This window comes from Brevibacillus brevis (assembly GCF_022026395.1).
Lineage (GTDB): Bacteria > Bacillota > Bacilli > Brevibacillales > Brevibacillaceae > Brevibacillus.
Map to the genome: position 1 here is coordinate 4,443,185 of NZ_CP041767.1, position 57,671 is coordinate 4,500,855.

General features: G+C 47.9%; 55 protein-coding genes, 3 pseudogenes and 1 riboswitch (2 of these 59 running past the window's edge). Of the genes and pseudogenes, 13 read left to right on the forward strand and 45 right to left on the reverse strand.

Features of this window, described 5'->3' with window-relative positions; genetic code table 11:
* Together FO446_RS21105 and FO446_RS21110 are read right to left on the reverse strand one after the other, a co-directional pair.
* Positions 1–576 carry the 5' portion of a BtrH N-terminal domain-containing protein gene (locus FO446_RS21105; protein WP_229088118.1) on the reverse strand. Its footprint begins 405 nt before the window's first position, so only the first 576 of its 981 coding nucleotides appear in the window; the start codon lies at positions 574–576; the stop codon falls past the left edge of the window.
* Positions 560–1,132: a PadR family transcriptional regulator gene (locus FO446_RS21110; protein ID WP_048034144.1), complete on the reverse strand. Its 573-nt coding sequence runs from the start codon at positions 1,130–1,132 to the stop codon at positions 560–562. The genes FO446_RS21105 and FO446_RS21110 overlap by 17 nt, the downstream gene beginning before the upstream one ends.
* A gap of 232 nt (positions 1,133–1,364) precedes the next feature.
* On the opposite strand from FO446_RS21110, the gene FO446_RS21115 reads away from it, so the two are divergent.
* Positions 1,365–2,645, forward strand: coding sequence for an MFS transporter (locus FO446_RS21115; RefSeq protein ID WP_232774827.1), 1,281 nt, complete (start codon positions 1,365–1,367; stop codon positions 2,643–2,645).
* 79 nt (positions 2,646–2,724) lie between these two features.
* Here the strand turns inward: FO446_RS21115 and FO446_RS21120 are convergent, their stop codons facing one another.
* Entirely contained in the window at positions 2,725–3,282 is a 558-nt protein-coding gene (locus FO446_RS21120) for a glycoside hydrolase family 15 protein (RefSeq protein ID WP_370646719.1), read from the reverse strand.
* Here FO446_RS21120 and FO446_RS21125 point away from each other — a divergent pair.
* Positions 3,218–3,615 (forward strand): annotated as a pseudogene (locus tag FO446_RS21125) (LysR family transcriptional regulator substrate-binding protein); the annotation flags it as partial. The gene FO446_RS21120 and the pseudogene FO446_RS21125 overlap by 65 nt on opposite strands.
* Before the next feature lie 108 nt (positions 3,616–3,723).
* On the opposite strand, the pseudogene FO446_RS21130 reads toward FO446_RS21125, so the two are convergent.
* Together FO446_RS21130 and FO446_RS21135 are read right to left on the reverse strand one after the other, a co-directional pair.
* Positions 3,724–4,062, reverse strand: a pseudogene (locus FO446_RS21130) (GNAT family N-acetyltransferase); the annotation flags it as partial.
* A gap of 29 nt (positions 4,063–4,091) precedes the next feature.
* Positions 4,092–5,546: an aminotransferase-like domain-containing protein gene (locus tag FO446_RS21135; protein ID WP_221868178.1), complete on the reverse strand. Its 1,455-nt coding sequence runs from the start codon at positions 5,544–5,546 to the stop codon at positions 4,092–4,094.
* Positions 5,547–5,683: 137 nt separating this feature from the next.
* Here FO446_RS21135 and FO446_RS21140 point away from each other — a divergent pair, with 137 nt between their 5' ends.
* Complete coding sequence (locus tag FO446_RS21140) at positions 5,684–6,586, forward strand: DMT family transporter (RefSeq protein ID WP_237898981.1); 903 nt, start codon at positions 5,684–5,686, stop codon at positions 6,584–6,586.
* Positions 6,587–7,049: 463 nt separating this feature from the next.
* Here FO446_RS21140 and FO446_RS21145 read toward each other — a convergent pair whose 3' ends face one another.
* The 4 genes from FO446_RS21145 to FO446_RS21160 form a co-directional block, all read right to left on the reverse strand.
* Positions 7,050–8,132, reverse strand: a complete 1,083-nt coding sequence (locus tag FO446_RS21145) for a glycoside hydrolase family 15 protein (protein ID WP_221868081.1) — start codon at positions 8,130–8,132, stop codon at positions 7,050–7,052.
* 166 nt (positions 8,133–8,298) lie between these two features.
* On the reverse strand, positions 8,299–9,123 hold the full coding sequence (locus tag FO446_RS21150) for an inositol monophosphatase family protein (RefSeq protein WP_221868080.1): 825 nt from the start codon (positions 9,121–9,123) through the stop codon (positions 8,299–8,301).
* Positions 9,124–9,392: 269 nt separating this feature from the next.
* Positions 9,393–9,605 (reverse strand): CstA-like transporter-associated (seleno)protein, encoded by a 213-nt coding sequence (locus FO446_RS21155; protein WP_173610867.1) that lies wholly within the window; start codon positions 9,603–9,605, stop codon positions 9,393–9,395.
* Positions 9,602–11,692 carry a carbon starvation CstA family protein gene (locus tag FO446_RS21160; RefSeq protein WP_221868079.1) on the reverse strand — a complete coding sequence of 697 codons (2,091 nt, stop codon included), beginning with the start codon at positions 11,690–11,692 and terminating at the stop codon, positions 9,602–9,604. Before FO446_RS21160 ends, FO446_RS21155 begins: the two co-directional genes overlap by 4 nt.
* Positions 11,693–11,948: 256 nt before the next feature.
* Here FO446_RS21160 and FO446_RS21165 point away from each other — a divergent pair, with 256 nt between their 5' ends.
* On the forward strand, positions 11,949–12,434 hold the full coding sequence (locus FO446_RS21165; protein ID WP_173610865.1) for a hypothetical protein: 486 nt from the start codon (positions 11,949–11,951) through the stop codon (positions 12,432–12,434).
* A 60-nt stretch (positions 12,435–12,494) separates the two neighbouring features.
* Here FO446_RS21165 and FO446_RS21170 read toward each other — a convergent pair whose 3' ends face one another.
* From FO446_RS21170 to trxA, 6 genes are all read right to left on the reverse strand, one after another.
* Positions 12,495–13,277 (reverse strand): LytR/AlgR family response regulator transcription factor, encoded by a 783-nt coding sequence (locus tag FO446_RS21170; RefSeq protein WP_173610864.1) that lies wholly within the window; start codon positions 13,275–13,277, stop codon positions 12,495–12,497.
* A complete protein-coding gene (locus FO446_RS21175) occupies positions 13,252–14,979 on the reverse strand; it encodes a sensor histidine kinase (protein WP_173610863.1) in 1,728 nt (575 codons plus the stop codon). The genes FO446_RS21170 and FO446_RS21175 overlap by 26 nt, the downstream gene beginning before the upstream one ends.
* Positions 14,980–15,140: 161 nt before the next feature.
* On the reverse strand, positions 15,141–15,968 hold the full coding sequence (locus FO446_RS21180; protein ID WP_221868078.1) for a GNAT family N-acetyltransferase: 828 nt from the start codon (positions 15,966–15,968) through the stop codon (positions 15,141–15,143).
* Positions 15,969–16,068: 100 nt separating this feature from the next.
* Positions 16,069–16,617: a sigma-70 family RNA polymerase sigma factor gene (locus tag FO446_RS21185; RefSeq protein WP_237898982.1), complete on the reverse strand. Its 549-nt coding sequence runs from the start codon at positions 16,615–16,617 to the stop codon at positions 16,069–16,071.
* Between the two features lie 170 nt (positions 16,618–16,787).
* Positions 16,788–17,879: a 4-hydroxyphenylpyruvate dioxygenase gene (hppD, locus tag FO446_RS21190; RefSeq protein ID WP_173610860.1), complete on the reverse strand. Its 1,092-nt coding sequence runs from the start codon at positions 17,877–17,879 to the stop codon at positions 16,788–16,790.
* Between the two features lie 226 nt (positions 17,880–18,105).
* Positions 18,106–18,423 (reverse strand): thioredoxin, encoded by a 318-nt coding sequence (gene trxA / locus FO446_RS21195; RefSeq protein WP_017250634.1) that lies wholly within the window; start codon positions 18,421–18,423, stop codon positions 18,106–18,108.
* A gap of 291 nt (positions 18,424–18,714) precedes the next feature.
* Here trxA and FO446_RS21200 point away from each other — a divergent pair, with 291 nt between their 5' ends.
* The gene (locus FO446_RS21200) at positions 18,715–19,113 is read left to right on the forward strand and encodes an RrF2 family transcriptional regulator (RefSeq protein WP_173610859.1); all 399 of its coding nucleotides are present in this window, start codon (positions 18,715–18,717) and stop codon (positions 19,111–19,113) included.
* 102 nt (positions 19,114–19,215) lie between these two features.
* Positions 19,216–19,896: a class I SAM-dependent methyltransferase gene (locus tag FO446_RS21205; RefSeq protein WP_232774476.1), complete on the forward strand. Its 681-nt coding sequence runs from the start codon at positions 19,216–19,218 to the stop codon at positions 19,894–19,896.
* Positions 19,897–20,476: 580 nt separating this feature from the next.
* Here the strand turns inward: FO446_RS21205 and FO446_RS21210 are convergent.
* Together FO446_RS21210 and FO446_RS21215 are read right to left on the reverse strand one after the other, a co-directional pair.
* Positions 20,477–20,986 (reverse strand): hypothetical protein, encoded by a 510-nt coding sequence (locus FO446_RS21210; protein WP_237898983.1) that lies wholly within the window; start codon positions 20,984–20,986, stop codon positions 20,477–20,479.
* Positions 20,987–20,988: 2 nt separating this feature from the next.
* The gene (locus FO446_RS21215) at positions 20,989–21,750 is read right to left on the reverse strand and encodes a hypothetical protein (RefSeq protein ID WP_232774479.1); all 762 of its coding nucleotides are present in this window, start codon (positions 21,748–21,750) and stop codon (positions 20,989–20,991) included.
* A 100-nt stretch (positions 21,751–21,850) separates the two neighbouring features.
* On the opposite strand from FO446_RS21215, the gene FO446_RS21220 reads away from it, so the two are divergent.
* Both FO446_RS21220 and FO446_RS29115 read left to right on the forward strand, forming a co-directional pair.
* Positions 21,851–22,024, forward strand: a complete 174-nt coding sequence (locus FO446_RS21220) for a type 1 glutamine amidotransferase family protein (RefSeq protein WP_173610857.1) — start codon at positions 21,851–21,853, stop codon at positions 22,022–22,024.
* A gap of 360 nt (positions 22,025–22,384) precedes the next feature.
* The gene (locus tag FO446_RS29115; protein ID WP_217367202.1) at positions 22,385–22,615 is read left to right on the forward strand and encodes a hypothetical protein; all 231 of its coding nucleotides are present in this window, start codon (positions 22,385–22,387) and stop codon (positions 22,613–22,615) included.
* Positions 22,616–22,919: 304 nt separating this feature from the next.
* Here FO446_RS29115 and FO446_RS21225 read toward each other — a convergent pair whose 3' ends face one another.
* From FO446_RS21225 to FO446_RS21270, 10 genes and pseudogenes are all read right to left on the reverse strand, one after another.
* Entirely contained in the window at positions 22,920–24,281 is a 1,362-nt protein-coding gene (locus FO446_RS21225; protein WP_173610855.1) for a hypothetical protein, read from the reverse strand.
* 186 nt (positions 24,282–24,467) lie between these two features.
* Positions 24,468–25,007: a DUF4367 domain-containing protein gene (locus FO446_RS21230; protein ID WP_173610854.1), complete on the reverse strand. Its 540-nt coding sequence runs from the start codon at positions 25,005–25,007 to the stop codon at positions 24,468–24,470.
* A gap of 240 nt (positions 25,008–25,247) precedes the next feature.
* A pseudogene (gene tnpC / locus FO446_RS21235) lies at positions 25,248–26,727 on the reverse strand (IS66 family transposase).
* A 70-nt stretch (positions 26,728–26,797) separates the two neighbouring features.
* Positions 26,798–27,151: an IS66 family insertion sequence element accessory protein TnpB gene (gene tnpB, locus FO446_RS21240; protein ID WP_173610853.1), complete on the reverse strand. Its 354-nt coding sequence runs from the start codon at positions 27,149–27,151 to the stop codon at positions 26,798–26,800.
* A gap of 19 nt (positions 27,152–27,170) precedes the next feature.
* A complete protein-coding gene (gene tnpA / locus FO446_RS21245) occupies positions 27,171–27,452 on the reverse strand; it encodes an IS66 family insertion sequence element accessory protein TnpA (RefSeq protein ID WP_229088128.1) in 282 nt (93 codons plus the stop codon).
* 218 nt (positions 27,453–27,670) lie between these two features.
* Positions 27,671–28,858 (reverse strand): hypothetical protein, encoded by a 1,188-nt coding sequence (locus tag FO446_RS21250; protein ID WP_173610852.1) that lies wholly within the window; start codon positions 28,856–28,858, stop codon positions 27,671–27,673.
* Positions 28,859–28,885: 27 nt separating this feature from the next.
* On the reverse strand, positions 28,886–29,419 hold the full coding sequence (locus FO446_RS21255; protein WP_173610851.1) for a hypothetical protein: 534 nt from the start codon (positions 29,417–29,419) through the stop codon (positions 28,886–28,888).
* 15 nt (positions 29,420–29,434) lie between these two features.
* Entirely contained in the window at positions 29,435–30,877 is a 1,443-nt protein-coding gene (locus FO446_RS21260; protein WP_221868074.1) for a sensor histidine kinase, read from the reverse strand.
* A 1-nt stretch (position 30,878) separates the two neighbouring features.
* Positions 30,879–31,538, reverse strand: a complete 660-nt coding sequence (locus FO446_RS21265; protein ID WP_173610849.1) for a response regulator transcription factor — start codon at positions 31,536–31,538, stop codon at positions 30,879–30,881.
* A 149-nt stretch (positions 31,539–31,687) separates the two neighbouring features.
* Positions 31,688–33,106, reverse strand: a complete 1,419-nt coding sequence (locus tag FO446_RS21270) for a hypothetical protein (protein ID WP_173610848.1) — start codon at positions 33,104–33,106, stop codon at positions 31,688–31,690.
* Between the two features lie 133 nt (positions 33,107–33,239).
* Between FO446_RS21270 and FO446_RS21275 the strand changes: the two genes are divergently transcribed.
* Complete coding sequence (locus tag FO446_RS21275) at positions 33,240–34,913, forward strand: M14 family metallopeptidase (protein WP_232774482.1); 1,674 nt, start codon at positions 33,240–33,242, stop codon at positions 34,911–34,913.
* A gap of 62 nt (positions 34,914–34,975) precedes the next feature.
* Here the strand turns inward: FO446_RS21275 and FO446_RS21280 are convergent, their stop codons facing one another.
* The 4 genes from FO446_RS21280 to FO446_RS21295 form a co-directional block, all read right to left on the reverse strand.
* Positions 34,976–35,857: a methyl-accepting chemotaxis protein gene (locus FO446_RS21280; protein WP_173610846.1), complete on the reverse strand. Its 882-nt coding sequence runs from the start codon at positions 35,855–35,857 to the stop codon at positions 34,976–34,978.
* Between the two features lie 30 nt (positions 35,858–35,887).
* The gene (locus tag FO446_RS21285; RefSeq protein WP_237898985.1) at positions 35,888–37,345 is read right to left on the reverse strand and encodes a benzaldehyde dehydrogenase; all 1,458 of its coding nucleotides are present in this window, start codon (positions 37,343–37,345) and stop codon (positions 35,888–35,890) included.
* An 86-nt stretch (positions 37,346–37,431) separates the two neighbouring features.
* Positions 37,432–37,517: riboswitch (cyclic di-GMP riboswitch) on the reverse strand.
* 176 nt (positions 37,518–37,693) lie between these two features.
* Entirely contained in the window at positions 37,694–38,629 is a 936-nt protein-coding gene (locus tag FO446_RS21290) for a methyl-accepting chemotaxis protein (protein WP_221868070.1), read from the reverse strand.
* A 24-nt stretch (positions 38,630–38,653) separates the two neighbouring features.
* The gene (locus FO446_RS21295; protein WP_237898986.1) at positions 38,654–39,409 is read right to left on the reverse strand and encodes a hypothetical protein; all 756 of its coding nucleotides are present in this window, start codon (positions 39,407–39,409) and stop codon (positions 38,654–38,656) included.
* Between the two features lie 85 nt (positions 39,410–39,494).
* Here FO446_RS21295 and FO446_RS21300 point away from each other — a divergent pair, with 85 nt between their 5' ends.
* On the forward strand, positions 39,495–40,907 hold the full coding sequence (locus FO446_RS21300) for an RsmF rRNA methyltransferase first C-terminal domain-containing protein (protein WP_237898988.1): 1,413 nt from the start codon (positions 39,495–39,497) through the stop codon (positions 40,905–40,907).
* Between the two features lie 78 nt (positions 40,908–40,985).
* Here the strand turns inward: FO446_RS21300 and FO446_RS21305 are convergent, their stop codons facing one another.
* The 6 genes from FO446_RS21305 to FO446_RS21330 all read right to left on the reverse strand — a co-directional run bounded on the left by FO446_RS21305 (position 40,986) and on the right by FO446_RS21330 (position 46,272).
* Positions 40,986–41,231, reverse strand: coding sequence for a hypothetical protein (locus FO446_RS21305; RefSeq protein WP_173610842.1), 246 nt, complete (start codon positions 41,229–41,231; stop codon positions 40,986–40,988).
* Between the two features lie 152 nt (positions 41,232–41,383).
* Complete coding sequence (locus FO446_RS21310; protein WP_237898989.1) at positions 41,384–42,022, reverse strand: LysE family translocator; 639 nt, start codon at positions 42,020–42,022, stop codon at positions 41,384–41,386.
* A 5-nt stretch (positions 42,023–42,027) separates the two neighbouring features.
* Positions 42,028–42,462, reverse strand: coding sequence for an Lrp/AsnC family transcriptional regulator (locus FO446_RS21315; protein WP_232774488.1), 435 nt, complete (start codon positions 42,460–42,462; stop codon positions 42,028–42,030).
* A gap of 190 nt (positions 42,463–42,652) precedes the next feature.
* Positions 42,653–43,819 (reverse strand): MFS transporter, encoded by a 1,167-nt coding sequence (locus FO446_RS21320; RefSeq protein ID WP_237898990.1) that lies wholly within the window; start codon positions 43,817–43,819, stop codon positions 42,653–42,655.
* Positions 43,809–44,645 carry a MerR family transcriptional regulator gene (locus FO446_RS21325; RefSeq protein WP_237901081.1) on the reverse strand — a complete coding sequence of 279 codons (837 nt, stop codon included), beginning with the start codon at positions 44,643–44,645 and terminating at the stop codon, positions 43,809–43,811. Before FO446_RS21325 ends, FO446_RS21320 begins: the two co-directional genes overlap by 11 nt.
* Before the next feature lie 145 nt (positions 44,646–44,790).
* Positions 44,791–46,272: a DEAD/DEAH box helicase gene (locus FO446_RS21330; protein ID WP_173610838.1), complete on the reverse strand. Its 1,482-nt coding sequence runs from the start codon at positions 46,270–46,272 to the stop codon at positions 44,791–44,793.
* A 318-nt stretch (positions 46,273–46,590) separates the two neighbouring features.
* On the opposite strand from FO446_RS21330, the gene FO446_RS21335 reads away from it, so the two are divergent.
* Positions 46,591–47,124, forward strand: coding sequence for an RNA polymerase sigma factor (locus FO446_RS21335; RefSeq protein ID WP_173610837.1), 534 nt, complete (start codon positions 46,591–46,593; stop codon positions 47,122–47,124).
* Positions 47,111–48,223, forward strand: coding sequence for a DUF4179 domain-containing protein (locus FO446_RS21340; RefSeq protein ID WP_173610836.1), 1,113 nt, complete (start codon positions 47,111–47,113; stop codon positions 48,221–48,223). Before FO446_RS21335 ends, FO446_RS21340 begins: the two co-directional genes overlap by 14 nt.
* 62 nt (positions 48,224–48,285) lie before the next feature.
* On the opposite strand, the gene FO446_RS21345 is transcribed toward FO446_RS21340, so the two are convergent.
* From FO446_RS21345 to FO446_RS21365, 5 genes are all read right to left on the reverse strand, one after another.
* Positions 48,286–49,362 (reverse strand): M42 family metallopeptidase, encoded by a 1,077-nt coding sequence (locus tag FO446_RS21345; RefSeq protein WP_173610998.1) that lies wholly within the window; start codon positions 49,360–49,362, stop codon positions 48,286–48,288.
* Positions 49,363–49,617: 255 nt separating this feature from the next.
* Positions 49,618–51,054, reverse strand: coding sequence for a dipeptidase PepV (pepV, locus tag FO446_RS21350; RefSeq protein WP_173610835.1), 1,437 nt, complete (start codon positions 51,052–51,054; stop codon positions 49,618–49,620).
* Positions 51,041–51,772: a GTP pyrophosphokinase gene (locus FO446_RS21355; RefSeq protein WP_173610834.1), complete on the reverse strand. Its 732-nt coding sequence runs from the start codon at positions 51,770–51,772 to the stop codon at positions 51,041–51,043. Before FO446_RS21355 ends, pepV begins: the two co-directional genes overlap by 14 nt.
* Before the next feature lie 133 nt (positions 51,773–51,905).
* Entirely contained in the window at positions 51,906–53,987 is a 2,082-nt protein-coding gene (locus FO446_RS21360) for a methyl-accepting chemotaxis protein (RefSeq protein WP_237898991.1), read from the reverse strand.
* Positions 53,988–54,109: 122 nt separating this feature from the next.
* Positions 54,110–54,583: an N-acetyltransferase gene (locus FO446_RS21365; RefSeq protein ID WP_173610832.1), complete on the reverse strand. Its 474-nt coding sequence runs from the start codon at positions 54,581–54,583 to the stop codon at positions 54,110–54,112.
* A 201-nt stretch (positions 54,584–54,784) separates the two neighbouring features.
* Here FO446_RS21365 and FO446_RS21370 point away from each other — a divergent pair, with 201 nt between their 5' ends.
* Entirely contained in the window at positions 54,785–55,378 is a 594-nt protein-coding gene (locus FO446_RS21370; protein WP_047071619.1) for a TetR/AcrR family transcriptional regulator, read from the forward strand.
* A 38-nt stretch (positions 55,379–55,416) separates the two neighbouring features.
* Here the strand turns inward: FO446_RS21370 and FO446_RS21375 are convergent, their stop codons facing one another.
* The 3 genes in view from FO446_RS21375 to FO446_RS21385 are tightly spaced (at most 3 nt apart) and all read right to left on the reverse strand, a layout consistent with a single transcriptional unit that may run on beyond the window.
* The gene (locus FO446_RS21375; protein WP_173610831.1) at positions 55,417–57,093 is read right to left on the reverse strand and encodes a peptide ABC transporter substrate-binding protein; all 1,677 of its coding nucleotides are present in this window, start codon (positions 57,091–57,093) and stop codon (positions 55,417–55,419) included.
* Positions 57,094–57,096: 3 nt separating this feature from the next.
* Entirely contained in the window at positions 57,097–57,270 is a 174-nt protein-coding gene (locus FO446_RS21380) for a hypothetical protein (RefSeq protein WP_173610830.1), read from the reverse strand.
* A protein-coding gene (locus FO446_RS21385; protein WP_173610829.1) for an ATP-binding protein crosses the window boundary here: on the reverse strand, positions 57,230–57,671 show its end. 887 nt of this gene lie beyond the right edge of the window; the window shows 442 of its 1,329 coding nt (coding positions 888–1,329); its start codon lies off the right edge, out of view; the stop codon is at positions 57,230–57,232. The genes FO446_RS21380 and FO446_RS21385 overlap by 41 nt, the downstream gene beginning before the upstream one ends.

The window sequence follows — 57,671 nt, forward strand, 5'->3', positions numbered from 1 at the left end:
GGATTCGCGCATAGCAGAAACAAGCGGAAGCAATGCGTCGTTTGGCTCGATCGTAAAGGAACGATTCCGGGAGCTCATGGGTCCCTTTGCATTTCTGGCAGCGGCCAAGCTTGTCAAACTCGTCTTCACTAGTCCACCCTGTTGTCTGGTGTCCGCCAAGTAGGCGTATTCGTCATCTATACCGTAAAGTACCGCATAGTGACCGGCGAAGTGCACTTTGTTCGTAAAATAATCCAAGTAATAGGCATCTAATTTAAGCCCAACCGGAATCCCGTGTTCAATGCTGCTTCGGACGTTCTGCCACGCCTTATTAACGGACGAGGTTTCTTGATATCTGACGTTCAAGCCGAGTCGTTCGGCGAGATAAGCGGTCAGTTTATCCGGTTTTATCCTTCCTCCGATGAAGGGGAAGTCCATTCCCTTCGAATCCCAGTATATGAATCCAAGCCCTTGCCCGAGTCCGAACAACATCGGCTCAGACAGGTGGACTCCCGCATATTGCATTAAATTGCCCATGGCGGTTGTTTCGCAATGTTCGCCTTGATAAGGGATGAAACCTTCAATAAATTTGACCATGGCTACTTGCCTCCTCCAATAATTCATGTATGAAACGTCTAACGAACGCTTGCTCGCTCTCGATTAAGCTGAATGGATGCAAGAACAACGCCCTTACGTTCAGCGGCAAGCTAGCTCCGCCTTGTGATTCGTACTTCTGTCTTATTTTTATCGAGGCTTGTTCAAGAAAATCCAGTCGTTTCCGTAAAGCAATGACGGCCTCTTCCTTCCCGATATGGGGCAAAGCGGCCAAACCGAGATCGAAGCGGTTGTCACGTTCCCGTGTAGACGACAGACTGTCAAGAATTTCATTTCTCAGCTTACGTATACCCACTTCGGTGAGGGCAAACCGGGTCGGCGCTGGCCCCTTGCCGGACTTCTCGTCGGATGTCTCGGGTGAGATCCATCCTTTATCGCTAAGTTTCTTCAATCCTGTATATATCGAGGTTGTACCGATATTCGCCCATTCTTTATAACCTCGCTGTTCGACTAACTTCATAATATCGTATCCGGAAGCTTGACGATGTTCCGCGATCATTTGCAGGAGCATGAATTCGACATTCGATAATGTATGCATAGAGAGACTCCTTACCTTTAATATTTCATATGTGAAATATAACGTAGGTGTAATAAAAATTCAATAACCGAATCAGCTAAAAAACTACAGCTTGAGAATGTTCAAATCAGGAACTGACGAACTTCCGAATGTATGGGTCTTGAGGTTGATAATGAAAGCGCAAGATCTTGAAACGTACATTCCCCTATACTAAAAATGGCAATTAGTTGTAACGAAAAATGGGGGAACGAACATGGGTAACAAGGTGGAAGGATTGTTAACTAACGCAGATTTTCGCAGGCTCTGGATTGGGCAAACTGCATCACAGTTTGGGACTCAGGTTGCATTATTAGGAATGCCATTAGTGGCAGCTCTCTATTTAGGGGCCAGTCCCATGCAAATGGGGTTTCTTGGTTTTGCCGAGTATGCGCCATTTATCATTTTCGGTTTGCTCGCTGGTGTATGGATAGACAGATTTCCCCGGCGACCAATTCTTGTCGCCGCTAACTTTTTCAGGGGTGCATTACTGCTCATTGTGCCGCTGACAGCCCTAACTGGATTCCTGAATATGACGGTACTATATTTGGTTGCCTTCATAGTGGGGATCTGTACTGTCTTTTTTGATGTTGCTTATACATCCTTTTTGCCTTCCATTGTGAGCAAGGAGCAGCTTGTTGATGGGAACAGCAAGCTAGAGACAAGTAAATCTACCGCGCAAATTGCTGGGCCGGGTTTATCAGGTGGACTGGAACAGTTAATAACCGCTCCTTTTGCAATATTGTTCACGTCGGTATCCTTTTTTGTATCCGCTGTGTACATAGCCCGGATTCGCAAGTTGGAGACAGTCGTGACAGATGCCAACAAACAAAAAAACATGTGGCTGGAAATGAAAGAAGGGCTGCATACGGTTTACACAAAACCGTTGCTGTGGGGAGTGGTGCGCTGCTCAACAATCTTTAACCTTTCCTGGAATGTTATTTTTAGTGTTTATGTTCTTTATGCATCGCAAGAACTCAAAATCAGTGCGAGCATTCTTGGCATCATTTATGGAACGCTAGGACTAGGGTACCTATTTGGCTCTCTGCTTGCCCAAAGGGCTGTACACCGTTTTGGAGTAGGTCCAACAATTGTGGGTTCCGCTACGATCGCAGCCAGTGGCGGTTTGCTTGCTCCATTAGCAGTAGGATCAGAATTAAGTATGGCGTTGATTATGATGACGGGACAGCTTCTTTTCGGAATGGGTGTCTCCATGTTTAGCATTAGTACCATCAGTTTACGTCAAGTAATTGTACCCGATGCCCTGCAAGGTCGCGTGAATGCTACGTTTCGATTTATCTCGTGGGGGTCTTTACCGCTTGGTTCGTTAATTGGAGGGATGATAGGGGGCACAATGGGTTTACGGTTCGCTTTATTTGCGGGTGGCATTGGATTGTTAGCTTCGGCTTTTACATTATTGTTCACCCCATTTTTACAACTACGTATGAAATCATTTCATGAAGTAACATTGGAAAAAGATGTGTCTATAAAGAGCTAAGGAGTGCCTTAAGAAGTATGAAACTAATGGTATCAATCGTTGTCAGCAATAAGAAAAACCAGGAAGACCATCTTCCTGGCTAGTACCGAATGCCGAGCTCTGCCGCCAACACGAGAAACATCGCATGCGACCAAAGGAGCGGCACAGCGGGATGCCCTGCCCTCTCCACCCACATCTCATAATGAGTCGGAGAAAGCAAATGCTCCTGCACTTGCTCAGGCAGTCCGCTCGCTTGCCGCTGGGACACCATCCACGCCGCTATCTTTTCGGCTTCTTCACGCCTGCCCGTTTTCACGTAATACCAGCCCAGCCACGCAAATAACAACAGCCACTGCCCCCCGCCGTAATACGTATCGGTCGGATAGCGATGTACGCCGTATCCTGCGCGCAGCTCCTCTTCTATAGCCTGCACGGTTCGGATCATAAGCGGATCAGCCACGTCGACGATCCCATACGGCAGTGCCAGCCAGAGCAGACTAGCATCCACAGAATGATCCCCAACGGATTTTATCAATCGCCCGTTGGCTGTACCATGCTCGCATATGAATTGGCGAATGGTCTCTCCTTGCTGAGTCGCCTCCCGCTTTTTGCCCGGACTTTTGGGCAGCTTTCGCAAGCGGTTTCCGGCCGTGGACATCCTGCTTTGGAAGGCGACAGTGATGAAATTAGCAACTGGCTGCACAGCTCGGTTGTCGACATTGCTTTTACCGTTATGCCTGATAAGGAAATGCAAACGTTGCCGCTCTTGCAAGACGAAATGATGGTCATTTTGCCAGATACCCATCCGCTGAAAGATAGTCAGACTCTTCGTTTTTCCGAAATTGCAGAGCGTTGTTTTATCATGCCAAAGGTTGGCTGCATCCGAAAAATGCTGCAAGAGAATCACATCACCCCAACAGTTACGTTTGAAGTGCGTGAGGTGTATACGATTTTGACCATGGTGCAGGAGTATATCGGCGTCACCATCGTAGGGAAGAACAAGTACCCTTATTTGAGTGAGAGGCGTTTTTTTTTAGCATATGGGGTTTGAGCTGGCAGACCAAGCAGAGTCGTATTTTCAATTAGTGGCATGGAAATGGTGAACGATTCCGTCCATACCACGTTTGATGGCATCTTCCTTGCAATGATGCAACAATTGTTTCGCATGCCCGTTCTCTTTATATCTGCCAGAGACCCACAAACAGTTAATATACATATAATTGGGCGCTTCAATTGGAACCCATGCCATTTCCGCAGGCAAGTACTCAATAAACACTTTTGCTCGCTCATCCAAGCGATAAAAAACCAAACCTTCATCCATTCGCTCTGTCAGCCACTTCTTCTTCTCAGCTACTGAATGTTCGTATTGTTTTGCACCTAATGCACAGCATATGTGCTCCGCTTCTATATTCTTTTTCGTGATTTCTATATACTCCATTGTTTACCGCCTCCACCTTTCCTCTGCTTTTATCTATGATCGCGGACGATTTGACCAAGCCTCTCAATGCCAGATTCAAAATCGGCGATCGAAGCGTACCCATACGAGAGCCGCACATACCCTTCTTTCGTCTCCCCGTAAATGTTGCCCGGATTCAGCAGAATGCCCTGGCGTTTGGCTGCTGTAAAGAGCTCCATCGTCGAGAGCTTTCCATTCATTTTCAGCCAGATGAAATATCCTCCGTCAGGTACTTCCCACGTCGCGAGCTCACTCATGTGCTTCGTAAGTGCCCGGATGGCAGCCGCTCGTCTTGTAATGAGCTGCTCTCTGACCTTGTGCATATGCCTCTCATACAAGCCACTTGCCAGCCACTCCTCCGCCACACGTTGTGATAGTGAGCTGACTCCGTAATCCGTCTGCATCTTGATATCGGCCAGGCGTTCGATAACTGGCTCTGGCCCCACTACCCAACCAATCCGCAAGCCGGGGGTCAATGTCTTTGACAGGCTCCCGATGTACAGGACATGTCCGTGTTTATCTCTAGCCTTGAGCGGCAGCGGTGGAGGCTCTTTCGTCCACAGCTCGCGGTAAATGTCATCCTCGATAATCGGCAGACGCTCTTCTTCACATACCCGCAGCAGCTCCAACCGGCGTTTTTCTGTCATCAGGATGCCTGTTGGATTATGAAAGCAAGGATTGGTGTACAGAATCGCCCCATGCTCCTCTTTTCGCCTCGCATAGATCGCCTGTGCAATCATCCCCTGACGATCCATCGGCAATCCGGCAAGCTCCATCCCCGCCGACTGGAACACATGCAAGGAATTGAGATACGAAGGCTGTTCCAAAAACACAGTTGAACCTCGATGCAATAACCCAACCGAAATGAGCTGGAGCGCCTGCAATGCACCAGACACGATTAAGACAGAAGAAGGCGAAGCTGTAATTCCTTGTCGTCCGACATATTCACTGACCGCTTGGCGCAGGGGAAGGTACCCTCTCGGCTCTTCATATCCAAATCCGCTAAGGTTCCTCGTTACCCGCTCCATGACTTGCTTCATCGTATCGACTGGAAACATGTCTGGGGAGAGCTCTCCTTTGCTCAGCTGAATCAGGTCTGACTGGAATTCACGCTTATTGATTTCTTGCACCGACGTCATGCTTGGCTTGTGCAATCCAGATCTGACGTACTCACTCCAATCCGGCGGTGGTGTCGTAGCCAACAGCGTCCAGGTATTATTGACAACGACAGTGCCCATTCCCAGCTTGCCCTCGATCAACCCGTCTGCTGTCAACTCCTCCAATGCCGCAATGACCGTGCTTCGATTGACTTCGAACGCTTGTGCCAAGTCGCGTTGGCTGGGGATTTTGCTGCCAATCGGCCATTCTCCTGTAGATATTTTTCCTTTGATAAAATCAATAATTTTCCGATATTTCGGCAACCGTTTCTCTCTGTGCAACCTGATCGATCCCTTCCTCTTCCTCATCTTCATAGGTAAAAGTGGTTGGTTTTTTTGATAGCCGAGTGGTTGCAGATATTTTACCACTTCTTGTTTACCATGGAAAAGAAAGAAGAAGCAGAGAATAGCAGGTTGGTTTTTTCATTCGAAGGAGGGAAGTTATCTTGTTTCATCCTGTCAGAAGTCGTATTTTCGCTGCACATGCCATCAGCATTTTGTTATGGGCCTCGGCCTTTGCCGGTATTCGCGTTGGGCTGCAAGCATACTCGCCGGAGCATCTCTCGCTGCTTCGCTTTCTGATTGGTTCTCTTTTTCTCGGGATACTCGCACTGTTTTTCCGCATCCGTCTGCCGGAGTTAAAGGATGTCCCAGCTATCCTTCTGCTTGGGGGCTTGGGTTTCGCCGTTTACCATACAGCGCTCAACTACGGGGAGATGAGCGTAAGTGCAGGTGTAGCCAGCCTTTTGGTCACGACGACGCCGATCTTTTCCGCTCTCCTCGCTCTCCTATTCTTCCAGGAGCATTTCGGTGTGAGAGGCTGGTTCGGTGCACTGATCAGTTTTCTAGGAGTCGCCATCTGTACGATTGGCACAGGAGAGACCCTCCAAATAACAGACGGAATATTCTTGATTTTATTGGCAGCCAGTAGCGAAAGCATTTACTTTGCGTTTCAGAAGCCATTCGTAGAAAAATACGGCGTTCTCGCGTTTACGGCCTACACCTTATGGGCAGGTACCTTCTGCATGCTCTTCTTTCTGCCCGGACTTGGCACAGCGATAGCTCAAGCGCCTTGGGATGTGACACTCAGTGTTGTGTATTTGGGCATTTTCCCAAGCGTTGTTGCTTATTTGTCCCTCGCCTATGTGACTTCTGTCGTTGGCACCTCGGAGGCTACTACCTCCCTTTACATGACGCCAGTGCTCGCTTTTCTGATTGCTTGGGTGTGGCTGGGTGAAGGTCCTACGCTTGTGACGATGGCTGGTGGCGTTGTGACGCTTGTCGGTGTCCTGCTCGCAACGATGAAGCCTCGGTTATCCAGAAGCACATTCAAACACCAACCCTTTTAGAAACGCCAGTATTTCCATGCTTGTCGCTATAGGCGTATCGATCGGAATCAATATGCTTGGAGCTTGGAATGACTACCGTTTTGCTTTGCGGATGCCTCGTAACCATTTGGATCAGAGAGAGCTTTACATCGAGCTTTGACTCAGTCTCCTCCGGGAGAAACAGAACCGGGCATCTCATTTGTGCGCAGGCATCCTCAAAGTGCAAATCACAGACTGTCTCTATGCTCAGCGAGGCAGGTGCTCCCTTGCAAGCGCCCCTTGCCCTCACGACAGAGGAAGCGGTTGCTCTGATTTTGTCCTATGAAGCTCTCCCCTCCTTCGGACAAGCCATTTGCAAAAGAAACCCTGTCTGTGATAGCCAAGCTGCTTGCGAGTATTCCAACAGAGTCCTGAGCTGAGCATAGCAACAAATGGTGTCAATAGATGTCAGCAATAAGAAAAACCAGGAAGACCCTCTTCCTGGCTAGTACGGAATGCCGAGCTCTGCCGCCAGCACGAGAAACATCGCATGCGACCAAAGGAGCGGCACAGCGGGATGTCCTGCCCTCTCCACCCACATATCATAATGAGTCGGAGAAAGCAAATGCTCCTGCACTTGCTCAGGCAGTCCGCTCACTTGCCGTTGGGACACCATCCACGCCGCTATCTTTTCGGCTTCTTCACGCCTGCCCGTTTTCACGTAATACCAGCCCAGCCACGCAGATAACAACAGCCACTGCCCCCCGCCGTAATACGTATCGGTCGGATAGCGATGTACGCCGTATCCTGCGCGCAGCTCCTCTTCTATAGCCTGCACGGTTCGGATCATAAGCGGATCAGCCACGTCGACGATCCCATACGGCAGTGCCAGCCAGAGCAGACTAGCATCCACAGAATGATCCCCAACGGATTTTATTAGTCGTCCGTTGGCTGTGCCATGCTCCCGTATGAATTGGCGAATAGTCTCTCCTTCTTGAGCGAGTTCGAAAGCTCGGTCGGGCAAATAAGGCTCCATCGCCTTAATCCCGGCATAAATAGCCCCTAGCGTCACCGGGTGGATACGGTCTCCTCCCTCTTCCCAGCAATCAAAGTTAGGGAGCTGCCAGCACGCCACTACATAGTCAATCGTCAGTTCAATAGATGGCTTCAGCTCGTGAATCAAGTCATACTCCCCACTCATCCGCACATGCTCAGCCAGCCCCCACAGCCATGTCCCGTAGCCATCGAGCTGAAAGCTGCCCCATTCACCTATCACTTCTTCTCCGTCCGCAGTATAGCGTGTATGCAAAAAGCGGTCGTTCCCCGCCTCATTTTTGTCTAATCCTTTTTTTACTGCCGTAATGGCTGCTCTTGCTTTTGTCTCATGCTTTCGGATCACAGAATCGCACCACTGGTAAAACTTGCGGGCACTCCCATGGTTCCCAGTACGGTTCATCGCGTATGCTGTAAATGTTCCATCGCGGAGCCACGCATACTGATAGTGGACAAATGCGGGTGAAGCGAGATACGCCCCGGTACTCGCTTGATGCTGTAGGATCAACTTTACACTTTCCTCGATCAGGGTCATGATTATCCCCCCTTATTCGGACAAGCCGACTTCGTAACAAAAACAGTCGCTGCTCGTCTTCCGGCTATGCTTTTATAGCATATGCAACCGACATCCAAACGAAAACCCAATCTACATAGCAAAAGAAAACCCACTGGATGCGCATATCCAGCGGGTTCGGTGCCACTTAATTTTGTGAAGGTACATCGGTATGTTCCGATTTCAGAAAATGCTGCAGCTCCTCATAAAAAGTCGGGTTGCAAGCCATCACGCTGCTTTTTTGGTCGTACGGCAGTGGTGTCCCCGTCATAGTCGTCACCCGCCCACCGGCTTCCTCTACAATGATGCGAGCTGCCCCGAAATCCCACGCATTGAGCTGCATACTGACGTAGCCATCCAGTCTCCCCGCAGCCACATACGCCATCTCCAGAGCGGCGCTTCCCAAAAGGCGCATTCCGCGAACCTTACCAGCAAGCTTTTTCACAATCAAATCGATGCCGATCTGCTCAGCACGCTTGTTCCAAAATACACTCGTGCATAACAAAGCTTGCTCCAGGCTCACTTCTCGATTCACCTGCAAGGGACGATCATTCAGAAAAGCCCCTTCCCCTTTTACCGCATAAAACAACTCGTCTCTGGAAGGATCGTAAACGGCTCCGACCATTCCCTCTCCCTTATGGTAAACGGCAATAGAAACGGAAAAATTGATTTGCTGATGCACAAAATTGGTCGTGCCATCAATCGGGTCGATGACCCAAAGCGTGTCATACTGCTTGTAATCCTCCGCATGTGCACTCTCTTCTCCAAGAATGCCGTGATCAGGGAAGCGTGCAAGAATCATCTGGATGACGTGATTCTCCACTTCTTTATCTACGGCTGTAACAAGATCGGAGGCAGATGTTTTATACTCGACGGTAAAAGGCTCCTTCATTCGCTTCAGACTCAGCTCACCCGCTGAACGGGCGCATTGCAAAGCTAGCTCCTTGAGAGCCGCCAGTGTTGATGCTTGCACACGTATCGCCACCTAAAACTTGACTTATTTTTTCGCAAAGCACACCCTTTTCTTCTGGAATAGAGAGGCTTCGACGTTTTATTTGAAAATGATGAGACAGCTCGTGCTAAAAAACGGTCATGCTATATGATTTAGTGTACCATACTTTACCTGCTGTTACACCACACGTTAGCCATGAGGGATACGCCTTAAAGTGCGCGGATTATTGAAAAAGGGCCTCTCCCTCGTCATTTTCTGACCGGGGAGACACCCTTTTTTACATGACTACTTTAGCAGCAGCGCGTTACGCCGCCTTTTTCAAATCGTTCGGTCAATGCGTACATATAGTACTCACGCTCTGTCATCGGAAAGATCCCCGGTGCCCCATGTGTCTCGTACCAATGGGCGAGATACCGATCATAGTCGGGCATTCCGAAAATGGTTTTAATAGCAGAGCTCACTTTGCGTATTGCCTTTCGCATGGCTCTTAGCTTGCGCCTCATGCTACGTGATGTCCTTTCCCGTCAAATACATTTCCTTTGGACTTGATGTACGGCGACTCCTGCAACGGATAGTGCTTGCCGCGAAGAATATTGATCCATACCCGCGCTCCGTCGAGAATGATCCCAACCGTAATGACCATGAAGATCGCACATACCACCGCATCGATCTGGTCGTTGAAGATCATTTTTTGTGCAGCTTCCACCGTTTTTACCCCTTTGGGCAGCGTACCGGCATCCAATGCCTTTTGGAATGCTTCTGCGTGTGAGAGGAACCCGATTTTTGGATCAGGATGGAACAGCTTTTGCCAGCCTGCTGTCAGCGTAGCCGTCGTCAGCCAAGCCATCGGTACGAGTGTGATCCACGAGTAAGCCGCTTTGCCCATTTTGAAAATAATCGTCGTTCCCACTGTAAACGCAATCGCGGCGAGCATCTGGTTGGCGATACCAAAGAGCGGCCACAGCGTGTAAATGCCTCCCAACGGGTCCATGACACCTTGAAGCAGGAAGTATCCCCATCCGATGGTAATGATCCCGGAACCAATCAGATTACCTGGCAGCCAGTTGACTTCCTTCATTTTCGGAATGACGTTGCCGAGCATGTCTTGTACCATGAATCGTCCGACACGTGTTCCCGCATCGATCGTCGTCAAAATAAAGACAGCCTCAAACAAAATCGCAAAGTGATACCAGAATGCCATTAATGCCTTGCCACCCAATACACCGGAGAAAATCGTCGCCATTCCGATAGCCAGTGACGGCGCTCCGCCCGTCCGGGAAAGGATCGTCTTTTCTTGAATGTCGTTGGCAAGAGTGGTTAATTGGTCAGGGGTGACGGTATAGCCCCAGCCCGTTATCGTCGTCGCAACCTGGACCACATCCACGCCAATTGCTGCAGCAGGTGAGTTGATCGCAAAATAGACTCCGGGAGTCAGCACGCATGCTGCAATCATCGCCATAATCGCGACGCCAGACTCCATCAGCATCCCGCCATAACCGATCAAAGGCGCATGCGATTCCTTCGCGATCATCTTCGGTGTCGTTCCAGAAGACACGAGTGAATGGAATCCCGATACGGCACCGCACGCGATAGTAATAAACAAGAAGGGGAACAAATTTCCTGCAAAAACAGGGCCAGTACCATCAATGAACTTCGTCAGTGCCGGCATTTGCAATGGTGGCAGTGTCAGCACGATTCCTACCGCCAATACCGCTATCGTCCCTACTTTCAAAAACGAGCTGAGGTAATCGCGCGGTGCCAATAGCAGCCACACAGGCAAAACCGAGGCAATAAAGCCGTACACAATAATCATCCAGGCAAGCTGTACCTTGGAGAACGTAAAGGCTGGTCCCCATGTTGGCGATGCAGCAACGATTTGACCGAGCCAGAGGGAGAAGAACAAGAGAGCAAGCCCGATAATCGATCCTTCCAATACCTGCCCGGGTCGTATATACCGCATATACAATCCCATCAATATCGCGATTGGCAGCGTCATGAATATCGTAAAGGTAGCCCACGGTGATTCAGCTAGCGCGTTAACTACAACCATCGCCAAGACTGCAATCAAGATGATCATAATGGCAATAATTCCGACCAAGGCAAGCGCTCCGCCAACAGGACCGATCTCTTCCTTGGCAATCTGACCGAGAGACTTTCCATTGCGACGCATTGATCCAAACAGAATGATAAAGTCCTGCACCGCTCCACCGATCACGACCCCGACGATAATCCAGATCGTTCCCGGCAAATATCCCATTTGCGCAGCCAGCGTAGGACCTACGAGCGGACCTGCACCTGCAATCGCAGCGAAATGGTGCCCAAACAACACCCATTTGTTCGTTGGCACGAAGTCTTTGCCGTCGTTGTTCACTTCTGCCGGAGTGGCGCGATTGTCATCGAGCGCCATTAGTTTTTTGGCTATGAATTTACTGTAAAAACGATAAGCTACAGCATAAGTGCAAAATGCGGCAGTCAGTAACCAGAACGAGTTGACTGATTCCCCTTGCCAGAGGGCTATCATCCCGAATCCGACAGCACCCATTGCGGCTATCCCGCCCCAAATCAAGAGGGAAAGAAACCATTTCTTCATCCGAGTCGCCTCCTTCTATTTATCAAATATTCAGGCAATGAACCTTAGAAAAACGTATCACATCGGACAACTTGCCAACATAAAAAATGGCTGAACCGTACAAAAACAGGCACAAGCTGCACCATCCTCGTTTGAGTGCAAGCGCATTCAATTTTGGGACGTAGAAAGTCTCCGCCCAGAGTCTGATACAAACTCCTCCACAATATGTTAAAGTTATACATAAATTGGTATGGACATCAAAAAGGAGAATACGCACATGCGACGAATCGCGGGTTACATCATTATCGGAATCGGAGCGATTTTTGTTCTGGCTACCTACCTGAACGTACCGCTCGCACTGGACTTGCTATGGCCAGTCTTCCTTCTCATCCCAGGAATCGGGTTTCATATTTTCTTTTTTATGAACCCAAAGCCAAATCGCGCTGGATTGCTCGTACCGGGCGGAATCTTGCTCGTTTATGCCCCACTCTTCTTTTTCAGCCAGCTATTTTTTCATGGGGATATGAGCACGACGTGGCCCTTCTTCCTGCTCGGTCCTGCCGTGGGGCTTACTGAGCTGTACCTATTCGGCAATCGCAAACCCGCTCTCTTGATCCCCATTGGCATCCTCACCGTTCTTGCTATCGTATTTTTGATCGCGAATCTGGCGTCTACCCAGGTAGGCGGCATCCTTGGCTTGATCCTGATCGTATTAGGCGGGATCATGGTGACACGTAAGAAAAACGATGAATATCCCATGTAAGCTGTCGGAAAAAACAGACCAATCCTCCCCCCAAACGGGACGCAGGATTGGTCTGTTTGCTTAAAACCCCAATCGTTTCTTCAATTCCTTCACGACATTGCGACTAACAGGCACTTCTGTTTTGCGGTGATCTTGCATGACTAGATGAATCGAGCCTTTGAACCAAGGGACGAGCTCAGCCGTTTTAGATAAATTGACGATAAAAGCCCGATGCGTCCGAAAGAACTGCTGGCGTGACAGCCTGCTCTCCAGCTCCTGCAACGTAAACGTGGTCGCATATTGCTCACCTGCTGTATAAATGTTCGCATACCTTCCTTCCAAGGTGGCATAGACGATTTCGTTTGGATCAATCAGCATGATCTTGCCGTTTTTTTCTACGGGGACACGACGCGGCTGAGTATCGACCAGCACATTTTGCAGAAGGGACTGTAGCCTTTCCTCCAGCAGCGGTGACGCGTCCAATGCAGGTTCGCTTTTCCGCCTCATTTTTCGTACCCGATTCATCGTCTTTTCCAGACGCATTTCACTGAACGGCTTGACAATATAATCGACGGCTTCGGCCTCAAATGCTCGAACCGCATGAAAGTCATACGCGCTTGCAAAGATGATAACAGGTGGATTGACCATGGATTCGAGAAGCTCCTGTCCCACATCAACTCCATCCCTGTCCTGCAAATGAATGTCCAAAAAGACCGCGTCTGGCTCTGTCTGAAGCACCGCTTCCAACGCCTCTTCCCCGCTGCCCGCCTCTCCTACTACGGACACTTCCGAAAACTGCTCCAGCAAATACCGCAGTTCTTCTCTGGCAGGCGTCTCATCATCGACGATGAACACTTTGAGCACTGACGTTCACCCCTATCGGTAATTGTATGGTGCATGTTGTACCGCTCCCGCTTTTGCTCTCGATCACGATTCCATACGGTTCTCCGTAGATCGACTGGAGACGGCTTTTTACATTGGCAAGACCGATCCCGGATAATTGCCGCCCTGCACGCTTCTCATTTAGGGCTGGTTCGAATGGGTCCATTTCCATTCCGACCCCATTATCTGCCACTGTCAGTTCGACGATTTGCTTTTCTTTGCGGCGCGCACGAATCACTACCGTTCCCCCTTCGCGTTTGGGCAATAGCCCGTGCTTGACCGCATTTTCTACCAGAGGCTGCAAAATCAGTCCTGGCACAGTAATCCGCTCTACACCATCCTCGATGTCGTACTCTACATGGAGCTTGTCCCCGAACCTCGCACGTTCGATGGCCAAATACGCTTCGATATGCTCCAGCTCACGCGCCAGACTGACATATCCGCCAGAGTCATGCAAATTACGCCGGAAGTACTCCCCTAAATGAATCAACAGTTCACGGGCCTGTTCGGGGCGGAAGCGAATGAACGAAACGATCGTATTGAGCGCATTAAACAAGAAATGCGGATTGATCTGCGCATGCAAGGCTCTGATTTCTGCATCTGCCAACAAACGGGATTGCTTCTCCAGCTCAGCCAGTTCGAGCTGACTCGAGATCAGGTTCCCCAATCCACGCACGAGTTCCAGGTCCACTGCCGACAATTTGCGAGACCGATCCTGATACAGCTTGAGCACGCCCGCCACTTCACGTCTTCGCATCAGAGGGACAAGGATCGCATAGCGCAAGGAACAATTCGTCTCCCTGCACCCAATCTCTTCTTTCGTCTGGGCAATTTTTACTTCTTTGGTCGATAAAACTTCACGGGTCGCCTTAGTCGTTATGCCTTCTCCAACTACGTGATGGGACGAGCCTGCGCCAACATGCGCAAGCACAGAGCGCGTATCGGTAATTGCTACCGCTGCTACACGCGTCGTCCGCAATATTTCCTCCGCTACCTTTTGGGCAGAATCATACGTCAGTCCTTGACGCAAGTAAGAGAGTGTCTTGTCCGCTACTTGCAGCGTTCGCTGGGCTTGGAGCGCGCCAATCCGATCCTCTTCCTTTTTGGCCAAATCAATTATAATAATCAAAATAGCAATTCCAACCGAGTTGACGACTGACATTGGTACACTAATGGCCTGCACCAATGCCAAAGCGTCAGCGTAAGGCCGTGCGATTAGAAGAACAATTCCCATTTGCAGCCACTCCGCCAAGAAACCAACGAAGAGTGCTGTCGTCCACCCGATTTTTTTGCTGCGGTTACGGAGGAACTGATAGATTAATCCCGCAAACAAGCCCTCGCTAATGGTCGAGATGGCACATGCCAAATCTGTAAAGCCCCCCAATGAATAGCGATGAATTCCCGCAATCAACCCTGTCATCAGCCCTACCCAGGGACCAGCCAGCAATCCAGCCACGACAGTCCCGATCACACGTGAATTCGCAATCGCATCCTGATACCAAATGCCATTATAGGTACCCAGTATGGAAATAGCAGAAAAAATGACGACCATCAGTGCTTTTTCTCGCCATGTCGCTTGCTGGTTCAATATGCTGCGGAATGCTCGTACACGTGTAAACAACAAGGCCGCCACTATCAAAACAGCCGTCCGCTCCGTCAACGGAACCATTAATGCCATATTCATTGGTTGATCCCTCTCCTGTCGCCGCCCGATGGTTCCTGCTTGTTTCTGTAACTAATCAAAATATTCACTCTCTACTACGTATTTCCCTTTTGTTTCTCTTCCTTTCCTAGTAAAAAAGGTTGCCGAAATGATTTCGACAACCCATGGATATCCGTATCGTTTTAATACTCGAACTCCAATATTTTGCACTTTTCCTTCGGCTCAAATCCTAGCTTTATCCCCAAACGAACTGATTCCTCATTCGTTTCCAGCGTGGTCCAGTGCGGTGTCAGCCCATGTTCCACGCAATGCTCCAGGTACGCCGCACAAGCAAGCGTAGCAAAGCCTTTGTTCATATCGGCTTCCTCGTACGTTTCCACGCTAATTTCATGGTCACGCTCATGGACACAGCAAGACAGGCAAGCACTCACAATCGCATTTCCTTTACATACGCAAAAACCTACTCCCCACTGCAGAAAATCATCCACCGAATGATAGAATTCCTCCACAACCTCGAGCAAGATGTTGTCCGGATCGTTTTCAATGACGCCTGCATCGATTCTTTTCAACGTGTATCCTTCGGGCAGAGGGCGATAGCTGATCTTTCGCGCTTGGAATTGCTCGGGATTGAACTGGTAGTAATACTCCCAATCCGTTTCGATCTCTCGATGCGAGATGGCTTTGGTCACTGCTTTTTCCCACGTCTCATCTGGGACAACTGCCAGAAAATGAGTGCCCCCGCACGATTCGGTCGTATATGTGCGCAATTCCCCCTCAATAAAGCCCCCCAGATCCGCTGTGAACGCTTCATTGGCAGCATCCCCTACGAAAATGCTGATCACTCCTGTTTGATCGACCAAGGCTGTCCGGGGCTGCTCCACATCGTCTACGTAAATCACTCCTCGATTTGTCCCATTGATAATCGCATGGATGGTCAAAATGTTCACATTATCAGGCGAGACCAACGTTCTGATTTTTGCATAATCATTTGTTTCCAATCGATGAATCATCCTAATTTCGGCCCTTTCTCTCTCTTTTGGACATCTGTGTACTTATGCGGCTAATAGCGGAGCGAAGTCGTCCAGACTCAGCTTCCGCACAAAAGTCGGGTCATCGTCCACGTTCCTTTCCTCGGAGGATTCCAGCTCTTCTGCAAGCAGTAGGCGAGCCCGGTGCAGCCGGGATTTCACTGTGCCTTCCGGGATGCCTGCTCGCAGGGCAAACTTGCTTGATTGGCAAATCCTCGTAATAGTGAAGCCAAACGACGATGCGCAGCTCTTGCTCCAACTTCCATACTGCCTCTGTTAATTCAATCGCTTCGTAGGGAGCCTGTACCGCTTTCTCCTCTATTTGTAGTGAAAACAGCTCTACGGTTGTTGGGCTTCGTTTCTTTTTTCTCTGCCATTGTCTGCATTCGTTTATGAGAATTTGAATCATCCATGTTTTGAAATAAGCAGGCTCTCGTAGCGTTCGGATGGCTCTGAATGCTTTCATCACCGCATCCTGCACCACATCGGCACAATCCTCGTCCCGCCCGACATAGGTTCGTGCCAAGCCATACAAAGTCCGCTCGTACGATTGAATGACTCTGGCAAAAGCTTCTACGCTGCCGTCCTGCGCCAGCTGAATGTCCTGCTGAACTTCCCTCTTGATGCTCACATCGCATAACCCTCCTTTTATATCCAACATTTGGTTCTCATTAGTATAGATGATAGAGACGGGTAAATGGTTCATGAGGCATTCATTTTTCTGCTTCGCAAAATAGAAAAAGACCATCCCTTCAGCTTTATCAGCTTGAGATGGTCTTGTCATGCCGTTACATCAATAAATTACAGGTTACCTCTACGCTCTTGCTCGCGCTCCAGCGCCTCGAACAGTGCCTTGAAGTTGCCATTCCCGAAGCCACGTGCACCTTTACGCTGGATAATCTCGATGAACAGCGTCGGACGGTCTACAATCGGCTTGCTGAACAGCTGTAAGAGGTAGCCTTCGTCGTCTCTGTCGACCAAGACTCCCAGCTTTCTCAGCGCCTCGATGTCTTCGTCAATTTCCCCTACACGCTCTTTCAAATCTTCGTAGTACGCATCTGGCACCATGAGGAAATCCACACCATTATCACGCAGCTTCGATACAGTGTCGATGATATCATTGGTCAGGATAGCAATATGCTGTACCCCTGGCCCTTTGTAGAACTCCAAAAATTCCTGAATCTGCGACTTGCGGCGTCCTTCTGCCGGCTCATTAATCGGGAACTTGATGCGTCCGGTTCCGCTTTGCATCACTTTGGACATGAGCGCAGAATACTCTGTCGAGATGTCGTCCTCACTGAAATTTTGTACAGCTGTAAAGCCCATGACCTTTTGGTAATATTCTACCCACTCATCCATGACCTCGACGTTACCAACGATGTGGTCGATGCCGATAATACCCGTACTCTCTCCTTTGACAGGAGATTGGTAAGCTTTATAGCCTGGGAAGAATGGTCCGTTGTAATTTTTTCGTTCGATAAAGGAATGAATGTTTTCGCCGTACGTACCGATAATCGCTTTTTTGACCGTCCCGAATTCATCGGTATACTCAGTCGGCTCCATGATCGGAATGGCTCCGCGAGAAACTGCCTCCCGGTAAGCCTGCTCACAATCCTCTACACGCAGGGCAACGTCTTTGACGCCGTCCCCATGCTTTTTCACAAAATCCGAGATCGGGCTGTCAGGCGTAAGCGCCCCGCTGATCACGAACGTCATATGCTTCTGCTTCAAGACGTAGGAAACCTTTTCCCGAGAACCTGTCTCCAAGCCCGCATAGGCTACTGCTTCAAATCCAAACGCTTTTGTGAAATAGTGCATGGTTTGCTTGGCGTTCCCTGTATAAAACTCCAGGTAGTCCCAGTCCTGAATCGGGAAAAAATCGGTATTGCTCATTGCCTACCCCTCCGCTTTCCTTTTCGATTATTGACATTATTTTGTGAATTGGGATTATTTTGTCGTTATCTTGAGAGTACATTGGAAGCGCTTCCCCTTGCAAGAACACGGAACAACGCGAAAACGCTAAAACGCTTTCATTCATTAAAGTACGCACGCGAGTAACAACTGGATACCAAAAAGCCACCGATCAAGTTGACCGATGGCTTTCCCTGAGTTTAGCTACTTACCTGTGTTTGAAAACAAATTGTTTCAGTTCCGCCAGAGGGGCCGCTCCTACGACTTTGTCGATCAATTCCCCGTTTTTGAGCAAAATGGTCGTTGGCAAACTCATAATGCCATACTGATTGGCAATCTCCGTTTGTTCATCGACATTGACCTTTAGGACTCTCACTTCGCTGCTATGCTCTCCGTCAAACGATTCGAGTATCGGCCCAAAAAAGCGGCATGGCCCGCACCAAGGTGCCCAAAAATTGACGAGAGTATAGCCTTCGCTTTTTACATCATGTTGAAACGTAGTATCTGTCGTGTGGCAAATGCTCATTTGTACTTTCCTCCCTTTTATAAGTTGAACAGTTAATCAAAATGATCATTAAAGACCTTTAATATCCTTAATGGAGACAAAAAAATAACTCTCTGTACTTCGATCATTTCAAATAACTCATTCATAGACTTATCGTATCTATAATATCCCTTAAAGATTTTTTGTGTCAAGTTGCACCATCCAAAAATGGGCATCGAAAGTGCAGGATGACAGCGCGAATCACTCTTCCCCTTGCTCATGCTCCCCATTCACTTTATGATGGATGTATTAAGTCCATGATTGAGGTGTCTTATGAAGTATTCACAGGCAACAGACTATGCCCTCCATGCGATGCTCTATCTGGTAGCAGAAGCCCCTGATAAACCCGTTAGTGTTCAGCTTTTGGCAGAAAAGCTGGGCGTCTCACAAACGTACCTATCCAAAATGCTGACCAAACTGGTCAAGGCTGGGCTGATCCACTCGATCTCCGGCGCAAATGGCGGATACAAGCTCAAACGCAACCAGGATGATATATCGTTTCTGGATGTTATCCAAGCCATTGAAGGGACCACCTCCTTGTTTGAATGCAGTTTCCGACATGATAGTGCCTGTCTGATTCAACAGGTTGTGACTGAGGCCGAGCAGCAAATGATGCAGACGCTAAAGAGTAAAAAAATTGCTGATTTGGTCCCACATATCCCCAAACCATGATCGACTGTCGTAAAACAACTTCCATGAAAAGCTCCGGCCGCCTCGACCGGAGTTTTTCTTCATAATGGTATCGCTCAATCGAAGAGAAAGGCGTGAACAAGGATGAGCCAATGGACGGAACAAGCGGCCAAGCAATGGGATCAATTTGCAGAAGACTGGCAAAAAAGAAGTGAGCACATGTGGGAAAAAGGGAGTCGAAGCACCATCCTTCCCTATTTTATGAAGCATGTACCTGTCGGATCTGGATCTGTTCTCGATGCAGGCTGTGGTGACGGCTATGCCAGTTGCAAGCTTGCAGAGCACGGCTACCAGGTGGAGGGCATCGACATTGCCGGGGAAATGATCCGCCTCGCTCATGACCGGGTCATTTCCTTCTCGGGATCCGTTCATTTTCAGACAGGAGACATCAGTGAGCTTCCTTTTGCCAATGATTCATTCTCCGGTGTGCTCTCCATTAACGTAGTGGAATTCACTCCGTCTCCGCTCAAGGCAATCCTAGAGCTTCACCGCGTGCTCGCACCCGGAGGAATTCTCGTCTTGGGTATCCTCGGTCCTACAGCTGGTCCACGTGCGCATAGCTATCGCAGACTATATGAAGAGACGACGATCCAAAATACGATGATGCCCTGGGAAGCCAAGCAGTTGGCGAGCGAAAATGGCTTCACACTGCTGGGCGAAGATCCGGTATACAAAGAGGGAATTACGCCAGATATCGCGGGCCGCTTAAGCGTAGAGCTGCGGGAGGCTGTCAGCTTTTTGACCTTGTTTGCATTGCGGAAATAGATCAGAATGCTCTCAACTTTAGTGAAGTATGCCGGTCACACCTATGAGAGGGAAAACCGGCAATTTTTTATGATCAATCACGTCGGACAGAGTCCCGTTAGTCTAGGCTTTGCTATTCCATAACTGGGCAGTTTACTAACCAATATTTCGTTGTTAAAATGGGTCGTGCTATTAAAAATTATTTATTTTTCATTCTTTTTTAATTACTTCTACTATAACTTTGTGCGACACACATCTCGGAAGGTGAGTATCATTATCAACGAATACAATTTTACAATTATTGCCCCTATCATTTGCTTTCATTGTGGGAATGGGAGCTTTCACAAATCTGATAATAAACACCAAATATACAAAGATCTCATCAATAATGAAATCATTGAGATACCGGTAAAGCGTCAACGGTATCGATGCACTGCTTGTGGTACGAAAGAATGGGACGTTGTGTTGGGAGCATCAACGCATTTGAAAAAAACGAGAAGATTACTCTCCTTTGAAAAGCAAGCGCAACACATGATTAAGAAGCCGCTTCCCTGAAGCTTACAGGGAAACGGCTGGTTTTTTTCACATACTTGCTCATCAATTAGCTCTTAAATTCAATGACATCCTCCACTGTGCCTGTTCCTTTCTCCAAATTGACGTCGGTAAAGTGTACATTGTATTTCGGCTGCGGATTTCCATTTGAATACCAGTAAACGTCAATAAATTGCAAAACATCGTCAACTGTCACACCCGTAGCAGAAATTTCGTATGCACTTTCAGATGGGGTAAAATTTTTCGCTTTCATAGCCTCTTTTGCTTTTTCAATAAAAGGGGCAGCTTGTTCTTGTGGAAGATCTCGCATAACGACGCCAAGCTCATTGATCACTTTTGCACTTTTTACTGTCGCTGTGCCTTTCTCGACATCAACATCAACAAAATGGACAACATACCCTTTCGATTGTTCTTCAGCACTCCATAGAAGCTGTAAGGTCTTGTCTTTCTTGCTCCCGAAATGCGTCACCTCATATCCACTATTTGGAAGTTCGATCTTCTCTGCTTGCAAAGCCTCTTTTGCTTTTGCAAGAAACGGAGCCACCTGTTGATCTGTCAATTTCAAGAGATCCTTTTTTTGTTCCTTGTCCTCCTGTTTTCCTTTTCATCCTCCTCTTCCAAAGCGATGAGCTTATCATAATTGTCTACATATACATCATCGATTTTCCCCGTTCCTTTCTCCAGATCGACATCTGCAAAACGCACGGAGTAGTACTTACCTTCCTTTTGCCCCGTCTCAGGACGCCAGGTAATATGAACGCTTTCCAGCACATCGTCATAAGCACGGCTGCTGCTTGACAGCTTGTACCCGCTCGCTGGGAGAGCTATATTTTTTTCTTGCAAAGCCTCTTTCGCTTTTTCGATAAACGGAGCGGCCTGTTTTTCTGTCAGTTTCTCTTCGAAGTAACCTGGCCGATTAATGACCTTTACCGTTTTCACCGTCCCTGTTCCTTTTTCTGCATCGATATCCTCAAATTCGGCGACATACGCCTTGTCCTTCACGTTAGTTTCAGATCGCCATACGACAGTCAAAGTATTGTTTTTCTTGCTGCCATAATTCCGAGCTTTGTAACCACTTTCCGGAAGGGAGATATTTTCCGCTGTGAATGCTTCTTTTGCTTTTGCAAGAAACGGCGCCGCCTGTTTTTCTGTCAGTTTCAAGAAATCGAATTCCTCGTCTGTTGCCTCGGCTGCAACGTTATCCTTCGTATCGTTGAGTGCGGCGCTGGCAGCTACAGGCGAGAACATGGCCGTCACTGTCAAAGCACTCATAACAGAGAGATTCAGCCATGCAGCAGTTTTTTTCGTTTTGGACTTTTTCATCGTACTACCTCCAAGGTTTTTGCGTTGGATCGAGTGTTTCTACGTAAACGAAAAAACGACAACTGTCAAATCCGCTTAGATCATCGATGGAATTCGCGATGTGACGTACACCACTTCTTTCGTAGAGAATATCGAAGGAGTATTCCAGTGGGAAAATAAAGTAGATGCGGATGTTGTGATGGATGGACAATTTATTACGGCAGTTGGAGGGGCATACGTTGAATTTGCGGTACTTGTATTGCAAGCCCTAAAGCTGGAGGATGAACACTCGTGATTTGCCTATCGAACGAATATTGAGCGGTTCATGTAAATCCTCCGTACCCCTTCGCTTTCGTTAGCTAAGGGGTAAGTTTAGTGTGCGTGTAAATGTAATGCTTTCCTTATGGATGCATCAGATTTGGCTTTGTCACGAGCTGCTTGCAGCTATTCTATTATGTGAATGGTTTGGGAAGATATCGTGAACGATCAATCTTTTGATTGGTTTTCCCAAGATGATTTTTCGTTAATTTTGGGGGGAGATTGCAATATTATCGTCGGTACTTATCAAAAACTAGTACATCTACATGGTAATTCTGCTTATATGCTTATTGCTTTCCGAAATACCTAATGATGCCAAGATATTATCCATTTCGATGTGGATGCGATTTGCAAGAAAGAAATGCCGGTAGCGTACATTCCTAGCGAGCAGGGATTTTCACTAGACATATGCCAAGAAATCTTGCAATTGCTCCTTGGAGATCGTCGTGTGATTGGCTTGGAAGTAACTGAATTTTCCGGACTCCGGGATGTAGATCATCATTCGTCGAAAATGCTGGCTCAGCTGCTGGTTAATAGTCTTGCGGCGAAGAAAGGGTTAGAGAAATGAAAAGAGTAGAAATCAAGGCTAGTGGCGGGAAAATTGATTCTCTTGTTTTTAACGGGGAATATTATCATACAATGCGCCTAAAATTAGAAAAGTTCGAGCTGGAGGGAAATGAACTATACGATAACCCTATTCGTGTGCGAAATTTTCGAGTCAACATAAAAATATCTCAATCGATCATAAGGATTTATTGATCAATTCGTTCCCAAAAGGAAAGACAAAAAGAGCCGCATCAGCGACTCTATAAAGATTGGGGGGAATTAACATGTATCCTGTGCCTCATTTTACGTTTTGCGAAAGTTCAATGCTATTCGTCGTCGTTGTCATCAACGAATACATCGTATAGAGTACCAGTTCCCTTATCTACATCGACATCTCTAAAGGACACCTCATAAACCTTTCCTGATCTTCCGTTGGTGCCTTCAGGAACAAAGGAAACTTCAACCGAGCGAAGTACATCATTGGTAGTGAATGTGACAGCCTTAATCTCATACCCGGTTTCAGGCAGCTCGATATTCTTTTCTTTCAAAGCTTCTTTTGCTTTTTCAATAAAAGGGGCAGCCAATTCTTGGTCAAGTTTACCGATTACGGTACCGAATTTATTAATGACCTTTACATCCACCGTACCTGTTCCCTTGTCCAGATCGGCATTTTTAAACTCGGCAAGATACACTTTCATCGTACGTACTTTTTCTTTATCTTCTGGAAGCCATATCACAATTACAGTATTTGAATTTTTGCTGCTGAAGTCAGTATTAATCTTGTATCCACTTGCAGGAAGTTCAATATTCTTTTCTTGGAAGGCATCTTTTGCTTTTTGAATGTAATTGGCTTCCTGCTCTGCTGTCAGCTTACTATCAGCCTTCTTGTCTTTCTTGTCGTCTTCGTCATCCTGCTGTTCTTTGTGTTCTCTAACAAATGATTTGAATACTTTACCGGTTCCTTTATCCAAATCGACATCTACAAAATGCACATAGTAGACCTTTCCGGATCGCCCATCAGTACCTTCGGGTAAAAAGGACACTTCAACCGAGCGAAGTAAATCATCAGTAGTGACTTTGACACCTTTAGCTTCATACCCAGTTTCAGGAAGGTCGATATTCTTTTCTTGTAAAGCTTCTTTTGCTTTTTCGATAAAAGGAGCGGCCAGTTCTTGGTCAAGTTTACTGAATACGGTGCCGAATTGATTGATGACCTTTACACTCACCGTGCCTGTTCCCTTATCCAGATCGGCATTTTCAAACTTGGCTCGATACACTTTCATCGGTTTCTTTGCTTCATCTTCATCTTCATCTTCAGGAAACCAACTCACATATACGGTCTCTGTCTCTTTCATGAAATGGTATGCTTCAATCTTGTATCCACTTGCAGGAAGTTCAATATTTTTTTCCTGGAAGGCATCTTTTGCTTTTTGAATATAAATGGCTTCCTGCTCTGGAGTCAGCTTAATATCTTCCTTCTTGCCCTTCTTGCCCTTCTTGTCCTCTTCGTCATTCTGCTGTTTTTTGCTATCCGCTTTTTCCACTTTTTTTACCTGCGCGACAATACCATCTTTGTTCCCGTTCATGGCCGCCTGTGCAGGAATTACAGGGAATACGGCAGTTACCGCCAACGCAGACAGAGCGGAAACGCTCAGAAATGATCCCAGCTTCGATTTTGTTTTTTTCATAGAAAATCCTCCATTGGTTCGGTGCTTATCGAGCCAAAGTACTCGATAGCATTGATAGAGTATCAATCCAATGTCATGGCTTCGTCATTACGATGTCATGGATTTGTAAATTCCATCCATTTATCCACTAATTGATCAATTTCCAAAAAAACGAAAGGACGGCTTCTTCGCCGTCCTCCCACTCGTTTATTTCACCGATTCTGCTATTTTCACATATTCTTCGATCGGCTTGGTTCCGAACGTTTTGTAAATGACACCTTTGCTCGGCTCCCAGAACAGCACCTGCAAGGCTGTCAGGTTCGGATCTTGAGCGCTCCACGCCTTATACTGGCAAGCATACGCAGTCGTTCCGTTTGCCAGCTTGATTTCCTTCACGGTGCTTTTGCCTTCGATGTACGGGACCTTCCCTACCTCTTTTTGGATGTCGCCTTTCATGATGTCGATGAAAAAGCGTTCATCCGGATTGGTCGGGTTCTGGAAATTGACAGTTACAGACTCCTCATCCTCTGATTTCGTCAAGCTGTACGTGATGACGGCTCCCACAGGCAGCTTCGTCGGCATTGGGATCTTCGAGCCAAGCCATTTCTCGGCTTCTTCTGCGGTAATTGTTTTTGTATCGGATTCGATTTCGTATTGATCCGGTGGCGTGGGAGGTGTACCCACTCCGACAGACTCTGCCATCTTTTTCAGTTCATCCACAGCGAGGCCGCTTGCCAATTGGTACACAATTCCCTTCTCTTCTTCCCACAGCAGACTGGATTCGGAAAGTAACGCTTGCAGCTTATTCTTTGATCAAGCAACAACCGAGAAAATGAGTTAACAGAACAAACAACTCATACTTTTCAACCCTTAGGGAAACCTAAGGGTTTTTTACGGTATTAACTCTTTTTTTAATCACAAGTTTCGCATATACGTAAGCGTCACATAGACTTAGGCCTCATCAAGAATTTTGATGTAATACGACACCTATCCCATCACGCGACAAGTGCTCGGAAGCGAAGATGACCATGGCAAATAAGGCTCGATCGCTTCTGGATTTTGTGGATTCGAAAGCTGCGGAAGCTGCTCGAACAGATACTTTAAATATTGAAACGGAAGAAGTCCGTTTTCCTTCGCCGTCTCGATCACGCTGTAGATCGCCGCACTTGTCTTCGCGCCGCGAGGCTTATTCGCAAATAAACAGTTCTTTCTTCCGATCACGAACGGCTTGATCGAGCGTTCACTTCGGTTGTTATCGATTTCGAGTCGGCCATCCTTCAGGAATTCGGTCAATTTCTCCCACTGATTCAGGCTATAAGCAATCGCTTGTCCGACCAGACTCTTCGGTAGGGTTTGAGAGCGATGTTGCTTGAGCCACACCAAATAAGTCTCCAGGATTGGAAGGCTTTGCTTCTTCCGCTCGGCATATCGTTCTTCTGGCGAAGCATCCTTCAGTTCGCGCTCAATGGTGAAGAGAGCATTGCAGTAAGCCAGTCCTTGACTGGCTACCGAATCCTTGTTATCTCTCGTCGCCGGCGGAGCTGCTTTCAGCGCTTCGTCATATTTACGCCGCGCATGTGCCCAGCATCCCACAAGAGTCACACCAGCAACCTTATGATAGCCCGCGTAACCATCGACATGCAGGTAACCATTGAACCCGGATAAGAAGCTTTGAGGATGCTCGCCGCCACGTGTCTTCTGGTAATCATAGATGACCGCCGGCGTTACGCCGCGTCCGGTGCGATACAGCCACAAATACGAGGACGATTGGGCAGACTTCCCGGGCTCACGCAGCACTTGCAGCGTCGTCTCATCTGCATGAAGCACATCCTGCCTTAGCAGATAAGCTTTCATCACGGAGACCAATGGCATGAGCCATTTCTCGGCTCCGTAGATCATCCAATTCGCCATCGTCTGACGAGATAACGTGTATCCAAGACGACGGTGAAGCCAAACTTCCCGGATAAACAGGTCTTGGCATCGCAGTTGTGACGATCGGGGTTTGAATATCTTCACGTTCACAATAACGGCAAGCATACACATTCCGCACGTGACGGATGACCTTCACTTGTGGTGGTACAACGGCAATTTCACTGCGTGTCTCGGTACTCATCTCGTGAAGAAACCCACCGCAGCACGCACATATTTGCTCGCCTTCAGAAAGTGTATAGGTAATGGTCTCTACAGGTAGCTTGGAAAGATCCTCTGTTCGCTTGCCGGATAACTTGCGCCGCTCGTAGGTGATTTGTTCAGACAGCGGCTCTTCATCGGCAGGCGATGCAAGCATTTCGGCTTCGTTGAACAACGGGATTTCTAATTGATCCGGATGCGTCTGCTCGCTGGAAGCACCGAAACGCTTCTGCTGCGCTAAGCGGAACTGCTCTTCGTACCATTTGAGCTTGGCCGATAGTTCGATGATTTGTTGTTGTAGAGATTCAATGGTTGGCATATCTGCATGTTTTTCCATACTTTACACATTAGATAATAAAAACCCAATTACTGTAAGTGCCTCTGACAAAGTGATTACAAAGATGTGACTAAATGACGGAAACGGCATTAACCTTGGGATGCGCTTGCCGCTGGCTGAGTGAAAGACCATCCAGCAGCCAGCGAAGCTCCCTGCTCGAAATGGCTACTACTTCTTCTTTACCTGTCGGCCATTGAAATCTGCCACGTTCCAGACGGCGATAATAAAGCCAGAACCCATTATGATCCCAGTAGAGAATCTTGAGCTTGTTACATGCCCGGTTACAGAATACGAACAAGCCGGAGGAGAACGGATTCAGACCAAAGCTTTCCTGAACGATGGCGGCAAGTCCGTCGATCGACTTGCGCAGATCGGTAGAACCACAGGCGAGAAACACACGCTGATTGCTTGGAAAGGTTAGCATGATGAAGTAAGCGCGTGAATTACTTCGCGCAGAAGCTTCGGGTCAAAACCGGAATGAGAGAAGGAACAGGAAAGGTGCTACCAGGCAGATCTACGGCGGCAAGCGGTACAAACTGAACGGGAGAAGTCTTTGGATCTGGAGTAGCCCTGGATGAAACACGATTTATTTTGTAGAGCCAATATTTCAATTGTTCGACAGAGCATTGATTTGCGGTGCACCAAGCTTTCATCGTGAGGCCACTTGCCCGATAGGCTTCGATGCGTACATACCAATCTTGTCTGCGTTGTTCTTTGGCATTCATGAGATACCCTCCGTATTCAGGTTAATCTCATGATCTCTTAGCTAGCATAGTGGTTGAAGGTGGGAAGAGTTTGGCGCTTACGTTTAATCGGTAGGTTGTCATGGTTTTGTCAAAGATCGTCTCGAGCATTGGGGCAAGCTGGAATCCGGGTATGAAAAAAGAGCCGCCATACGCGACTCTCCATCTTCTTCGTCCACCCTGCTATGTGAAACTTGTTACTAAGGAACGGTTCTTCTTACCCAGATATCCCATAATTCACCAGTTCCTTTCTCTAAATCAACTTCATCAAAATAAGCAAGATAAACTCTTTCCTTTATAGAAGCGATATCAGTCCCTTCAGCAACGCCGTCGGGATACCAGTAAATTCTCACCTCTGGTAGTCGTTTCGGTTGATCATCGTGGTACCTAATCTTGCTACTAATCCAATAGCCACTTTCAGGAAGTTTTACCTGCTTCTCTTGAAAAGCGTCTTTTGCCATCTGGATAAACGGGGCTGCCTGTGCTGGTGCCAGTTTCACACTCCTGATAATCGGCTCTGGTGGTATTTCGTCCACGATTCTCGTTTCTTCTTCGTTCGTTTCTACGTTCTCAACTGTACCTGTTCCTTTTTTTAAATCAACATCTGAAAATTGCACGTAATAAAGCTTGTCATGAACAGCTTGATAAACGTTATTGCTTTTCGTATATCTTGGGTACCAGTAAAGATCGACAAGCGCTATTGTCTCTTTTTCCGTGATGGGTTTTACGACCAAGCATCCCGCCAGATCGTAGCCGATTTGCGGAATTTTGATGTTTTTGTCTTTCCAAACTTTTGTTGCCTTGTCTATATACGGGGCGAACATCGTGTTTGGTTTGAACGATACGATGTCCCTGCGTATACAAATCTTGATCTCTTTAATTGTGCCCGTTCCTTTCTCCAAGTCCACATCGGTCAAATTGACAAAATAGCTTTCGTGAAAGCCTATCAAAGGTGGTTCGGCTCCTTCCTCTCTTTTTGGATGCCACCATATCTCAGCGGTCGTTGTATCCTCGCTCGTTTCACTGGAAAATGAAAGCCTGTAATTATTATCAGGCAGGTCGATATGATTGGCGATAAACGCATCTGTTGCCAACTTGACGAAGGGCTCTCGCTCTTCTTTACTAAAGTCAGTGCGGATTAACTTCACTGAACTTTCTTTGGTGGGTGTCGGATTATCGGTTTTCTTCTTGTCCTGATGCTCTTCACCTTCATTCGGTTCAAGCGTGTTTGACGCCGTTGTTTCCGTCTTAATGACATCTTTGTTTTTATTGATTTCAGCCAAGCCAAACGTTGTCGGGGAGAAGCTCAAAGCAAGGGCTAACACGCCCATCACTCCAATACTTAACCATAACCCCAGCTTCATTTTTGTATCGGTCAATTTTTTCACAATTCTATCTCCTTACAGTCCTGCTTCTTATTCTGCGTTTTCGCCATACCAATGGGATTCACCGTAATTCCAAATAACCTCAAGTTCAACCATTTTCCCTACGCCTTTATCCACATCGGCGTTGTAAAATAGTGCGTAGTAAACCTTTTCCTTGATCTTGCTCTCTTGGCCAAAAACAACACCATTGGGATACCAGATGATATCCACATGATTTTTGCCTTCCGTCACGGTACTGCTGATCCAATAACCGGTTTCAGGTGTTGGCATGCCTTGCGCATCGAACGCTTCTCTTGCCATCCGAATATAGGGGGCCGCCTGATCCTTGGTCAACGGATCAAAGGATTTTTTACTCTGCTCGTGGCTTTGCTTCCAAGCGATTTCTTTGGTTTCAAGGTTTGCTGGTGGAGAGGTTTCCGTCATGATGGCATCCTTTTTACTGTCCAGAACAGCAGGGCCGAAAGCAGCCGGAGAAAAGAAGGAGGCCAGACCTAGTATGCCGATAACAGCAAGGCTAAGCCTGAAGCCGTGGGACTTTATCTTTATTTTTTGGATAGTTCGCAATACATGCCTCCATAATTACCTCGAAGTTTGATCTGGAACCAGGGTGTAAACCGATGTTCCGCCGTTCAATCTGCTTTTCATATAAATACTGCCTTGGTGTGCCGTAGCAATCGCTTTGCTTAGAGACAACCCTAAACCGTGACCGTTCTTTTTCCGATCCCTCGCGCTATCCAGCATAAAAAATGGTTGAAAAACATTTGTCAGATGCTCTTCCGGCACCCCACAGCCATGATCTTCCACACAAAAAACAACAAATGAGTCCTCTGTGTAAACAGTAAATCGAATCACTGCATCGTTTTCAGACGCTTTGGAGGCATTCTCCACGAGATTGTTTAATAGCACCAAAAAAAGCTCCGGATCGACGGTAACCGTAGAGACTGAATATATGATTTCCAGCGTTTGGCCCTTTCTGTCTAACGAAAACTGGGAGATGATTTTCAACTGCTGCATAAGGGAAGAAACATCAACTTGCTGCTTGTTCAGTGCCTCCCCATTTCCAAGTCGGAAAAGCTCCAACAGCTTTTTTGACATCCCGTCAAGCCGTTTGCTTTCCGAATGAATGAAGCTCAGGGCCTGCTCGACGTCTTTTTCTTCCAGGTCATAATGCTGAAGCAAACTGGCATAGCCCATGATGGATGTAAGCGGCGTTTTGAATTCGTGGGCCAGACTTGCGATAAACGCCTCTCTTTCCGTTACGCCCCTCTGCAGAAGCTCCATGTTGGCTTGAATCGCTTCTGCCATATGATTGAAGTCAACCGCAAGCTGGCCAATCTCATCGCCGCGCTGAACCGTTATGCGATGCTGATAGCTTCCTTTTGCAATCGCTTGAGCCTGTGTGCTTAACAGACCGAGTGGACGCAAGGCTTGTCTGATTAGGACATATAAACCTGCCGCAGAAACGGTCAAGCCAACCAATACCCAAAATGAAATCTGTAAGGATAGTGACTTTTGGTCAGCGATCAGGTTCGTTATGTCATGAGCGTAATCCAATCGAAGCAGCTGGTCATCGATCTTCATCCAACTCGAGACAAACAGTACGGTGCGCACGTCTATGTTTCGAATGACATAGCTTCGTCTCCCGTCTTTGGGTGGCGCAAGAGCCATTGCCTTTTCTTCTTCATCCGGTATACTGCTATACAGCTTCTCCCCGGATTCGCCTGTTATGGCCACATGGCTTTTCTGATCAGTAAAATACCGCCCATAATTTTGAAAAGCTTTGGTAAGGATGTCTTTCTTCAGTGTTGGATAGTAATCATCAATCGTACTTTCATACATTTTCAACGCGTTCCCGATCATGCTATGGTTCTCACGGGAGCTGATGATTTCCCGTTGAAGATTGTACTCAATGGAAACCTGTATGATCCTGTACGAAAAAAAGACGATGACCACCGTCACCAATCCGAACACCATGAGATAGATTCGCATCCACAGAGGAGTCTTCTTAACCCTCTCACGCATCTTAAAACTCCATTCGATAGCCAATTTTGTGCACCGTATGAATATGATCGGACAAACCTAGCTTTGTGCGCAGATTCAAGATATGTGTATCAATTGTCCGGGTGCTGCCATAAAAGTCATAACCCCAGACCTGATTCAGCAAACTTTCACGAGAAAAAGCAATATTCGGATTATGCAACAAAAATTCAAGCAACTCATATTCCTTCGGGGTTAACGTGACGAGCTGATTACTTTTGTACACTTTTCGGCTATGATAATCCACTGTCACATCACCTACGGTCAATGTTTCCAATACAACCTGATGACTTCTTCTCAGAGCGACTTCCACTCGTGCCAACAACTCCAACAAATCAAAAGGTTTTGTAATATAATCCTCAGCACCAAGACGCAAACCTTGTACTTTGTCCATTACACTCGTCTTGGCTGTAACAAAAATGACCGGGATATTCTTTTTCTTAAAGGATTCCAGCAGTGTGAACCCATCAACTCCAGGCAGCATGATGTCAAGGAGCGCCAAGTGATACTCCTTTTCTTCGAGATCGTTCAACGCCGTGTTACCGTCGGATGAAACTTTACAGACATAGCCTGAGGCGCCTAATGTCATTTTGATTAGTTCGGATATGGATGGATCATCTTCAGCGATTAATATTGAATATGCCATGCTGTATAACACCCCCACCATCATTACACATTTTTAGGATTTTATTGTCAACGAAATGTAAAAAGTATACAAAAACAAAAAACCCTCAATAAAATCACTTTAACTTGATCTTATTGAGGGTCACATTCATTATCATTTAGATTTTTTACTTACCGATACGAAACATTATTCAACTGCATCCACATCCATTTACTGTCAATTAGCATCGCAAGCGTCATCTCATCCATTCCGTGCAGTTGACGGTACAAACGCTGCGTTTCGACCAAGTCATTGTAGGTCAAGAACGGATAGTCCGGTCTGCCGAATGTTCCATCGGGAAAATAAGCGTAATGCAAATCGCCATTTCCGAGAATCCACTGCGATCCGAGGTTTACGACACCATAAAGCATCATATCCGCTAAATCTTTGTCAGTCCGGTCGCCGAATTGCAGGTAGCTTTTGTAGAGAAAATTGATTTCCGCCAACTGATGGTTCAAAGAAACATGTGTCTGAATCATCGGATTCGTTGCTGTCGCGTAGTCAGAAACCAGCCAGCCTTGCTGTACACCAGCGATGACAAAACGGTTCATGGCTGCATGATTGTGAAAGTAAGAAGCATATTTTTTCGCTGATTGGCAAAAGTCCTTTTCTTGATACTGATCACAGCCCCGCAGCATCAGATCAGCCGCTCCTGTGTTGAATCTCGTATCGTAAAAGCCCTCTGGTATCCCGTAATCGCCACTTAGCCACAAGGAGCGCGGCTGCGTCTTCCAGTACCCCTCAGGCTCCTGCTGTTTCAAGCTCGCCCTCAGCATCACATAGCCCATATCTCGGGCAGCCTTGCTTCCACCTGTATATAAAAAGGAGCGAAGGACATAGTTTTCAGGAATCCGCCAAAAGGAGGACTCCGAAGTCGGCTCATACGTGGAAGGGCTTTGATAGTAATACCCATCGTACAGCCATTTTGCCTTTTCCGTCACGTCCAAGTTAATCCAGACGCTGTCAATCGATTGTTCTCCCCAAGGAACGAGCGGATCTCTCGAATCGAGCGCCCACATTTCGCTGATAAGCCCTGCTTTCATCGGCAGCTTGATCACGAGCTCGACACCATAAGCCGTCTGTTTGACTTCGACTGGCAACGCCAATGCCGGCTTTTCTTCAATCGTGGCTCTGCCTTTATCCACGTAGGTAATGGGCTTACCTAACCAAATATACCTGCCCTCCGTCTCTACAAAACCTGAGGAGAGCGGAAGGGTCTGGACTTGATCAAGCGTGACAACCTTCCAATACGGTTTCTTCGATTCATCATAGGCACGATAGCGGAACATCATGTTCTGACTGTTGCCCTGAATCGGAATGGTGAAAACGTGGGGCATCATATTGCGCTGACCTGTCATTTTATGGGCCCAATACGTGACACCATCGGAGAATCGAAATTCTTGTTTTTGGTGAATCGCGCCATTCAGGTGGTCAACAGTCTCTGTTTCTGTTGGTTTTTTCCATTCGTTTGCAGAAATATCGCTCGGAAAGAAACTACTTACGGCGATGGCCGTCATCAAAAGGAGCATTCTGCTGATTTTTCTGACCATGTCATCCCCCTATTCTATTAAAGGAGAACCGAAAGTCCTACTTTAAAATGAATATTTCGTAGTGATTATTATTTTTATAATAATCTGATAAATTAACCATAGGTGTCTACTTCTATTTCTCAGGAGGGAATTTATGGACAAGAAAGTACGCTACGTTGTTTCTACAGCACTCGTAATATCTCTGTTCACCAGCCCCTCAATCATCCATGCCAACCAAGCTGAACCACAAACCCACATTCCTTATTACGGAATAGGGCCAACCTATGTACAGCCTGCACAGATTGAGAGCTTGTTTCCCAAGCCAACTATCCAGTTTGGGACACCCGGCTTCCAAGAAGGAAAAGAAGCTTTTACGTCCCAGGAAGAAATGATGGCTTACATAAGCAAATTGGCTGCAGGCAACAAGGAAATCCAGCTGCTATCCATCGGTACATCCCTGGAAGGTCGCGATATCCCCCTGCTGTTATTCAGCAAAGACCACGGCAAGCTCAAACAAAACAAAGAGAAGCCACTCATCTGGCTACAGGCACAAATCCATGGAAATGAACCCGCATCCGGTGAATCTGCTCTTTTGATCGCCAAATGGCTGGCAGAAGGAAAACTTGGCGCCGATCTCTTGGATAAAGTAAACATTGCGATTGTTCCCCGCATCAATCCAGATGGCTCCTACCAGTTCAAACGCTACATCGCGACAGAGCTGGATGCCAACCGCGACTACATGAAGGTAGAATATCCAGAAGTGCAAGCGGTTCACCAAGCCATTAATGCCTATCAACCTGATGTGGTGCTTGACGCCCACGAATACGGCGTCTCTTCCAACCAGCTTCGCGATGTTGGAGAAAAAGGCGCGATCTCTTCCTACGATGTTCTGATCTCCTCTGCGAAAAACTTGAATATCCCCGCAAACCTGCGAAAAATGTCAGACAACCTGCTCTTGGCTGACGTTCAAAAAGCACTCGACAAGGAGCAGCTTTCTCATCACGCTTACTATACGCTGGCAAAAGGCAAGGACGGAAAAGTGACCGCAACAGAAGGCAGCACAGAGACAAGAATCGGACGCAATGCTCTTGGATTGAAAAACACATTGACGTTTTTGGTGGAGACACGCGGCATTGGCATTGGACGCGCCGATTTTGAGCGCCGTGTATTCAGCCAGGCCATGACTCACGCTGCTGTCATTCAATCAACAGCGGTCAACGCCAAAGCAATCAAGTCCGCCGTGATGCAAGCACGCGAAGAAATCACGGAAAAAGGCAAAAAGGCAAACGACAACGACAAACTCGTCATCCTGAGTGAGAATAAGCGCGTACCAGATCAGTCTCTCGAAGTGGTCGATCTAGCCACCGCAAAAAAAGTCTCTACCCCCATCGACTGGGTAAGCTCCACGGATGCCTATCCCATACTCGAACGCGAGCGCCCCACTGCCTACCTCATGCCTCCTGGCTACCATGACGTCGCGACCAAGCTGGAATTGCTCGGTGTTTCGGTAAGCAAGCTATCAAAAGAAACGACCATAGCGGTAGAAAGCTACACCATTTTGGAAAACAAGGTGAATACGATTTACGAGAATGGGCATTTCACCAACCAAGTGACTGCAAATGTAACAGAAACAACGAAAACCTTTCCTGCGGGTAGTTACGTGTTCAGCATGGCCCAGCCAAACGCGAACTTCATTGCGTTAGCCCTGGAACCGGAATCAGTGGACAGCTACGTCACGTTTAACTTCTTGCCCGTTGAAAAGGGCGATGAAGTCCCGGTGTATCGCTATATGCTGGAGCAACCGCTACCCACCACACAAAAGAATTAAAGGAAAAATTCCCCTCTCTAAAGTTAGACTCCTGAGAGGGGAATTTTGTTACATGTATGGACTTACTTTATTTCAAACACTTCTTGGGCAAGCCCTGCCAGCTTTTGCGTATTGCCGCTCACTTCGACCATCGTCGCGGAAATTTCCTCTGTAGCGGCTGCCTGACTCTCCATGGTTTGATTGATCAGTTCAATCGAGTTTTGCAGAAGGGTTATCAAATCCCGGATGGAATCCGTGGTTTGCTTGATTTTGTCTGCATTCGCCCTGGAATCAGTCGCCATATTGCGAACCTCATTCGCAACGACAGCGAACCCACGCCCTGCATCTCCTACTCGCGCAGCCTCAATGCTCGCATTTAGTCCCAAAATGTTACTTTGATCAGCGATTTTTTTCACAGCGAGTGTAATTTGCTCGATCTCGGTCGTACTTTGGCTGACATCATTGGCTTGCTCTGAGATCGCCTTCATTTGCTCGTTCAAATTCCCGATCTGCACGGCCATCTCGTGTGTGGTGGCACTCACCTGCTCGACGACACTCGAGAGATTTGCAGCGATTTCATACAGCTCATTGGCTCGCTCCATACTCGAACCAATGCCGACACCGCCAATGACTTTTCCCGTGTGATCATGCAGGGGAATCGCCCGTGCGACGAGAGGGAAACCAAACAATTCCTTGGGGACCATCATCGCCTGCTTGGTGTTTTTTCGAATCGCGTTGGTGATCACATCTCCTTCCTGGAGTGGATCACCAGGCTTGACTTGCAGTGCAAATGTTTGGGCAGGTACATTGCACAATAGCTTTTCCGTGTCGTAGACCCCAATGGTAATGTCATCGGAGAGCAAATCATTTAAATAGGGGGCAACCTTGATGAAAGCCTCAAGCAGTTCTGCGTTTTTCCCCTTTTCGGAAGCTTCTGTTTCGTTCCATTCTTCGTATCCGTTCATGACCCTCTTCACCTCTATATTTTGCTGGCATTAGTACGGAAATTGACGCTTCTTGTGCTGAACCGAAATCCATTTCAGCGTAGTAAACTCTTCTAAGCTCCATTGACCATTCAATCGTCCCAACCCGGAGTGCTTTTCACCGCCGAACGCCACGATTGGCTCGTCATTGATCGTTCCATCGTTGATGTGAATCATGCCGGTCTCAATGCGCTTGGCCATCTCGGCACCTCTCTCCAGATCGCGGGTGTGAATTGCCCCGGACAATCCAAATGGTGTCTCGTTTGCCATGCGAATCGCTTCTTCCTCGGAAGCAAACGACATGATGCAAACAGCCGGACCAAACAGCTCTTTGGATGCAATCGACATGTCTGTGGTCACTCCTGTCAAAACAATCGGTTCGACCACGTTTCCTTTTACTTCCCCTTTCAGTGCAGGAACGGCTCCTTCGCGTATCGCCTCATCGATCGTTGCCATCAGATTGGCGACTTGCCGTTGATTGATGAGTGGACCGATTACCGTGTCAGGATCATTCGGGTCGCCTACCTTGAGTCCAGATACTTTTTCCACGTACAGATCGAGGAATTTATCGTATACATCTTGGTGAACCAGAACCCGGTTAGCTGACATGCAAATCTGACCTTGGTGGGTAAAACGGCTGAATACTGCTGCATTGACGGCATACTGGAGATCCGCATCCTCCAAAACGATCAGCGCACTATTGCCGCCCAGCTCCAAAATCGCCTTTTTGAAATGCTTCGCTGCCACCTGCGCGATATGGCTCCCAACTTGGCTAGACCCTGTAAACGAAAGGATGCGCGGAATCGGGTGGGAGACAAAACCATCGCCAATTTCAGCGATGTCCGTCACTACGACGTTAATCAAGCCTTTGGGCAGACCTACTTCTTCAAAAATTTTCGCGATGAGAGTCCCACCCGTGATTGGCGTGTGCTCATGCGGTTTGAGGACGACACCGTTGCCCGCGCCAAGAGCTGGAGCCACAGACTTCATCGACAGATAGAACGGGAAATTGAACGGACTGATGACGCCGACAACTCCTGCGGGAATCCGATACAAGCGGTTTTCTTTTCCGTCAACGGGAGAAGGCAGAATTTTTCCTTCCATCCGCACTGGGAAGGTAGCCGCCTCGCGAATAATATCCTTCACAAGCCCGATCTCAAAAAACGCCTTCAATCGGGTTCCGCCCAATTCACGAATGATGATCTGAATGATTTCTTCTTCATGCTCTTCGATATAGTGAACAGCACGCTCCAACATTCGAGATTTGGTATAAGCATTCACTTCGTCCCACTCTTTTTTCGCGTGGGCTGCCGCCTTGTAAGCCGCGTCGATATCCTCCAGATTTGCCATTTTGAATTCTGCGATGACTTCCCCGTTGTAAGGGTTGATATCTTGCAATGTCTTCACGCCAAGCCCGTCGCGCCACTCCCCATTGATGTACTGCTTGTCCAATGTTTGCAGGATTGACATGCTACAACCTCTCCCTTTTGTAAAGTAAAATAGGCCCCTTTCGCATGAAAGGAGCCGTAAAACTAAAACAGCAAAATACACTGCTCGTTGGCAACCCGGCTGCCATCGTAACGTGTACATTAGGCCCGTGGCTTTGCGTCCCCAATTTTCAATGGGTTTGCCCATTCATAGCGAATGCTGATAATATTTTGTCGAAAAAAGGAAAGATATGGAGAATCATACTTAGATTATAGTACTCCATTTCGAATAGTCAAACGGTAACATGTAAATATTTCGTGAAAGAAAGTTAATAACTACCAAAAAGCCCGCATCGCTTGGATACGGACTCCTGGTTCTTCTTCCTTATGCTCACAATAACGATTTGACATTCTTTACGCTCGTCGCGAGCATTTGCTCCGTCGCGTTGGCGTCCCTTATGTGCTTGGTCAAGCCTTCATTCAGCTCGTCCAGCAAACCCTTTGCATCACTTACCTGCTGGGACACATCATCAGCAAATCGCTTTTGATGCGCGATGATTTCCATCACACCCGACACTTCGACGTTCAGTACCTGGAAAGCGTTCACGATCTGATCTGTCTTCTGTGCAGCATCCTTGCTGATAGAAAGTCCATTTTTGATTGCACTGCTGCTTTTTTCACTGTTAGACAATGCTTCTTTTGTTTCTTCCTGAATCTTGCCAATCAATTCTGCAATCGTCTTGGTCGAGTTCGCTGTCATCTCGGCCAGCTTCCGTACCTCATCCGCTACGACGGCGAAGCCTCGGCCTTGTTCACCTGCACGTGCCGCTTCTATCGCTGCATTCAGGGCGAGAAGGTTGGTCTGATTCGCAATGTCGCTGATCACCTTGACGATGCTCGTAATTTCCGAAGAGCTCTCTTCCAAGCGGCTCATGGACTTGGACGTATGGACCGATTCTTTGTCGAGCAGGCTCATGACCTGCACAACGTCCGTCATCGCCTTCTTGCCTTCATCTGCACACGCTACCGATTGTTTACAGATGTCTGTCAGGCGCTCTCCTCGAACCGACAACTGGCTCGCAGATTCATCATCCCGCTCGTTAATGGCCTGGATATTATCTACGACACGCTTCATCCTTGTCACCAGTCGCACCATTTGATCGGATTCGGCGTTCATCGCCTGGTTTGAACTGAGGATCGCACCCATCTGTTCGTAAAGATCGCGAAGCTCATGTTTCCAAGCGTCTTGCTGTCCTGTCATTGTGGTTGTGGCTGTCGTCGCTGCTGTCTCTTTTTCTGCCAGGCCTTTGTCTTTTTTCCAAAACATCCGCTTCCCTCTCCTCTGTACCCATCAATTGTCACCTCGGCGGCTATATACGCGGGACTCGATTATTCCCGGATGTTGTTTCGCCAAGCTCAGCAAGTTTTCCAAGAAATAATAGTGACCCTCCAAGAGCTCCACGTCTTTACGCTCAAAATGCTTCGCCTGCAAATACTGCTGCATTTCCAAAGCATAGCGCTCCAGTTTATCGTGAAAATCGTTGGCACGAAGCATTTGCTCCACTTCTGGATATTCTGTTTTCAGGCGACTTAGCTCGCTGTATACACGCCCACCCTCCAGAATCATCTGGTAGGCCGTGCGCTCAAGCGTAGCTGTTGTAGCTGCCTCCTGCTCCTCACGCTCCTCGCGCAAAGCTGCCAAGTACGTGATAAAATGGTAGACAGTTAAAAACAATGGTCCTAAAAATAGAATGATCCCTGCCTTGTACACATGCTGATTGGACAAATTGCTGATGAGCAGGAACAAGTGAAACAAGATCGCACCCAACCATACATAGATGATGATTTGGTGATTGATCTTCCCTGCCTTTTGGTGGCGTGAAAAGGCAAAGGTAAGTCCGAGCAGATAAAAGGCAAGCAATGTAAAGCTGGCAGAAAACAAAGCCATCTCCATATCGATCAGCCAATCTGCTTCGGCGGGTATTTCGATAAAGAATTCAAAAGCGAGCACCAGCAGTGAGAACAGCAACCCCATGATCCAAAACCGGCTTACTTCCGAGTCATTCCTCCGCCGGGAGCGGTAGCGTTTTGCACGGGATCCTTCCATAATGCTCTCACCTCATTCTCTATGATTCGCCATGATTCTATCTTTTCCTTTCACATGGGGCCAAAATCTGACATCGGAGGCTGTTATGACAAAAAATTTACCGACACCATTTACCGAGCGCATGCAAACCTTGCTCGGGCACGATTTCGAGGCATTCGTTTCCTCCTATGATCAGCCTGTAACACACGGCTTACGGGTCAATCCGTTGAAGGTAGGGCGTGACGTTTTTTTGAAAATCTCGCCTTTTGCTCTGGAAGCAGTCCCTTGGTGCGAAAACGGATTTCGCTACAAAGAGCCAGCTCGTCCCGGCAAGCATCCTTTTCACTCCGCCGGCATGTACTATTTACAGGAGCCAAGCGCGATGTCCGCTGCCGAAGCACTCGGTGCCCAACCTGGTGAGCGCATCCTCGACCTATGTGCAGCGCCAGGAGGGAAATCGACGCAGCTTGCAGCGTTTTTGCGTGGACAAGGAATGCTTGTGGCAAACGAGATCCATCCTGTTCGAGCAAAAGCCTTGTCAGAAAATCTGGAGCGCTGCGGCGTTACCAATGCCGTCGTGACCAACGAAACGCCTGAACGTTTGCAAGAGCGATTCCCCCAGTTTTTTGACCGAATTTTGGTAGATGCTCCATGCTCTGGCGAAGGAATGTTCCGCAAGCTACCCGAAGCAATCGAAGACTGGAGTCCTGCAAAAGTAATGGAATGCCATGTCATGCAAGGTGATATTCTCGAGGCGGCCGCTGCAATGCTGAAGTCAGGCGGGACGTTGGTCTACTCCACCTGCACATTTGCTCCGTTGGAAAATGAGCAGTCCCTGGTTAACTTCCTGGACCGTCACCCGGAATTTGAGATCATCTCGCTGCCACATGCAGATTGCTTTTCTGCTGGCCAACCCGAGTGGGCGTCGCCACAAAACGAGCAGCTCACCCAGACAGCCAGATTGTGGCCGCATCGTCTACAGGGAGAAGGTCATTACCTCGCCAAGCTGCAAAAGAGCGAGAGCGCTGAGGTTCAAGAACCTTCCGGGAAGCGTAAAGAAAAGCGTGCGGCAAAATCAACTCCGACGGGTCGAAAAGAAGCACTGGCAGCCTGGCGTACGTTCGCAGTCGAAGCGCTCCCGGCGCTCTCCAAATCATTCGAAGATGAAGCTGCTTTTCTTTTATTTGGCGAGCAGCTCTACTACTCACCTGCTCCCGAGCTCGACTGGGACAAGCTCAAGGTCATGCGCGTCGGTCTGCACCTGGGAACCGTAAAAAAGAACAGATTTGAACCTGCACACGCCTTGGCGCTCGCCCTCTCTCCTTCGGAGGCAGCCCGTGTCGCTTCGTATGGCGCGGACGATCCTGAACTGTTGCGGTACCTAAAAGGAGAAGCGCTCACACGTGATGGGGAAAGCGGCTGGACGCTGGTTACTGTAGATGGATACTCCATCGGTTGGGGCAAGCAATCAGAGGGGCAACTCAAAAATCATTATCCAAAAGGTCTACGCTGGTTATAAGATTACATCAAAAATAAAAAAGCTCACAAAGCTACACGAAATGCATTCGTGACTGCTTGTGGGCTTTTCTCTTTTTTCTCATGATCGCCCTCTGCGGGGCGGACTGTCTACTACCGTCAACGAGCCATTTCTTATATAACGCAATATTTTTGAAACAGATATCCCTGTTGCATTGGCAATTTGCATCGCATTCGAATTCGGATAAGTTCTCACGTAATTGCGAATCATCTGGTAGTCTTGTATTTCGTTTTCTCCGCAAACCTGGCAACTGTACTCTCCCCGGCCCATCGGACTGCCGCATTTCAAGCACGTATCCGTCGTCATCACTGGTTCTCCTCACACCCTGTACTATGGTACTTTCACAAGAAAGGGTTCTATCTTCCTATCTATTACCCAATTCACATGGGAGGAAAACACTATTTTCTCTCACAATTCCTGTATCCTATTAAAATTCGATGCAGTCATTCCGAACTCCTTTAAAAAGGCCAGTATCGCGGCAGCAAACAGCTTTTTGCGTAAAGGGCAATCGCAAACCCAATTAGAAAGACACCACTAAGCCCATGAAAAACGTTGAGCCAACCCGGGCGAAAAAAACGAGCCAAATACGCGGCCAACAAAGCTACCAACCCAAGGAACAATAAAGTCGATAACAGACAGCCCGTAGCAAACAAGAACAACTCCGTTGGATGAACAAAAGTGCCAGATGCCAATAGCGAACCAAATACTCCCGCCCAAAACAGAACGGTCAGAGGATTTGCGAGCGTCAGAAGCACGCCGTGCCAAAAGCTGCTTCGATCCGACCGAGGATGCTGGACTGGTGTTTGTTCATGCTCTCCTCTTCCTTTTATGGCACGCAAGGTTTGAATCCCAAACCAAGTCAAAATCAGGGCTCCCATAATCAAGACCATCTGTTTGACCCATTGGATTTGTAACAGCAGCGACAGTCCCCCAATTGCCCCTACCATATACACCGTATCCACGAGTGCCACACCCAGTACCATCATAAGTGACTCCCGCAATCGCCGAGTCATTGAGCGATGCAACACCGCCAGACAAACCGGACCAACGGATAGCTGGAGCATCATCCCGAATAATAGACCGTTCCAGATCGCCATCAGATTCATATCTCCTCTTTCATGGAAGACAGGACGATCATCGTATTCGTCTTGCTTACCCCTTCTACTTGCTTTAATGTTTCAGAGATGAATCGTTCCAGATCAGCCGTCCCTTTTACGGCGACCTTCAATACATAGTCGTAAGCTCCCGCAATATGATGGCATTCAAGGACACAGTCTGCCTGCATGACCGTTTCACGGAAGCCAGCGATATGCTCCGTTTTCTCGATTTGTACCATCACAAACGCAATCAGGTGAAGCCCTAGCTGCTCCCGATCCAGCTTCACCGTGAATTGCTTGATGAGTCCTGTATCCTCCAGCTTGCGTATTCGCTCGGAGACCGCAGGCACGGACAAATGAACCTGCTTGCTGATGTCGGAGCTGGTGATTCGGGCATTTTCCCGCAATAAGCGGAGGATTTGTTCATCGATCCGGTCCATAGTGGTACCCCTCCTTTTTATCAAGATTATACCAATTTCTTTAGAATAAAAAGGAGTTCGGCACTATTACCGTATTTTTTAAAGAATTGTCGCACTATCTCTTTCGTTTTTTCTGTAGCACAAATAATCTTGGGGCGTTTTCCTAAAATAATGCTGTCGAGAGAGACGAAAAGGCATCTTACGCTATCTTCTACGCTGATAATTGCTCTTTCTCTTTCTTTAACGAAAACAAACGGATCGCGAGCAACAGTGACAGCAACGCAATAACAAATCCCGACCAGCCTAGATGCTCCACAGAGGCGTTGCTGATCACCAGTCCCCCAACCCATGATCCCAAAGCGAAGCCAAATTGAATAAAGGATGTATTAATGCCAAGAGCGATATCCGGCGAACGGGGCACCTGAGTAACCAGATATAGCTGTTGGGCCGGAGACGTTGCCCATGTGGCGAGCATCCACAGCATGATGATCACGATATGGACAGTTATCACTCCATCCATGACCGAAAGCAAAAGCAGCATGCTTGCCTGAAGGGAGAGTCCAAAATAAATCGAAAATTTCGGTCCCTTGCGATCTGCGATAACCCCTCCAATTTTCGACCCCATAAAACTGCAAATGCCTGCTAAAAACAGAATCGCGGAAATCTCGGATGCCGAAAGCTCTGCCCGGGTTAGCAGGAAAGGCGCAATATAAGTAAACACTGTTGAATAAGCGCCGATGTACAACAACGTGATAACAACCGCGGCCAGAATTTTTTTATTTTTTATAACAGCCAACTGTACCCGCGGTGTTACAGTCTCCTGCGCTTTTATAGGCGGGACTTTTTTATAAATGACAAGCAGCGGAATTAAGCCCAGCAGTCCAATGAAAATGAACAGCAGTCTCCAGCCAATCGCTTCACTTAAATAAGTGCCAACCGGGAGGCCAAGTACAAGCGAGCTGCTCAATCCCATCAAAATGATACCGATTGCTCGCCCACGATTGCCCTCTTCAACTAGCTGTGTAGATACCGCCATCGCAACAACAGTAGCAACTCCTCCACTGAGTCCTTGGATCATACGTGTAACCAGCATCATCTCAAAGGAAGGACTCACATAGACCAGCCAGTTGCTCAACATAAAAATGCCAAGCATCGTGAGTAATAATTTTTTTCGGTCAAGATGGATTGTAGCAGCGATGATTATGGGAGCCCCTATTGCCGCAGAAAGGGCAAAAGCAGTGACAAGCAATCCGGCAGACGATGTCGTGACACCCAGGTCAACTGCCACGATTTGAATAATGCCGCTGATCATATACTCCACCGTCCCAATCAGGAAAACGGCCAAAGCGAGAGTATAGACAACCCATTTATTTCCCATGCTCAATTTGCCCCCTTGCTTCAATTGGAATCTGGATTTCTATGAGCTCAACTCCAGGTTCTTCTGATAAGGGAACATAGATTTCTCTGCCGGGCTGTTCGCTTCGAATACAGTAACCATGCTGTTCAATCCACGTAGCCAGATCCAGGCAAGCTGATTCCTTAAAGGTCGAATCCGAACGAAATAGCAGCGAAGCCATTGTCTCGGCAGGCAAGAAGCTTCGTTCCATTTGCTCGGGCAGTGTGACAGAATCTGTTTTAATGGCGTAGCCCACCCCAAATTCGAAAAGCTGATCCTTTGTTCCGCTTTCCTTCCATAGCACTGTTTTGGGACCAGTCAAGGATGATTTCAGGCTGGCATCAAGCAAACTGTCGAACATTTGAAACAGCCAAGGAATATCTTCAGCAGCACCTCGTGCTGAATAGGAAATCAAGTGCATACTATCTACCTGCTTCAGAACAACCTCTTGCTCCTTCTCGATCCTTCCCTCCCGTTCAACAAGCTGCACCCGTTCTTTAATACGGGCAAGCTTTGACATCTCCATCTCCAGCAGGGATTGGATTTCATTTTCTTTGAGCCTCAGCATGCCCCGAATTTGTTCGGCTGGTATATTCTCATGAAGCAACTGCGCAATCTGCTGCAACGAGAACCCCAATTCTTTGAAGATGACAATTCGATTGATCTGCAGAAGCTGTTCGGCACAGTAATAACGGTACCCGGTCGTATCATCGATTTTTGCTGGTTTTAGAATCCCAATCTGATCATAATAGCGCAACGTTTGTAACGGAATTCGACTCAGTCGGGAAAACTCGCTGATTTTGAACAATTCCACACCTTCTCTCCCATTATTTCGATCCGAGTATAAACCTTCTAGTCGAGTATAAAGTCAAGAACTTCCTTTCATACGCCAAAGGCGTTTCTACAAAAAAACCGCCCAGATCCTTTTCGAATCTGGGCAGCCTCTTCATTTCTTATCTTCCTCTTGATTTCCCGGCAGATTGACTAAACGGTCTTCCACCCTTGGCAGAGCGAGCTGCTCCACCTTTCCCTGCTTTTTTGGCATCGGCAGGCTTAGCAGATTTACCCGCTTTGCGTGCTGCAATTGCTTCTGCCTTCTTGCGATTTTTCTCATACTGGGTCTGCATTTCACCCAGTTCACGCGCCATCTTCTTTTTGTAGCCTGGTTTTACCTTCGTCTTTTTCTTCAAGGCTTCACGTACAGGAGAGAACTCTTTGTCTTTTTCCTTCTGTTGCTCTTTCGCCTGTTGCGCCCGCAGCTCAATGAAATGAGCTTCCCGTTCTTCCGCACGTTCACGGCGACCCGCATCCAGATGGCGACCTACCTGCAAAATTCTTTCCTCGATCGATGCCTTCGTGGCTTTGGCAAAACGCCCCATCAAATTCTTCTGACGAGGAGAGATGAGGGAGATGGCTTTTCCTTTTTGTCCCGCACGACCCGTACGCCCAACGCGGTGAATGTAACTGTCCACGTCATTCGGCAAATCGTAGTTGATGACATGTGTTACGCCTTCTACGTCGAGTCCACGAGCTGCGATATCTGTCGCGATCAAGTATTGGAAACGAATCTCACGGAATTGCTTCATCAGTTGTTCCCGCTTGTTTTGAGACAAATCACCGTACAGTGCTTTCGCAGCGAGGCCATTTTCCTGCAATCGGGCTGTAAGCTGCTGCACACGAACTTGCGTATTGGCAAACACGATAGTCAAGAACGGCTGCTCCTGCTCCAGCACATCGACGAGAGCGTCCGTCTTATCGCTTTGGTTCACCACATAGTAAAATTGTTCAATGCGCTCCACAGTCTTCTGCTTGCCCTCGATCTTGATATGCGGTGGCTGCTTCATGAAGCGGTGCGCCAGTCTTTTCACCAAATCAGGCATCGTAGCAGAGAACAACAGCACTTGACGCTGGGAAGGCGTGTGGACGATCACTTGCTCCACATCTTCCAAGAAGCCCATTTCCATCATTTTATCTGCTTCATCCAGCACTAGTGTAGAGATGCGTCCGAAATGGAGCGATCCACGCTTCATATGATCCAGCACGCGCCCTGGTGTTCCGACTACAACATGAACCGTTTCTTTCAGTTTACTCAGTTGCTTGTCGATATCCGTTCCACCGTGCAGAGACAGCACGTTTACATTCAGGTGCTTACCCAGCTTTTCTACTTCTTTTGCAATCTGAATGGAAAGCTCACGTGTCGGGGTGAGGATGAGCGCTTGAATGTCGCGTTTTCCCTCTTCCAATGCGTTGAGGATCGGCAGCATGAATGCAGCTGTTTTTCCCGTACCTGTCTGAGCTTGTCCGATCAGATCTTTGCCTTCCATAATGAGAGGAATGGCTTCCTCTTGAATGTGTGTCGGTTCTTTATAATACAGGTCTTGAATCCCTTGCATCAGCTCCGGACGAAAACCAAAAGACGCAAACGATTTTGCCATAACTTCCACTTCCTTTCACAAGCGATCCGATTCGTACACCATAACTGCATGGACAGTGAATGCGATAAAATCGGCTCTCATCAATCAAAATTCATCCTAGGCAGGTTGTTGCCCTTGCGAAATCCTATCCTACCTATACTAAAGGAGTCCTTTCGAAAAAACAACTAAACCGTTCAACTCCCGGGTATTTTTCTTCAAGTCTCGCGACGATGAAGCAAGCCTAGCCGAAATTTTTGCTTACATAATGTGACCATGTATCGATTTCGCTGATCTAATTACTGTCAATGTGAAAAACCAACACAGAAAGGAGTGAAAAAGGTGAATCTAAGAGAACAGGTTCTCCTGGCAAAGCAAGGAGATCGCGAAGCTTTTATCGCTGTTGTCAAACAAGTGGAGAGCTCCTTGTACCATACGGCTAAATCCATCCTGAAAAAAGAGGAAGATATTGCGGATGCTCTCCAGGAAACCATTTTAAAAGCATATAAATCGCTGCATTCACTTCGTGAGCCCCAATTTTTCAAGACATGGATGTTCCGAATTTTGATCAATGAATGCAACAAGATAGTAGCAAATCGCTCCCGTAACGTTCTCGTGGATGAATTCCCTACCCAATTGTCACTCTCACCGAAAGACGAACATATTGATCTGCGGGACGCCGTTGAGAGGTTGGATGAACAGCAGCGCCTTGTTATTGTGCTTCACTATTTTGAAGACATGCCTTTAAGACAAGTAGCAGAGGTACTGGAAATTTCGGAGAGTGCCGCGAAAATGCGACTCAGTCGGGCACGGAACAACTTGATGGAGAAATTAACTACATTTCGGGAAGGGAAGATACATTATGGATCAATCTAAATTCGATTTCGAACTAAAAGAGTACAAACGTTCAAAGGAAACGATGATGTCACCATTGGTACGAGCACGACTGGATGAAACATACGCTGCACTCCCAGAAATGTCTCGCGATCGAAAAGTCCAACGATCACGCAAGGCACCTTATGTTGCGGCCGCCGCAGTCATTCTGGGTGCAACTGTATTCACCTCCGGTTTTATCTCGCCGGTCATGGCGCAATCGATTAAACAGATCCCAGTGGTGGGGAGTCTCTTTAGCTTAATCGAGGCGGACCTCGGCTTACGAGCTGCAGGCGAACAAGGTCTTTCTTCCAAGGTGAACAAGAGTATTTCTCATCAGGACATGAAGCTCGAGGTAACGGAGACCGTCTTCGACGGAACACGCGCTGTCTACCTACTCAGTGTAACGGCTCCAAACCTGAAGGACGGCATGTTTGATACGGGAAAAGAGGTTGTCAAACTCAGTGACGCTATCGAGAATGTCACTTTTAGTATCGATGGAAAAGGTCAAGATGCCCCAGATAGTTTGGTATCTGGCGGTGGTTTTTTCTCCTCTGCTGGCGAATCGCACCCAAACATGCTTGTCTTCGAAGAAATTTTGAAGACACCTGACCACAATTCAACAGGCAAGATTCCAGACTCTTTCCAAGCGGAAGTGGTTGTTAAGCTTGCTGGAATTGATCAAACCTTCAAGCTGGACATTCCGTTCCAAAAAGCGACAAGCAACACCATCCAGCTAAAACCGAATGCTGTTCAATCAAACGATGGGATTTCTTTCGAAGTATCCGAGGTCAATGTGACGCCAGTGACGACGCGCTTGTTGTATTCGGTCAAACTGGATGGCGAGACATCAGATAAGTCCATCAGAGCTGCCCTGTTTGACGACCAAGGTCGTCAACTGACATCCCTCCACGGAGAAGGGGAACAACGCAAGGATAGCACTCTCACATTTGACGCCCGCTATGCTTCTGAACAAGGACAGCCGAAGTATTTCATAATCAAGCCTTTTGTCGTAAAAGATCATTTCGCTGAAACAGTCACAGACGATCAGTTTATTAAGGGTCTGGAAATAAAGGTAGACCTCCCCGAGCAGAACAAGTAACCAAACGAAACCCTCCCCAATGCATTCACACCTTGAATGGGGAGGGTTTTGCTTTCCTTACCTTATCTGTCTATCAATTGTTGTACTGTTTCCTTATCGAGCTTCTTGATAACAGCTGTCAGCAGCTGGGCAGCCTGCTCGAAATCGCTTTTGGACATAATCGCATTATGGCTGTGAATATACCGTGTCGCAAAACCGACGACAATCGACGGGCAGCCAATGCCGCTTGTATGGAATTTTGCGGCGTCTGTCCCGCCTCCAGCGAGTGCATCCACCTGGATATTGATGCCGAGCTCCTCTGCTGTGTCGAATACGAGATCGCGCAATCCGGTATGCGGAATCATCGTAGCATCAAATAACATGACGAGCGGACCGTCCCCCACATTGCAGGTCATCGGATACGATTCATTCCCAGGAGTGTCATATGCGAGTCCAACATCAACAGCAAAAGCAATATCCGGTTCAACCAGCCTCGCTACTGTGCCAGCACCGCGAGTTCCGACTTCCTCCTGCACAGTTGCACCGGCGTATACCACATTCGGATGCTCTTCCTTCTGTAAACGTTTCAGTACTTCGATTGCCAGCGCACACCCCGCACGATTATCGAGTGCCTTTGCTACCCACAGCTCACCGTCGCGCATGGTCGTAAAATCACTGTCAGGAACAATCCAATCACCTGGGCGAACACCCATTTCCTTCGCATCTGCTTCATCTTTTGCCCCGATATCAATGTACAGCTCCTTGAGCTTCATGACCTTTTCCCGTTCTTCTTTTTCCAGCGCGTGTGGTGCCTTAGAACCAATGAGTCCCAGATACTCACCTTTGCGTGTCTTGACCTTCACACGATGTGAGAGCATATTGTGCGTCCACCATCCGCCAAGCTGGATGAAACGCAAGTACCCTTTTGGCGTGATATGCGTCACCATGAACCCTACTTCATCCAAATGTCCCGCGAGCAAAATTTTCGGGCCGTTTTCTGCACCCGTCTTCTTTCCGAGTACCCCACCCAGCCGATCCTTTACCAACTCGTCGCTGAGAGGCTGCAAGTACTCCTCCATCTTCACCCTGACTTCGCGCTCGTGCCCAGGTACTCCGTCCGTTTCCGTCAAATCCTTGATCAATTTCGTAAGATCGTCCATCATTTATCTCCTTTTCGATACTGACATATTCCCATATGAGTTCGAGAAACCGCCTACAGAATCCTTTCATTTCCAAATTGCCTACACCCTACTTATGATTGTTCCCCCAACCCCTGTCCCGAATGCGCCCGAGTACTTCTTATGCTGTCACATTTGAGTGGGTTGCCTTCGCAGCATTTCCCAAAGTCTTTTGTCTCGCCTGATTCAGCAAAAATAAAAAAACGGCTGGCGCTTTGTACCAGCCGTTTGCTATTTCTACTTCGCTAATTCATAGATCGCTTGCGCGTAAATCGCGGTCGCTTTGATCAGGTCATCCACGAAAATATATTCATCTCGCTGGTGTGCACTGTCAGGACGCCCTGGGAAAAGCGGTCCGAATGCTACCCCAACATCCAATGAACGGCCGTAGGTAGCGCCGCCAATGGCAATGATGCCAGCTTCCTCGCCTGTTTGTTCTGTATACACGCGTTGCAGTGTCGTCACCAAAGGGTGATTTGGATCGACGCGGTGCGGTGTCAGGTGCTCAGCCACTTCGAGCGAAAATGCCCCTTCGCTGAATCGTTCAGCCAGAACAGCCGACCATTTTTCGAAGGAAACAGAATGTGGGTAACGGATATTCAGACGGAAAAGCGCATCCTGCTTTTCATCATACTCGATCACACCTGTGTTCAGTGTGAGCGCACCCATTTCTTCATCATCATGCGCGATGCCAAGCTCTTCCCCGTAGTGTTGCTTGTGCAAATAACGATCAGCCAAACTTACAAATGCAGCTCCGCGTTCATCCAGGGACAAGGTGCACAAAAAGTGAATGAGCTCGGTACCCGCGTTGACGCCTTTGCTCGGATCCATTCCGTGAACCGAGACGCCCTCCATGTGCAGCACTACGAGACCGTCCTGCTCCTCCGCCTTGCCTTTCAAGCCAGTTGTATCCAAGTGCTGGCGATAACTTTGTGCAATCGCCTCACTATTCAAACCGATTGGCGCAAGTGTTGCTACAGCCTTGTCTGGAACCATGTTCATCCGCAAGCCAGCCTGTAAGGAAACGAGCTTTGCCTCCACGTTTTCCGCTACAGGCATTCCGAGGCTTTGGAAGGAGTCAAGCGTCTGACGCAACGACAGATCAGTCAAGCCTTTTTCCGCATAGATCAGCGGGAAGTCTGCATCCGGCGTAAAGCCCATCGTCGGCATTTCTTCCGTTTCAAAATACGTGTTCACACATTGCCAGCTCGATTCTTCATCCGTACCGAAAATAAAGCGCACGCGCTTCGAGAGCGGCAATCCCAGCTCCATCACGATCTTCGCGGCGAAAATGGCAGCCATCGTCGGGCCCTTGTCATCAATCGCTCCACGAGCCACGATGCGTCCATCCACGATCTCGGCTGCATACGGTGGCGTACTCCAGCCATCGCCTTCCGGTACGACATCGACATGGCTCAGAATGCCGATCAATTCCTCGCCTTGCCCGAATTCAGCATGCCCTGCATAGCCGCGGACGTCTTTGGTTGTCATGCCTGCCTTTTCACACACGTCTAGCGCAAAGTCAAGCGCTTGCCGAATCCCTTCTCCAAAAGGGGCCCCTTCCCGTGCGGACTCAGGGTCCAATACGCTCTTTATTTGCAAAAATTGTTGCGTTGTCGCAATCAGTTCTTCCTTGCGTTTATTTGTTTCTTCCAGCCAATTAACGCTTGTCATCCTCTTCTACAGTCCCCTCACTTATACTTCCTTCGTCCATTGCCGCATCGACGTCGAGATCCAGCTCCACCAGCGATAACAATGACTCCATCGGCACTTCTTTTTTCGTAAACTCTGCTTGGGCGTCTTTAATTTCGTCCCGGATATTGTTCATTTCGCTATCCAGCTTGTAGGACGCCTTGGCAGCCTCAAACAATCTTTGCCGTATATCAGATGGGATAATTCCCTCGTATTTATAATTCAGCGAGTGCTCAATCGTCGCCCAAAAATTCATTCCCAACGTGCGAATCTGAATTTCTACCGGAATGGTCACTTGTCCACCCGCCATCATGATCGGATACTCCACAGCAAGGTGATAGCCGCGGTAGCCGCTTTCTTTTGGGGTAGAAACATAATCCTTCTCCAAATAGACACGCATGTCTCCGCGATTGCGGATCATCTCTACGACTGCCGGTATATCATCAATAAACTGACAAATGACGCGGATGCCTGCGATATCGCGAATTTCCCAGCAGATATTCTCATCAATCGGAAACTGCAAGCGGTTTGCCTTGTTGTAAATACTCGGGATCGATTTGACCCTGCCTACCGCAAACTCAATCGGTGAATGCTCCTTGCGTTTGCGCAGCTCGTTACGGATATTTTTAATTTTGACTTTGATTTCTTCTACAGCTTGTTCGAACGGTAGCAGATATAGTTCCCAATCTAGTTTGTGCACGCTTACGTCCCTCCGGCTTGAAACTCTCCATCGTCCTTATCATTCAACATTTTGTGTGAGATATCCTTCCAAAATACAAAAAGAGACGGGAGAAAAGGCAGTTGTCACCGGCCTTTGCTCCGTCCCTCTTTTCTTAATTTTCGCGCGAAACAAAGGTTGCAAGGGAGCTTCTCAGCTCTTCTGCCAGAATAGCCAGCTGATTCGCAGCATCTGCGATGAGCTCCATCGCTGCACTCTGCTCCTCCACCGCAGCCGAGATGCTTTGGACACCTGCAGCCGCTTGCATCGAAGCAGACGATACTTCCCCAGCGACTACAGCTACCTGTTGGGTATCTGGCGCCATACGCTTGAAGGCTTCGCTGACGCTGTTAATTTCTTGCGACACCCCGTGGATGTTTTCCTCGATGTGCTGGAACATCTCTTGCGATTGGTGTGCTGTCTTCATGCCACGGGCGGTCGTTTGGGCACCCTCTACCATTCTGGATACTGCTTCTCTCGTATCCTTTTGTACGTCTCCAATCATGCCTACGATCTGCTGGGCAGCACTGTTGGTATCTTCCGCGAGCTTGCGCACTTCCCCTGCAACGACGGCAAATCCCTTGCCATGCTCTCCTGCTCTGGCCGCTTCGATTGCAGCATTCAAGGCTAGCAGATTGGTCTGGCGGGCAATTTCTGTAATGACAGAGATAATTCTCGAAATGTCCTTCGAGCGACCTTCCAATACATGAATGACATCCGTTGCAGCTTCTACCGAACGATTGATTTCGTCCATGCTTTCCATCACATCTGCGATCGCGCGTCTGCCTGCGTGTGCATGCTGCTTCATTTCTTCCGCAGATAAGGTCACTCGTTCTACATTTTCCGTTACCACCGCCACATCCTTCGTCAAATCCACAGCAAGATTCAAGGTTTGTCCCATTTTCTCTACCTGACTCTCAGCTGCTGCAGCCACTTGATCGACGACGAGGACAATTTGCTGGCTGGAAGCGGCAATCTCACTGGTGTTTCCCTGAATATTTCGCACGGCACCGGAAACGGAAGCAGCTGCCTGCTGAATTTGAAACAAGATTTTGCGCAGTTGCTTTTGCATCGTAACGAGAGACCCTGCCAGCTCCCCTAATTCATCTTTTCGTTTTAATAGCTTGTCAGGAATCTCACGCGAAAAATCACCATGCCCAATCCGCTCTGCGACAGCAAGCATGCCGCGAAACGAGCGGCGAAGCCAGTTTGCTGTAAGTAATGAGATGATGACAATGAGCACGAGTACGGCACCATTAAAGGCAATCATGGCATCCCGAATGCGGGTTGGGCCTTCCAGTATTTCGGTCATATTTCTCTCTGCCAAAATCGCCCACGTCTTCTTCCCCACTTTAACCTGATCGTAGGATACGAGCACTTGCTGCCCTAAGTAATCCACGCTTTCGGCCGTTCCTTCGGATTGTTGGGTGAGCAAGACTTGATCGACAATGGGCGTATCTACTTTTTGCTGTAACAACGTATTTGGTCCACTGCCCAGTTGCGAGCGCATGAGCTTGTCCGGGCCGCCAACCAAGTAAATCTTCCCGGTTTCCCCCAGACCTTCTCGTTGGTTGAATATTCTTGAAATATAATCCATGGAGACTTCGACTGCTATTTGCCCGATGATGTAGCCTCGTTCGTAGATCGGCGCTGCAATGTATACCCCTGGCGCCCCTCCAGATGGTTCGTAAATGCCTAGATCCGACATTTCTGCGCTTTGGGTTTTCTGGACTTGCTGCACAGTCTGGCCAAGTACAGAGTCAGCGTGTGGGCCCGTCAGGAGATTGGTACCAAAATCGGCCTGCGGCTTTGTCTCGTACACGATATCCCCTTGTGCATTCAACAGAAAAGCATTTACGAAGCCGTAGCGGGCAACCTCCATCTTCAATTCGTTCGTATATCGCGCTTGCACTTCTTCATAAGTAGGCGATTCCAGGCCTTGCCGCCACACGTCCTCAAACGAAGAAAGGGCGGACATTACTGTTCCCGATGCAGCCAACGTATCCACGTTCCTGGCTCGCTCGCGAAAGTAATTTTCCACCTGTTCCTTGTTGCTTTGACGTAGTGCTTCCAGTGTAGCGGCACTTCCATTCAACAATTCCTGCTTGGATTCCTGATAAGCAAACACTCCCGCTGCCGTCAGCGGTACACTTCCTGCCAATAGTAGTACGAGCAGTATACGAGCGCCCAACTTCATGGAAAAGCCCCCCATTTTTGCCAATCTATTTTTCTGGTATACTAATAGAATATTGTTTATATTTCTACTATTCATATGAATATAGTACCAGAAAAGGAAAAAGGAAGGCTAGACCAAATGTATCAGGACGTTTCGAAAATCATAGCAATTTCGTCGCACATCGGCAGCTTGGAGCAGTTAATACAATCCTTCCAGGCTTTTTGCGGCAGTGTTTCCTTGGCGACCACCCAAAATCCGCACTTTTCAAAAAACACTTGTTGATAGGTCAGCGCCAGTACACGCTTAATTCCCAAAAGGCGGCATTGCTCAACCAAATGAAGAACCAGATGCTTCCCAACGCCCATCCCCTTTGCTTTTTCCGAGATAGCCAAGGAGCGGATCTCCGCCAGGTCCTCCCACAAAATATGCAAGCCTGCGACACCTACGACCGAATCTCCATCATGAGCGACAATAAAGGATTGCAAGTTTTCCAAGAAAGACAGCTTCGTACGTGGCAGCATCAAGCCCTGCTGTGCATATTCATTAACAATCTCCAACATGGCATCCACGTCTTTCATCGTAGCCTGACGTACTGCCAGCGCCTTTGCAACACCCATTTTACTCTCCTCCACCCCATGCATAACGAGCCTGGTATGATTTAATATTTATTCATTATAGTATATAAATATACATTCGCACTGCGCAGAAGTCTATCCTTTTTTCACCTAAATTATGCTCAATTGCATGAACTATTCTTTTGTTAGGTAACGGTTGTGTTATAATCAAGCGTACGAGTTCTTAAGGAGGTGCTACATAACTTGACGACGAGACGGGAACGGAAAAAGCGCGAAACACGCGAAAAAATCTTCAATGCTGCCATCAAGCTTTTCAAAACGCACGGCTTTGAAGCAACCACCATCGACATGATTTCCGAAGAAGCCGATGTTGCTCGCGGTACGATCTTTTTGCATTTCACTTCAAAGGAAGCCATTCTCGCTAACTGGGGATATGAACGTCTGCATGAAATCGAGGAGCGTCGGGAAGAGTGGGACTATGGTAACGACTGCAAATCGAAGGTACTGCGGATCTACAAGATCATGAATGAAGTCACCATTACCAATTTCGATTTCATCAAAGTCGTCGTAGAATCCTCGATGAAACATCGAAAAGTGCTTGAGAATGAAAAGAACATGTACTTTGAATTGCGCCAACTATTCGCTGACCTGATTGAAGAAGCGCAAGAAAAGAATCAATTGAAAAGCAAATTCAACCCTCTTGTCGCTGCAAATATGTTGGAAAATATTTACTATAACGCTCTTTATGATTGGGTACGCAGCGAAGGCGCCTGGGCACTCGAAGAAATCATGGAAGAGAAGGTCTCTATCGTATTCGAAGGGCTGGTCGTGGAATAATCCGACTGACCAGCCCTTCGAATGTGACTACATATGATTTATTCGAAATAGGCCCATTTGTACTGCGCGTATCCCAGACCAGAAATGACTACGCCTTTCAACTTGGGGTTTTGCGCATACACCGTAGACTTAAAGTAAAACGGAATAACTGGCATTTCGTCTACCAAGATTTTCTCAGCCTCTTGCAAGATCGCTTTTCGTTTGGCAGCATCCTTCTCCTTGGCAGAAGCCGCCAATAGATCGGCAAATTGACGATTCTCCCAACGAGTATGGTTGTTGCCTTCCTTCGTCCGGAATATTTCCAGGAAGTTGATCGGATCGTTGAAATCCCCCGTCCACCCCATCCGCGCTACTTGATACTTCCCGTTTTTCACGTTTTCATAATAGACATTCCATTCCTGATTCTCCAGCTTGACGTGCACACCCAAGTTTTTTTGCCACATGTCCTGTACGGCTTGGGCGATTTTCGTCTGTGCTTCCTCCGTATTATAGGACAGTGTAATCGGCGGGAGCTGGTCGATGCTGGCATACCCTTCTTCCTTCATGCCTTCCGCCAACAGTTGCTTGGCTTTTTCCATGTCGTTGTCTATAAACAAGCCTTGCTCGTTCTCAGCAAACATCGTAGGCGGCACTACGGCTGTCGCAACCAATTCCCCTCCCTGGGTGATATTCTCCACAATGTCTTTCCGGCTGATCGCGTATGAAAAGGCTTGGCGAATTTTTTTGTTGTGGAAAGGCTTTTGCTCTGTGTTGAATTCATACCAATACGTCCCTGCTTTTGGCGTGATCACCAGCAAACCTTTTTCCTTCAAGGTCGGCATCGCGTCGAGCGGAAGATTGCCAGTCGGGGCGCCTGCCCAATCGAGATCGCCGCCCTCCAGCATGGACAGCTCTGTATTCGCGTCATTGATCATACTCATTTCGATTTTGGTCAGCTTGACAGCGTCTGCGTCCCAATAATGCTCATTTTTCGTAAGCGTCAGCTTGTTTTTATGCTCCCACGCAGTGAGTTTGAACGGTCCATTCGAGGTGTAGGTTGGTCCTGCTTCCTTCGCCCAGTCCGGATGTTCTTTCACCACTTTGGTATTTAGCGGAAAGTAGCTGTAAAAAGCCGTCAGCTCCAGGAAAAACGGCGTCGGGTTTTCCAGTTGAACAACCAGTGTCTTGTCGTCTGTTGCCTTGACCCCGATCTCTTCGGGCTTCGCTTTGCCAGCAAAGGCTGCCTCTGCATTTTTTACATAAAACAGCTGGTAGGCATACTGGGAACCGTTTTTGGAATCGAGTGCCCATTTCCAGGCATTTTCAAAATCGTGCGCGGTTACGGGATCGCCGTTCGACCACTTCGCATTGTCGCGAATCGTGAAGGTGTACGTCAACAAATCATCTGATGCCTTGATTTCCTGGGCCATCGCGGGCTGTGGAACGCCCTTGTCGTCAATTCGCGTCAGCCCTTCAAACGTCTGAAAAATAACATTGGATGACCAAACATCCGAAATGAGTCCGGGATGAAGAGAAAGCGGTTCTGTAAAGTTATTCAGCCTGAGTATCTGTTCAGGTTGCGCAGATGCACTAGCTGGTGTAGCTTCTGTCGTTGGTTGTGTGGCAGGCTTTGCTGCTTCCTGAGGTTGTCCGCATGCAGCAAGCGCGAAAGCCAAACCTGCTGCGAAAACAACTTTTCCTGTCTTTTGCCACCATCGTTTTGCGGAACTTCTCATGGTCTATTCTCCTTCGTTTGAGAGCCTTCGCTGTTCTTCACGCTGCTGCCATTCTTTCAGCTCGTTTTTGATTTGATAGAGTTCTGCACGTGTTTCGAGCTTGAACGCTTTTAATTCACTTCTGATGACAGCCAACTCATGAAAGAGTCGCTCCCACACCTCTTGATCTTTGTCCATGTTCGCCTCCTTTTTCGGTCGTATACACTGCAGGCAGTTGAATCGTCACCTGCGTTCCGTGCCCGCGTTCACTCTGAAAGTGGATCGTCCCCCGCATCGCCTCGATAATCCGGCAGGTTACCATCAAACCGAGACCTGTCCCTTTTTCCTTCGTAGAATAAAAAGGTAGCCCAATCTGTTCAATCTGCTCCGGCGTCATCCCCTCTCCCTCATCCTTGATGGAAATCACATGATAGTTCCCGGCTGCTCGTACGGTGACATGGAGTATGCCACCTTGTCCCATCGATTCGATACCGTTTTTCATTAGATTCATCAATGCTTGCTTGAGCTTAACGGCGTTGCTCTCAACGAATAGGCCCGGCTCGGTCTCACAGGCGATTTCCACTCGATTCATGACGCTG

Coding starts and splice junctions, on each gene's coding strand:
- FO446_RS21110 (WP_048034144.1), bottom strand. CDS start 1,132: ATGCATACATTATCGAATGTCGAATTCATGCTCCTGCAAATGATCGCG.
- FO446_RS21115 (WP_232774827.1), top strand. CDS start 1,365: ATGGGTAACAAGGTGGAAGGATTGTTAACTAACGCAGATTTTCGCAGG.
- FO446_RS21120 (WP_370646719.1), bottom strand. CDS start 3,282: ATGTCCACGGCCGGAAACCGCTTGCGAAAGCTGCCCAAAAGTCCGGGC.
- FO446_RS21135 (WP_221868178.1), bottom strand. CDS start 5,546: ATGAGGAAGAGGAAGGGATCGATCAGGTTGCACAGAGAGAAACGGTTG.
- FO446_RS21145 (WP_221868081.1), bottom strand. CDS start 8,132: ATGACCCTGATCGAGGAAAGTGTAAAGTTGATCCTACAGCATCAAGCG.
- FO446_RS21155 (WP_173610867.1), bottom strand. CDS start 9,605: ATGAGGCGCAAGCTAAGAGCCATGCGAAAGGCAATACGCAAAGTGAGC.
- FO446_RS21160 (WP_221868079.1), bottom strand. CDS start 11,692: ATGAAGAAATGGTTTCTTTCCCTCTTGATTTGGGGCGGGATAGCCGCA.
- FO446_RS21165 (WP_173610865.1), top strand. CDS start 11,949: ATGCGACGAATCGCGGGTTACATCATTATCGGAATCGGAGCGATTTTT.
- FO446_RS21175 (WP_173610863.1), bottom strand. CDS start 14,979: ATGAATATGGCATTAATGGTTCCGTTGACGGAGCGGACGGCTGTTTTG.
- FO446_RS21180 (WP_221868078.1), bottom strand. CDS start 15,968: ATGATTCATCGATTGGAAACAAATGATTATGCAAAAATCAGAACGTTG.
- hppD (WP_173610860.1), bottom strand. CDS start 17,879: ATGAGCAATACCGATTTTTTCCCGATTCAGGACTGGGACTACCTGGAG.
- trxA (WP_017250634.1), bottom strand. CDS start 18,423: ATGAGCATTTGCCACACGACAGATACTACGTTTCAACATGATGTAAAA.
- FO446_RS21200 (WP_173610859.1), top strand. CDS start 18,715: ATGAAGTATTCACAGGCAACAGACTATGCCCTCCATGCGATGCTCTAT.
- FO446_RS21205 (WP_232774476.1), top strand. CDS start 19,216: ATGAGCCAATGGACGGAACAAGCGGCCAAGCAATGGGATCAATTTGCA.
- FO446_RS21215 (WP_232774479.1), bottom strand. CDS start 21,750: ATGAAAAAGTCCAAAACGAAAAAAACTGCTGCATGGCTGAATCTCTCT.
- FO446_RS21225 (WP_173610855.1), bottom strand. CDS start 24,281: ATGAAAAAAACAAAATCGAAGCTGGGATCATTTCTGAGCGTTTCCGCT.
- tnpB (WP_173610853.1), bottom strand. CDS start 27,151: ATGCTAACCTTTCCAAGCAATCAGCGTGTGTTTCTCGCCTGTGGTTCT.
- tnpA (WP_229088128.1), bottom strand. CDS start 27,452: ATGAATGCCAAAGAACAACGCAGACAAGATTGGTATGTACGCATCGAA.
- FO446_RS21260 (WP_221868074.1), bottom strand. CDS start 30,877: ATGCGTGAGAGGGTTAAGAAGACTCCTCTGTGGATGCGAATCTATCTC.
- FO446_RS21265 (WP_173610849.1), bottom strand. CDS start 31,538: ATGGCATATTCAATATTAATCGCTGAAGATGATCCATCCATATCCGAA.
- FO446_RS21270 (WP_173610848.1), bottom strand. CDS start 33,106: ATGGTCAGAAAAATCAGCAGAATGCTCCTTTTGATGACGGCCATCGCC.
- FO446_RS21275 (WP_232774482.1), top strand. CDS start 33,240: ATGGACAAGAAAGTACGCTACGTTGTTTCTACAGCACTCGTAATATCT.
- FO446_RS21280 (WP_173610846.1), bottom strand. CDS start 35,857: ATGAACGGATACGAAGAATGGAACGAAACAGAAGCTTCCGAAAAGGGG.
- FO446_RS21285 (WP_237898985.1), bottom strand. CDS start 37,345: ATGTCAATCCTGCAAACATTGGACAAGCAGTACATCAATGGGGAGTGG.
- FO446_RS21290 (WP_221868070.1), bottom strand. CDS start 38,629: ATGTTTTGGAAAAAAGACAAAGGCCTGGCAGAAAAAGAGACAGCAGCG.
- FO446_RS21295 (WP_237898986.1), bottom strand. CDS start 39,409: ATGGAAGGATCCCGTGCAAAACGCTACCGCTCCCGGCGGAGGAATGAC.
- FO446_RS21300 (WP_237898988.1), top strand. CDS start 39,495: ATGACAAAAAATTTACCGACACCATTTACCGAGCGCATGCAAACCTTG.
- FO446_RS21305 (WP_173610842.1), bottom strand. CDS start 41,231: ATGACGACGGATACGTGCTTGAAATGCGGCAGTCCGATGGGCCGGGGA.
- FO446_RS21310 (WP_237898989.1), bottom strand. CDS start 42,022: ATGGCGATCTGGAACGGTCTATTATTCGGGATGATGCTCCAGCTATCC.
- FO446_RS21315 (WP_232774488.1), bottom strand. CDS start 42,462: ATGGACCGGATCGATGAACAAATCCTCCGCTTATTGCGGGAAAATGCC.
- FO446_RS21320 (WP_237898990.1), bottom strand. CDS start 43,819: ATGGGAAATAAATGGGTTGTCTATACTCTCGCTTTGGCCGTTTTCCTG.
- FO446_RS21330 (WP_173610838.1), bottom strand. CDS start 46,272: ATGGCAAAATCGTTTGCGTCTTTTGGTTTTCGTCCGGAGCTGATGCAA.
- FO446_RS21340 (WP_173610836.1), top strand. CDS start 47,111: ATGGATCAATCTAAATTCGATTTCGAACTAAAAGAGTACAAACGTTCA.
- FO446_RS21345 (WP_173610998.1), bottom strand. CDS start 49,362: ATGGACGATCTTACGAAATTGATCAAGGATTTGACGGAAACGGACGGA.
- pepV (WP_173610835.1), bottom strand. CDS start 51,054: ATGACAAGCGTTAATTGGCTGGAAGAAACAAATAAACGCAAGGAAGAA.
- FO446_RS21360 (WP_237898991.1), bottom strand. CDS start 53,987: ATGAAGTTGGGCGCTCGTATACTGCTCGTACTACTATTGGCAGGAAGT.
- FO446_RS21365 (WP_173610832.1), bottom strand. CDS start 54,583: ATGGGTGTTGCAAAGGCGCTGGCAGTACGTCAGGCTACGATGAAAGAC.
- FO446_RS21375 (WP_173610831.1), bottom strand. CDS start 57,093: ATGAGAAGTTCCGCAAAACGATGGTGGCAAAAGACAGGAAAAGTTGTT.
- FO446_RS21380 (WP_173610830.1), bottom strand. CDS start 57,270: ATGGACAAAGATCAAGAGGTGTGGGAGCGACTCTTTCATGAGTTGGCT.